Consider the following 57,671-nt stretch of genomic DNA (forward strand, 5'->3'; position numbering starts at 1 on the left):
CGCGGCCGCGTTCTTCCAGGCCTGCGGCATCACCCGCATCGAACGGGTCCTGACCGACAACGCCTGGGCCTACCGCAAGGGCCTGGCCTGGAAGGACGTCCTCGCCGACCTCGGCGCGACCGGGAAACTCACCCGTGCCTACCGGCCCCAGACCAACGGCAAGGTCGAACGCTTCAACCGCACCCTGCTCGACGAATGGGCCTACCAGCGGCCCTACACCTCGAACCACGAACGGACAGCGGCCCTGGCAGACTTCCTCCACACCTACAACCACCACCGCAGCCACACCGCACTCGACGGACACCCGCCCATCAGCCGCGTCAACAACCCTGCAGGTCAATACACCTAGAGGCACAAAAAGAGGCGCCCGACCTGGGCTTTTGCCAGTCAGGCGCCTCTCGCTCGCCCTATCGGGAGCGAGGCCGCGTTCGTATCGAAACCCCTGATTCCTCCCACCGGTGTCCCGTTCCCGACCAGCGCTTCCGGACCGGTCGCGGACCCGGACACCGACTCACCGCGCAGGCGCCTCGCCCCGGCTGACGCAGTCCTGCTCCTCGATGGACTGCTCGATGAGGCGGTTGGCCTGCTCACGGGCGTCGTCCAGGTCCAGGCCGTCCGGCCCGCGCTCCAGACGGAGCAGGGGACGGGCGCCGGGGTCGTGAGGACGGGCGCGACGCGGGTGCGCGATCCGGGTCACACCACCGAGCGCTGCTTCGCGTCGACCCGCAGCAGGCACCGGGGGCGCCCGAGGCCGGTCTCGCTCGGATGGTCGCCCTCGGTCAAAGGGGCGAGCGATCGGGTGACCAGGGCGACGGTCCGTGCCGCTTCGCGATCACCGGCCTCGAGATCGGACCCGCCGTGAGCACGTGAGCGAAGATGCTCGGCGCCGGTCCGCTCCGGGCGACACGCAGGGCCAGGCCCTGCCGCCGACGGAGCCGGTCGTCCCCTCGGCGGCAGTGTCCTTCCCGGTTCCCGCCGTCAGCGCTTGGCCGGCTTCACGTTCTTGTCGACGCCGTTCACCCGCACGGCGACGGTCGCCTGCGTGGGCGCCCGGTCGGCCACGATCCGGTAGGACGTGACCTTCCCGTCCCGCCATTCGCAGCTGACCTCGTAGCCGCCGCGGGCGCGCAGGCCCCTGAAGGACCCCTTGGCCTTCCATTCGTCCGGCAGTGCGGGCAGCAGCCGGATGACGCCGTCGTGGCTCTGCAGGAGCATCTCCGCCACGGCGCCCGAGATGCCGAAGTTGCCGTCCATCTGGAAGGGCGGATGATTGCAGAACAGGTTGGGCAGCGTGTTGAACGTCAGCAGTCCGCGCAGCATGATCCCGGCGCGGTGCCCGTCGCCGAGTCGGGCGAAGAGGGCCGCCCGCCAGGGCCAGGTCCACGAGCGGCGGCTGTCGCCCGTCACCGTGGCGGCCGTGAACGGGACGCCGTCCCGCTCCCCGCACCTCGCCTTGAGCGAGACCAGGGCGGCGGCCGCGAGGTCCGGCGTCCTCGTGGTGATCTGCCGGCCCGGGTAGACCGCGAAGAGGTGTGAGGTGTGACGGTGGGTGTCGGTGGGGCTGTCGATGTCCTCCTGCCACTCCTGCAACTGCCCCCACCGTCCGATCCTGTTCGGCGCGAGGCGCGCCTGCATGTCCGCGACCTTGGCCCGGTAGGCGGGGTCCGCGCCGAGTACCGCCTCGCAGTCGAGGTAGTTCTGGAACAGGTCCCAGATGATCTGCTGGTCGTACATGACCCCGTCCTCGCGCGGCCCGTGCTCGGGGGACCAGCCGTTCGGCGCGACGAGGAAGCCGTCCTCGCGTTCTTCGAGGTGCCCCTCCCAGAACGTGCAGATCTCCTTGATCATCGGGTGGGCGACGGTGCGGAGGTAGACCATGTCCTGGGTGAACGCCCAATGCTCGTACAGGTGTTGCGCGTACCAGGCGCTCGCGACGGTGTTCCACTCCCACGCGTTGCCGCCGAAAACGCTCTGGCTGGTACGGGCGGTCCACCCCCGGGAGTCCGCTCCGAAGGCGTTGCGGGTCGCCACGCGGCTGGGGACCGCCACCTGCCGGACGAACCCGACGAGCGCCTCGTGGCACTCCGGCAGGTTCGTCGTCTCGGCTCCCCAGTAGTTCATCTGCACGTTGATGTTGGTGTGGTAGTCGGAGGCCCACGCCGGCGCGTTGCTGTCGTTCCAGAGCCCCTGGAGGTTGGCGGGCAGCCCTCCCGGGCGCGAGGAGCTGATCAGCAGGTAACGCCCAAGGTCGAACATCGTCTGTTCGAGGGTCGGGTCCTGCCCGCCTGCCGCGTACCGAGCGAGCCGGACGGGGGTGGGGAGGGCGACGACGGCGTCACCTGTGGTGCCCCAGTCGACGGAGACACGGTTCATGAGGGCCCGCGTCCCGGCGATGTGCTCCTCGCGCAACTCGTCGTAGGACCGGGCGGCCGCCGCGTCGAGCGTCCTCGCGACGACCGGTTCCGGATCGACTCCGCGCCATCCGGCGGCGGCGTCGAGCTTGTAGTCGGTGCGGGCGTCGAGCAGCAGAGTCAGGCTCGTACAGCCGCTGAACCGGAGCGTCGCCCCCTCCGCGCGCACCTCTCCGTCCGCGTGCGCGACGTGGAGGGCGCACGCGTGCTTGAGGCCGTTGCCCATGACGCCGCGGAAGGCGATCCTCCCTGCGGTGGCGTCGACGGTGGTCGGAGCCCCCTCTTGTCCGGACGTCAGGGAGATCACGCCGGACAGCCCCCGGTCGGCGTCCGAGGTGTACCGGAAGACCATGACGTCCGCGGACCGGCTGGCGAAGGCCTCCCGCAGGGCGCGCCGTCCCGGCGCGCCGAAGCGGGTGGCGTGGAGGCCCTGGGCGAAGTCCAGGGCACGCTGGTAGTCGACGAACGTGCGCAGAGTGCGGGTGTCGAGACCCGTGCCCGCCAGGGCCACCTCCGCGATCTGGAAGCCGGTGGACGCCTTGCCGGGGGTGAAGGTGATCCGGTAGGTGCGGTAGGCCGTGGTGTTGGTGATCCGGTAGGTCCGGGTCTCACCGCGGCCGGCGAAGGACGCTCCCGGGTTCTGGGCGTCGAGGGTCACCCAGACCTGCCCGTCCTGCGACGCCTCGAACACCCACCTCCGGGGGTCGTCCTGCGAGCGGTCCGGGGCCGCCGTCAGCGCGTACGACGTGACGACGGCCGCGCGGGGCAGGTCCGCCTGCCAGACGACCGCGGGTGCGCCTCCTTCCACCCGCCAGACGGTGGCGGGATCGGCGTCCACCGAACGCGAGATGTCCTGCGCCCTTGCCTCGGCGCCCGATCCCTCGGAGTGTCCGCTCGGCGAGGACAGGTACATCGCGCCTCCCCCGACGAGGTCGACTCCGGGCAGGGCTATCTCGCTCACCTGGAAGTGGCTGACTCCGGCCTTGGGGACGAAGTCGAAGCGGTAGAAGCGGTAGGCCCCGGTGCCGCCACAGGTGAATTCCTTCGTCTGGAAGCGGCTCTCGAAAGGTGCCGCAAGAGTGCGGCTGTCCAGCGTGGTCCAGGTGGCGCCGTCGGAGGAGCCGGACAGCGTCCACTCCTGCGGGTCGCGCTCCGGAACGTCGTTGGCGCTCGTCAGACGGTAGGTCGCGACCGCGACGGGGTCGGGCAGCTCGACCTGCCACTGCACCTTCGCGCCCGGTCCCTCGATGCACCACTTGGTGCTCGGCGTGCCGTCGTACGTCTTGTCGACGCCCTCCGTGGAGGAGGTCCGGTACGGGCCTCCGGGCGCCGTGACCTGCGGGCGGGCGTGGAAGGTGACCACGACGTCACCGAAGTTCCGGTAGGAGCCGAAGCCGGTCATGCCCGTGTCGAAATCGCTGTCCGGCTTGCCCGCGAGGGCGTTGTCGTAGTCGTTGACCCCGCCCCACAGGCTCTGCTCGTTGAACTGGATGCGCTCCTGGTCGGGGTCGGCGAAGAGCATGGCGCCCAGTCGGCCGTTGCCGATCGGCAGGGCCTGTGACTGCCAGTCCAGGGCAGGGACGGGATACTTCAGCGCCGTACGGGAGAGGGTCGGCCACTGGAGGACCGCGGCCGTGGGGGCCGTCGCGGCCGCGGCTTGTCCGGCCGGCGTCCAGTCGGTCAGCTGAGTGACCAGAGGTGCGAGTGCGAACGCACCACCGAACTTGAGGATGCTCCGTCGCTGCGGTCGGACCTCATCGGTCATGGCAGGGTCTCCCATCCATGGAGGGGTTCTCTTGCGGGGAAGTGGGGGCTCAACGGCTTTCGCCGAAGGCGTCGTCATCTTTGCGGCGCAAGAGATCCGATGTCTAGAGTCGTGCACCACCCATGACACCCTTAACTCGGCAGCGAGACACCGCACATGGGGGTATACATCGGAGGTTTAATGCGGTCTCTCGTCCTCGATCACGACGATGTCCAGAATCCTCGGCCCGTGCACGCCCTCCACCCGGTCCAGTTCGATGTCGCTGGTGGCCGAAGGCCCCGAGACCAGCGTCAGCGGTCGGTACGGGTCGAGCAGGCCGAGCGCCTCGGGCACGTCGGGGGCGATCCGGTCCGCCCTGATCACGCAGACGTGCTGGTCCGGCAGCAGGGTCAGCGCCCTGCGGCCCTGACCGGGGCCGTGGTCGAGGGCCACCGTGCCGGTGACGGCGATGCCGACGGCGACGGTGGTGACCACGGCGTCCGCGGTGTCCAGTCGGCCGACCGTCAGGGGCGGCGCGTCCACCAGCCACGTCCACGACCCCTCCGGGAGCAGATCCGCGGGAAATCCGGGCGGCACGACCACGGACCGCGCTCCGGTACGCGCCAACGCGCGGCCGACCGCCGCGGCGGCGTCGGCCGCCGCCACCCGGACCACCACGGCCCGGTACTCGGCGGCGCGCTCGGCGAACAGTCCGACGACGTCCGGCCCCGCGTGGTCGGCGCCGGGACCACGCGAAGGAGCGTCGTCGGGACTCTCGGAGTCCGGCACGCCGGCCAGCGCCACCCTCACCGCGCCCAGCACGGCCTCACGATCACTCATCGTCGTTCCTTCCCTTCGGTCTCCGTACGGCCTTCGTCTCGCGTGCCCGTCCTCGTACGGCGCCACCAGGCCCGCATCGACTCCCGGGGTGGCACGGGTGTGTCCCGGGTGCCGGACCAGCGGGCGAACGGCCCCGGCAGCGCGCCGATCCGGCCGTCGCGGGACAGCAGGCGGGCCCCGAGGACGGCCAGCCTCTGGACAGCGGCGAGCCGCCTCGGCGAGGACAGGACGGCACTCGCGGCCTTCATCGCCAGCGCCTCCGGGGTGGGCAGCAGCCGACTCCGCCGCTCGGCCTCGACGACTTCGGCTCGCAGGTGGACCAGCACCTCCGGAATGTCGATCTTCACGGGGCAGGCGTCGTAGCAGGCACCGCACAGGGTCGAGGCGAAGGGCAGCGAGGCGGCGTTCTCGACGCCGACGAGCTGCGGGGTCAGGACGGCGCCGATCGGCCCGGGGTAGACGGAGCCGTAGGCGTGACCGCCGGTGCGCTCGTAGACCGGGCACACGTTGAGGCACGCCGAGCAGCGGATGCAGGCCAGCGCCTGACGGCCCACCTCGTCGGCCAGGGTGGCGGTGCGGCCGTTGTCGAGCAGTACCAGGTGGAAGCTGCTGGGCCCGTCTCCGTCGGTGACGCCGGTCCACAGCGAGGTGTACGGGTTCATGCGCTCGCCGGTCGAGGAGCGCGGCAGCAGCTGGAGGAAGACATCCAGATCGGCGAAGGCGGGCAGGACCTTCTCGATGCCCATGACCGTGATCAGGGTCTCCGGCAGGGTCAGGCACATCCGCCCGTTGCCCTCCGACTCCACGACCACCACCGTGCCGGTGTCGGCGGCGGCGAAGTTGGCTCCGGAGACGGCGACCTTGGCCCGGAGGAACTTCTCCCGCAGATGGAGACGGGCGGCCTCGGCGAGATCGCGCGGGTCGTCGGTGAGCGTGTCGGGTGCCGGCCTGCCCCACTCCCCCATCTCCCGTCGGAAGATCTCCCGGATCTCGGAGCGGCCCCGGTGAATGGCCGGCACGAGGATGTGTGAGGGGCGGTCGTCTCCCAGCTGCACGATGAGTTCGGCGAGATCGGTCTCATAGGCGCGGATGCCGGCGTCGGCGAGCGCCTCGTTGAGTCCGATCTCCTGGGTGGCCATCGACTTGACCTTGACGACCTCACGCTCGCCGGTCGCCCGGACCAGCTCGGTCACGATGCGGTTGGCCGCCGCGGCGTCGGCGGCCCAGTGCACCGTTCCGCCCGCCGCGGTCACAGCCTCCTCCAGGCGCAGGAGGTAGTGGTCCAGGTGACGGAGCGTGTGCCGTTTGACGGCCGCGGCCGTCTCCCGCAGCTCCTCCCAGTCCTCGAGTTCGGCGGTGACCGCCAGCCGCTTGTCCCGGATGGTGCCGGTGGCCCGGCGCAGGTTCGCACGCAACCGGGTGTCGGCGAGCGCTCCGCGCGCGGCTTCGGGGAAGGCCGGGGCGCCCAGCCACACGACGTTGTCGGCACCGCTCACCGTGTGTGTCCTTCCGTGGCGGCCAGGATCTCGGCCAGGTGCAGGGTTCCGACGCCCGTACGGAGGCGGGAGAGTCCGCCGCCGATGTGCGCCAGACACGAGTTGTCACCCGCGCACAGGAACTCGGCGCCGGTGTCTTGGACATGGCGCATCTTGTCGGAGAGCATGGCGTTGGACACGTCCGCGTTCTTCAGCGCGAAGGTGCCGCCGAAGCCGCAGCAGGATCCGGCGTCGGGCAGTTCGACGAGGTCGATGCCCTTCACCGCGCGCAGCAACTGCAGGGGCCGGTCGCCGACCCGCAGCATGCGCAGCGAGTGGCAGGTCGGGTGGTAGGTGACGCGGTGTGGGAAGTACGCCCCGACGTCGGTGACGCCGAGCACGTCGACGAGGAGTTCCGACAGTTCGTACACCGTCGGCACCACCCGATCGACCGCCTCGGCGAGGGCCGGGTCCCCGTACTGGGCGGCCACCACGCGGTGGTGGCCGCGCACCATGCCGGCACATGATCCGGAAGGGGCGACGACGGCGTCGTAGCCCGCGAAGACCTCGGCGAAGCGGCGCACCAGGGGCACGGCCTCGGGGCGGTAGCCGGTGTTGAAGTGCATCTGGCCGCAGCAGGTCTGCCCTTGCGGGAACTCGACGGTGTGGCCGAGGCGCTCGAGGAGTGCGGTGACCGCGCGGCCCGTCCGGGGGAACATCGTGTCGTTGAAGCAGGTGATGAAGAGGGCTATGCGCATGGTGCTTCCTTCGGCGTACCCGGGGAGCCTGTGACGGTCAGCCCGTAGGTCCGCGTGGCGGTTCCGGCGAAGACCTCGTGGCGTTCCGCCGGATCGAGCCGCGCCGTCACCGCGTGTGCGGCGCCGAGGACTTCGGCGTAGGTGGCCGCGAGACGGCAGACGGGCCAGTCGGATCCGTAGATCAGCCGCTCCGGCCCGAAGGCGTCCAGGACCGTGTCGGCGTACGGCGCGAGGTCGTCCGGGGTCCATGAGTCCCAGTCGGCCTCGGTGACCATGCCTGAGAGTTTGCAGACGGTGTTGGGCAGGGAGGCGAGCCGTCGGATCCGCCGGGTCCAGGGGGCGAGTTCACCGGATCCGATGGGCGGTTTGCCCAGGTGGTCGAGGACGAAGGTGAGTCCCGGCAGGAGTGCGGCGGCCTCCGTCGCGGCCGCCAGCTGATGGGGCTTCACCACGAGGTCGTAGACGAGCCCGGCCTCGGCGACCGCGGCGAGACCGCGCAGCACGTCGGGGCGGGTGAGCCAGCGAGGGTCAGGTTCTCCCTGCACCTGGTGACGGATGCCGACCAGATGGTCGCCGCCCGGTCCTCCTCGCAGGCTCGCGAGTGTGTCGGCGACGTCGGCGGCGGTCAGGTCGGTCCAGCCGACCACACCGGCGACCAGGTCGCTGCGCGCGGCCAGGGACAGGAATTCCGGGGTCTCCTCCGGCACGGTGATCGTCTGCACCAGCACGGTGGCGACGACTCCGGCCGCGCGGGCCTCGGGCTCCAGGTCGGCAAGGGTGAAATCACGCCGCAGCGAAGCCAGTTCGGGTCCGGAGATCCAGTCCTGGTCGCGTACGGACAGCTCCCAGAGGTGGTGGTGGGCATCGACGACGCGGAGCTCGGGGTAGGGGGTGGTCACAGCTGCCACACCACCGGCAGCGAGGCTTCCGCTCCCTCGGCGGAGTAGTCGTGGGCGACGTCCAGGAGTCCCGCCATCCGCGCCTGCCAGGCGATGTTGACGGGCAGCCTCCCGAGCGCGGCGATCATCGCCGTGTAGTCGTCGACCTCGAGTGCGTGGAACAGATCGGTGCCGCTGCGCCAGATCGTCCACTCGCTCACGCCGGCGGCGCGGATGGCGTCGGTCAGCTCCTCGGGCACCTCGCGGTGCGCCGCCTCGTACTCCTCCACGCGGTCGGCGCGGACCCTGGTGTGCAGGGCGACCCTCATGACTCCTCCTTCGACGGTGCGGCGTGGGGAACGGGGACACCCGCCGCGAGGAGACCCTCGGCGCGCAGTTCGTCCCACAGCGCGTCCGGGACCGGCCGGCGCAGCTGCTCCACGGTGTCACGCACCTCCTCGGGGGACCGTGCGCCCGTCAGGACGCTTGCGACGGCGGGGTGACCGAACGGGAAGTGAAGGGCGGCGGCGCGCAGCGGGACGCCGTGGCGTCCGGTGATCTCCAGGAGCCGAAGGGCACGGTCGAGCACAGGCTGCGGGGCGGGCGCGTAGTCATACGTGGCACCCGGTCTCGGATCGGTGAGCAGGCCGGAGTTGAGTACGCCTCCGATGATCACGTCACGACCGCGGGCGGCCGCCTCCGGCAGCAGCTCGCCGAGCCCGTCCTGATCGAGCAGGGTGTAGCGGCCGGCGAGGAGGACCACGTCGATGTCGGTCTCGCGCAGGAAGCGGGCGGGCAGCGCGGACTGGTTCATCCCGACGCCGATCGCCCCGACCACGCCTTCGGCGCGCAGCCGCTCAAGGGCCGGGTACGCCTCGCGCAGGGCCTGCTCGGCGTGGTCGTCAGGATCGTGCAGGAGGGCGAGGTCGACACGGTCGAGGCCGAGGCGGTCCAGGCTAGCCTCCAGGGAGCGCAGCACCCCGTCGGCGCTGAAGTCCCAGACTCGACGGTGGGTCGCCGGAACGGCGAAGCCGTGGGCGAGGTCGTCGCCGGCGCGGCCCTCGGCGTCGGGCACGAGGAGGCGGCCCACCTTGGTGGAGAGGGTGTACGCGTCTCGGGGGCGGCCGTGCAGGGCCGCCCCCAGGCGCCGCTCCGACAGGCCCAGACCGTAGTGGGGTGCGGTGTCGAAGGTGCGGACGCCGGCGTCCCAGGCGGCGTCGACGGTGGCGCGGGCCGTCTCGTCGCTCACCGGCTCGTAGAGGTTGCCGAGGGCGGCGCAGCCCAGCGCCAGGCGTGAGCCCCGGAGGGCATCGCCGCCCGCGGTGGTGGTCCTCACTGGCGGACCGCCGGGCGCAGGCGCAGTCCTTGCATGCCGCCGTCGACCGCGAGTGCGGTGCCGGTGACGCTGGCCGCGGCGGGACCGGCGAGGTACACGATGGCAGCCGCCACCTCCTCGGCCGTGACCAGTCGGCCCATGGGCTGGCGGCCTTCGAGGGCGGCGCGCTCGGCCCGGGGGTCCTCGGCGGCTTCCAGGAGCCGGCCCACCCAGGGCGTGTCGGCGGTGCCGGGGTTGACGCAGTTGACCCGGATGCCCTCGCGGACGTGGTCCGCGGCCATGGCGAGGGTCAGGGACAGTACGGCGCCCTTGCTCGCGGAGTACAGGGCCCGCTGCGGCAGCCCGGCGGTGGCCGCGATGGAGCAGGTGTTGACGACGGCGGCGTGTGCGGATCGGCGCAGATGAGGCAGGGCGGCCCTGGTGGTGCGGACCATGCCGACGACGTTGACGTCCAGGACGCGGTGCCACTGCTCGTCGTCGTTGTCCTCGACGGTCCCGGCGGCGCCGATGCCCGCGTTGTTGACGAGGATGTCGATCCCGCCCAGTCGCGCGGCGGCGGTGTCCACAGCCGTGCGTACCGAGGCGTCGTCCCCGACGTCGGCCTTGAGGGAGAGCACCGGTTCGGGCACGCCGGCCGGGTCGAGGTCGAGCACGGCGACCGCCGCGCCGCGCGCGGCCAGCGCGCGGGCCGTGGCCAGTCCGATGCCGGAAGCGCCGCCGGTGACGACGGCCCTGAGGCCTGACAGCTCGGTCATGCCGCGTTCTCCTGTCCGGTGCGGTCGGCGACCCAGAACGTTCCGTCCGGGTAGCGGTACTCGGCGATGGACTCCGCCCGCATGGCGGCGGAGAAGCCGGGGGCGAGCGGCGCGGCGTAGTGGCCGTCGCGTATCACCACGGGGTCGGTGAAGTGCTGGTGGAGGTGGTCGACGTATTCGATCACGCGGTTCTCCGTGGTGCCGGACAGTGCGAGGTAGTCGAACATCGACAGGTGCTGCACCAGCTCGCACAGCCCCACCCCGCCGGCGTGCGGGCAGACCGGCACACCGGACTTGGCTGCGAGCAGCAGGATCGCGAGGTTCTCGTTCACGCCTCCCACCCGGGCGGCGTCGATCTGGAGGACGTCGATGGCGCCGGCTTCCAGGAGCTGCTTGAAGACGACACGGTTCTGGACGTGCTCGCCCGTGGCGACCTTCACCGGTGTCACGGCCTTGCGGATCGTCGCGTGGCCGAGGATGTCGTCGGGGCTGGTGGGCTCCTCGATCCAGTACGGGTCGAATTCGGCGAGGGCGCCGGTCCAGTCGATCGCCTCGTTCACGTTCCACCGCTGGTTGGCGTCGATGGCGATGCGGATGCCGGCGCCGACGGCGGCACGTGCGGTGCGCAGTCGTCGGATGTCGTCGTCGAGGTCGGCGCCGACCTTGAGCTTGATCTGGGTGAAGCCGTCCGCGACCGCCTGCCGGGCGAGCCGGGTGAGCTTGTCGTCGGAGTAGCCGAGCCAGCCCGGGGACGTGGTGTAGCCGGGGTAGCCGCGTTCCAGCAGCGCCGCCTCGCGTTCGGCGATCCCTGCGCGCCCCTCGCTGAGGAGGTGGAGGGCTTCCTCGGGTGTGAGGGCGTCGGCGATGTAGCGGAAGTCGACCTGGGAGACCAGCCACTCCGGCTCGGCGTGGGCGAGCAGCTGCCACAGCGGCTTGCCCTCGCGCTTGGCGGCGAGGTCCCACACGGCGTTGACGACGGCGCCGATCGCCATGTGCATCACGCCCTTCTCGGGGCCGAGCCAGCGCAGCTGGCTGTCTCCGATCAGGTCACGGCTGAGGGAGCCCGGGTCGGCGCACAGTTCCGCCACGGGGCGTCCCACCACGTGGTGCCGCAGCGCGTCGACGGCGGCGACCTGGACGTCGTTGCCGCGTCCGATGGTGAAGGTGAAGCCGTGTCCTTCGAGCCCGTCGGTCGCGTCGGTGCGCAGGATCAGGTAGGCGGCGGAGTAGTCGGGGTCCGGGTTCATCGCGTCCGAGCCGTCCAGCTCCCGTGAGGTCGGGAAGCGGATGTCGAAGGTGTCGACCGCGGTGATCCGGGCGGGAGTTGCAGTCAAGGGGGTGCCTTTCACGCTTGGCCGAAAGTCTGGCGCTGGCTGCCGAGCCCGTCGACGGACAGCTCGACGGTGTCGCCGGGAGTCAGGAAGGGGGTGCCGGGCAGGCCGAGGGCCACGCCGGCGGGCGTGCCCGTGTTGATGACGTCGCCCGGCTCCAGGACCATGTACTGGCTGAGGTACGACACGATGTGGTCGACCGGGAAGATCATGTCGCCGGTGTGGCCGTCCTGCCGCTTCACACCGTTGACGCTGAGGTGGAGTCCGAGGTTCTGGGGGTCTCCGACCTCGTCTGCGGTGACGAGCCAGGGGCCGAGGGGGTTGAAGGTCTCGCAGGACTTGCCCAGGTCCCACTGGGGCGAGTACTCCAGTTGGAACTCGCGCTCCGACACGTCGTGGCTGACCGCGTATCCCGCGATCACGGCTCGCGCGGCGGCCGGCCCGTCGAGGTAGCGCGCCCGGCGGCCGATGACGACGGCGAGTTCGACCTCCCAGTCCGTCTTCACCGAGCGGCGGGGGATCAGCACCTCGTCGTACGGGCCCACGACCGTGCCGGGGTCCTTCATGAACACGACCGGTCGCGAGGGGAGCGGCGCGCCGGTCTCGGCGGCGTGGTCCCGGTAGTTCAGGCCGACGCAGACGACCTTGCCGGGGCGGGCGACGGGTGCCCCGATGCGTAGTCCTTCCGGGTCCAGCTCGGGCAGCGATCCCTCCGCCAGCGCCGTACGAGCCCGGTCGAGACCGCCCGAGGCGAGGAAGGCGCCGTCGATGTCGGAGGCCACGGAGGAGAGGTCGAGCAACCGGCCGTCGTCGGTGCGGACGGCGGGCCGCTCCTCACCGGGGGCACCGACACGTAGCAGTTTCACAGGACAACTCCCTTGCCATGGCTGGTTCGTCGAGGAGGTCGACCGCAGGTGTCTTCGACGGCCCGCGTCCTCAGGCTTCGGACACGGTCATCGGAGGTATGGCGGCAGCGCGACTGTAGACACAAGGAGGCGGGACCCGCAACGGATACATCCGATGTATCTCGGAACTCCAGGCCTGACGTCCGGTAAATCGTTGCGAGCGGACCCTTGTCAACGTCGGCAACACCGTCGTAACGTCCTCGACGTCCGGGATACATCGGAGGAATACGAGGTACCTCCGCATCCACTCGCCTCCGAAGCCTCGGCCACCGGCTGGACCTCACGTGCCTTTCCCCGGGCACGGTCCCGCACGCCACGCGCCGGGCCGCCCTCCGCCCGGACGGCGGGCTCGCCCTCCCCGGCAGGCGAATCCGCCACCTCCCACCCTCGCTCTGCGGCTCCCCCGCCCCGGCTCAGGAGAGAACACGGTCATGAAGCTCGCTCGCACCCGTTCCACCGCCACGGCAGCCGTCGCCGTCCTCGCGGCGCTGTCCCTCGCCACCGCGTGCAACCGCGAGGGCGCGGACTCGGCCGCCTCCGGCAGCGGCAAGCCCGCCATCGGCATCGACCTGCCGCGCTCCGACTCCGACTTCTGGAACTCCTACGCGCAGTACCTGAACAAGGACATCGCGTCCGGGGGTGTCCACACGCTGCCCCTGAGCAACTCGCAGAACGACGTCACCAAGCTGGTCGCCAACGTGCAGGTGTTCCAGAACACCGGGGCCAAGGCCGTCGTCATGGCGCCCCAGGACACCGGAGCCGTGGCCTCGACCCTCGACACCCTGTCGGCGGCGAAGATCCCGGTGGTCAGCGTCGACACCCGGCCGGACAAGGGCGACGTCTACATGGTGGTCCGGGCCGACAACCGGGCGTACGGCACCAAGGCCTGCGAGTTCCTCGGCAAGCAGCTGAACGGCGAGGGCAAGGTCGCCGAACTGCAGGGCGCCCTGGACTCCATCAACGGGCGCGACCGCTCCGAGGCGTTCGCCGCGTGCATGAAGACGAAGTTCCCGAAGATCAAGGTCTTCGAGCTGCCCACCGACTGGAAGGGCGACGTGGCCTCCGCGAAGCTCCAGTCGCTGCTCGCCCAGAACCCGGATCTGAACGGCATCTACATGCAGGCCGGCGGCGTCTTCCTGCAGCCGACGCTGGCACTCCTGGAGCAGAAGGGGCTGCTGAAGCCGGCCGGCGCGAAGGGCCACATCTCGATCATCTCCAACGACGGCATCCCGCAGGAGTTCGACGCGATCCGCAAGGGGCAGATCGACGCCACCGTCTCCCAGCCCGCCGACCTCTACGCCAAGTACGCGCTGTACTACGCCAAGGCAGCGACCGAGGGCAAGACCTTCCAGCCGGGTGCGACGGACCACGGCTCCACCGTCGTCAAGATCCCGAACGGCCTGGAGGACCAGCTGCCCGCTCCGCTGGTGACCAAGGAGAACGTCGAGGACAAGGCCCTGTGGGGCAACAACGTCGGCTGACCGCCGACACCCGCGGTGGAGAGGGTGACATCGCCCTCTCCCCGCACCGCTCCCCGCGTTCCCCAGCACCCCGGCATCCGCACACGAAGGACGGTATCCACCATGGCGGACACCGCGACCGCCCCGGCGACGGGCCCCGGGCATCCGGCCCCGGTGGCCGAGGCCACCGGCATCACCAAACGGTTCGGCGCGACCGTCGCCCTGCGCGACGCCCGCATCAGCGTCGCGGCGGGCGAGTCGCACGCCCTGGTCGGACGCAACGGCGCCGGCAAGTCGACGCTCGTGTCCGTCCTCACCGGACTCCAGCGACCCGACACCGGATCCCTGCGCTTCTCGGGCGCACCGGCACCCGCCCTCGGCGACATCGACGCCTGGCGGTCCCGCGTCGCCTGCGTCTACCAGCACTCCACGGTCATCGGCGACCTCACGGTCGCCGAGAACCTCTTCCTCAACCGGCAGAGCGCCGGACCGCTGCGGCGCATCCGATGGAAGCAGCTCCGGGTCCGCGCGGAGGAGTTGCTCGGCGAGTACGGGGTGGAAGTCGACCCCGCCGCACGGGCGAAGGACCTCACCGTCGAGCAGCGGCAGTTCGTCGAGATCGCCCGGGCACTGTCCTTCGGCGCCCGCTTCATCATCCTCGACGAACCGACCGCCAAGCTCGACGCCCGTGGCATCGGCCGCCTCTTCGACAAGCTCCGCGACCTCCAGGAGCAGGGCGTCGCCTTCCTCTTCATCTCCCACCACCTGCAAGAGGTGTACGACCTCTGCAGCACCGTCACGGTCTACCGCGACGCGGCGCACGTCCTCACCGCGCCGGTGGCCGAGCTCGGCCACCAAGCGCTGGTCGAGGCCATGACCGGCGAGTCCGCCTCCGTCACGCCCGTGGCCGAGGGCAGGGCTCCGGCGGTGACGGCCGACTCGGCGGAACTGCTGACGATCGACGCGCTGACGCTGCCCGGTGCCTGCGAGGAGCTGTCGCTCTCGGTCCGCTCGGGCGAGGTGGTGGGGCTCGCCGGTTCAGCGGCCAGCGGCAACGTGCAGGTGGGCGAGGCCGTCGCCGGTCTGCATCGCGCCAGGGGCGGCAGGATCTCGGCCGGCGGCAGGACCGTACGCACCGGCAGCGTGCCGTCCGCCCTCGCCGCCGGGGTCGGTCTGGTTCCCGAGGACCGCCATCTCCAGGGGTTGGTGAACGACCGCAGCGTGGCGGAGAACGCGACGCTCACCGTCACCGATCAGCTCGGCCCGTTCGGCACGGTGCTGCCCTCCCGGACGAAGGTCTTCGCCCAGCGCATGATCCGGGATCTCGACATCAAGACCCCGGGCGCCGCCACCCCCGTCTCCGCCCTCTCCGGTGGCAACCAGCAGAAGGTCGTGGTCGCGCGCGCCCTCGCCACCGACCCCCACGTCCTGGTGGCCATCCGGCCCACGAACGGTGTCGACGTCAAATCCAAGGAGTTCCTGCTCGGCAGGATCCGACAGGTCGCCGACAGCGGCAAGGCCGCGCTGATCGTCTCCGACGAGCTCGACGACCTCAAGGTGTGCGACCGGGTCGTCGTCATGTTCCACGGACGGGTGGTCGCCGAGTTCCCGCGCGGTTGGAAGGACGAGGACGTCGTCGCCGCGATCGAGGGCGTCGCCGCCCCCGGCACCGCATCCCCTGCGTCCGGCACCGACAAGCACGGAAGGTAGTCATGTCCGCCACCACAGATCTCACCGAGCCCGCGACGAGCGCGACGGAGCCGGCCGCAGCGGACCCCGTGCGTCGCCGCGTCGACCTCGGCCGCTTCCGCGAGCTGTCCCTCGTCCCCGCCATCCTGGTGCTCGGCCTGATCGGATTCATCGTCTCGCCGGCCTTCCTCACCGCCGACAACCTCATCGGCGTCGCCCAGCAGTCCACCGAGCTGAGCCTGCTCGTCCTCGCCACGACGTTCATCCTGATCTGCGGGCGGATGGACCTCTCCCTGGAGTCGACCATCGGTGTCGCTCCCCTCGTCGCCGTCTGGCTGGTCCTGCCCACCAGCGGAGGCCGGTTCAGCGGTCTCGGGCTCCTTCCCGAGTGGACGGCCGTACCCCTGTGCCTGCTCGTCGGCGCGCTGATCGGCGCCGTCAACGGATTCCTGATCCTCAAGCTGCGCCTCAACGGCTTCATCGTGACGCTGGGGGCCCTCACCATGCTGCGCGGCCTCCAGGTCGCGCTGTCCGAGGGCCAGTCCATCATCGACCTGCCGCCGTCGTTCACCTATCTGGGCAAGGCGTCCTGGCTCGGCGTACCCGCCGCGATCTGGGTCTGCGCGGCGCTCTTCGCCATCGGTGGCAGCGCGCTGGCCTGGCTGCGGCACGGCCGGGCCCTCTACGCCATCGGCGGCAACCCCGAGGCGGCCCGCACCGCCGGCATACGCGTCGAACGGATCGTGTGGATCGCCCTCGTCGTCGGCGGTGTGCTCGCCGCGTTCGCCGGCATCCTCTACAGCGGCCACTACGGCTCCATCTCCGCGACCCAGGGCAGCGGCTGGATCTTCCAGGTGTTCGCGGCGACCGTCATCGGCGGCGTGAGCCTCAACGGCGGCAAGGGGTCGGTCTTCGGTGCCCTGACGGGTGTACTGACCCTCCAGCTCGTCGTCAACGTCATGACGCTGGCGGGGGTACCGCCCTTGTGGAACCAGTTCCTCAACGGCCTCATCATCATCGTCGCCCTGGTCATCTCCCGCTTCGCCTCCGGCGAGAAGCAGGAATAGCCTCACTCCACGAACGGCTCCGCCCGGCCCAGCAGCGGGCGGAGCCGCCACCCCGTACACACCCGGCTTGGAGACACGCTCGTGGCACTGACCGACGAGGCCATCGACAAGATCAAGGCGATGATCGTCACCGGAGAACTCGCACCCGGTTCCCGCCTTCCGAAGGAAGAGGTCCTCGCCGAACAGCTCGGCCTGTCCCGCAGCTCGCTGCGCGAGGCCGTCCGGGCTCTGACCGCCATGCGGATCCTGATCACCCGGCAGGGCGACGGCACGTACGTCTCCAGCCTGGAGCCGCACCTGCTCCTGGAGAGCCTCTCCTTCGCGGCCGACGTCTCCCAGGGGCAGACCGCCCTGCAGCTGCTCCAGGTCCGCAGGCTTCTCGAACCGCAGGCCACCGGACTCGCCGCCGCCCTGCTGCAACCGGACGATCTGACGGAACTGCGGCACCTCCTCGACCAGTGCCGCTCCGCGGCCACCGTCGAGGAGTTCGTCGCCCACGACATCGCCTTCCACCTCAGGATCGTCGAAGCCGTCGGCAACCCGGTGCTGTCCATGCTGCTGTCCGTGCTCTCCACCCGTACCCAGCGCGTGCGCATCATGCGCGGCAGCCGGACCAGCCACGCCCTGGAGAACGCCCACAGGGACCACGAGGAGATCCTCCGCGCACTGGAGGCACGGGACACGCTGCTCGCCGTCTCCACCGCGACCACCCACATCAGCGCCGTCGAGCAGTGGCTGGCAGCCGGCCTGGACGACAACTCGCTGGGATCCATCGACGACTGAGCGACCGCGTCGGGCACACGCTGTGGCGCGAGCGCTGTGGACGGCCGGCAGGGCTGTCCAACCGACTTCCAGCCCGTCTCGCCCTTCCGGTGACGCGCGGAAACCTGTCAGGTTCTCGCCAAGCCGGGTCCGGGCGGCGTCGGCGTCTTCTTCGGCAGGTGATGTCCGCAGCCCCCTGGCCGCGGCCCGGCACCGCCGGTGGCCCTCCCGCCTCCCAGGGGCGACGGACGAGTCCCTTCCGAGGCACTGGAGAGAGCCGAGGGGCCACGGGAACCGCCCAAGAGCAAGCAGCCACAGGCGCCTTGCGGCGACGGTCGTGACACCGGCCGCTGCCGCCGCGCTGCCCGGCCGGTGCCGCCGACCAGGACCACGTCCTGCCGACGATGAGGCTCGACGAGCCGTTACACGTACTGGGCGGTCCTGCTCCCCAGCTTCGTCAGCCCCTTCGGGGTCTACCTCTCCCGCATCTACGCGTCGGCGTCCGTCCCCGACGAACTGCTGGAGGCCGCGCGCATGGACGGTGCCGGTGAGCAGCGGGCCTTCTTCCGCATCGCGCTGCCGGTGATGACGCCGGCGCTGGTGACGGTCTTCCTGTTCCAGTTCGTGAGCGTCTGGAACAACTACCTGCTGCCCGCGCTCATGCTCAACGACGCCTCGAAGCTGCCGGTCACCGTCGGCCTGGTCCAGTGGCGGTCGGAGTTCGCGAACGGTGTGCCGCCGATGCTTCCGATCACCGGGGCGTTCGTCTCCCTGGTCCCGCTGCTCATCGCCTTCGTCTCGTTGCAGCGCTTCTGGCGCAGCGGTCTCACCGCGGGCGCCGTCAAGTAGCAGCCCCCACCCACCCGAAGTCCCGTTCCGTAGAAGGGCAAGCCATGGATAGCCCACGCGCCCGGGCCACGTGCGCCGTACTTCTCAGTGCCTCTCTGCTCACCCTCGGCGGTACCGTCCCCGCCGCAGCCGGGCCGATGGCGACGGCCGCCCCCAGGTCAGCGTCAACGGCACCGCCTTCACACCCACCGTGACGTCCACGATCACCCCCGATCACGTCGACTACGTGCTCGGTTTCCCCTCGATCGACGTCACGCTGAACGTCCGGGTGTCGGTGTCGGGATCCGTCCTGTCCTGGAAGGTCACGGGCGTCACCGAGACCGGCGCGACGAAGGTCTCCACCCTCGCGATACCGGGGCTGAACCTGCTGTCGATCCGAGGCGACCGGCCCGGCGCGCAGGTGGCCGACGCGTCGGTGTACAAGACCTACTACGCACCCGGCCCCGACATGGACACCATCGCCGCCGTGTCCTCACTGCCGACGGACCCCGCACCGCTGCACAAGGCCATCGCCCTGGTCGCGGACTCGACGATCGCGGCCGGCATCACGAGCAATTCTCTGACCTCCTTCGGCGACCCGGTGGACCCGAACCGCGGCGGCAACCTGTTGGTGCGCACCACCGGCTCCGCCGGCGTCAACACGACGGCCATCGGCTCGGACCTGTGGACCTACCGTGGTCCGGACGGCAAGGTCGTCGCCCTGCCGGAGGCGAAGGTCGTCCTGACCGGGGACGCCAATGGCACCCCCCGCATCGACTGGCAGGACGCGGCCGTCGCCTACCGGCAGATCATGACCGAGCCGGAGCAGGCGGCCCAGACGAAGAACAACGTGGTCTCCCAGATCGCGATGAACTTCGTCTCCCAGGCGCAGAACCCCTTCGTCAAGACCCTCGACGACATCAAGAAGACGGCGCTCCACACCGACGGTCTCGGCCAGTCCATCGAGCTGAAGGGCTATCAGGACGAGGGCCACGACGCCGGCCACCCCGACTACGCAGGTCACTACAACACCGCCGCCGGCGGTCTCGCCGACATCAACACCGTCGTCGACGGCGCCGCGGCCTACAACGCCATCGTCGGCGTCCACATCAGCGATGTCGGCCAGGCGCCGCGCAGCAAGGCCTTCCGCTGGGACAAGACGTACGACCCGACCAACCCCGCGCCCCCGTACATCTGGGGAGACACCGCCTTCGGCCTCGACACCGGAAAGGACCTCGCGAGCGGCGACTACGCCGAGCGGATCGCCGCCCTGGTGCACGAGGTCCCCAACCTGGGCTTCGTCTACAGCGACGCGTTCTTCCAGCAGGACAGCGTCAACTGGAACGCCTGGAAGGAGGCGAACGTCGTCGCGCGGCACGGACTGCCGATCTACACCGAGTTCCCGACGTACATGTTCCCGTACGTGTCCTGGTACCACGACTCGGCCGAGTACGACGACGTGGGCATCAACAGCCGGATCCTGCGCTTCGTCTACAACCACGACATGGACGCCTGGATCAACAACAGCGAGCCGATGCTGGCCGGCGTGCAGAACAAGGCCTCGTTCATGGGCTGGCACAGCCAGCACTCGGTGAACAAGGAGATCGCCCAGGTCTTCACCAACAACCTGCCGACCAAGTACCTGCAGCACTTCCGGATCACCGACTGGAAGGACGGCGCCATCACGTTCACCGGCGGTGTCTCCACCCGGATGAACGGCGCCTCGCCGCAGATCTGGCGCGACGGAGCCCTGGAGCGCGACGGCGACAAGTTCTTCCTCCCCTGGTCCCCGCAGGGCCAGCAGAAGATCTACGCCTGGAACGACACGGCCGAGTCACGGACCTGGACGCTGCCCAAGGCCTGGTCCGGTCAGAGCTCGGTCACCCTGTACAAGCTCTCCGACACCGGCAAGGACGCGGGTGCTCAGATCACGGTCAGCGGCGGCCGGGTCACCCTCGACCTGGACCCGAACACGCCGTACGTGATCTACCCCGGCACCCCGGTCTCCGTACCGACGGCCGGCACGTACGCCGACGGCAGCAACACCGGCGCCCCGGTGCGGCGCGCCGACACCGCCACCTCGGTGGGCTTCGGCACCGGCACGATCGTCAAGAACGGGGAGTTCTTCACCCGCGACCTCAGCGACTGGACGTCCGCCTCCACGTCCGGGGACGCGTCCGGCGTGTCCGTCGTGACCGACTCCAACGGCTTCCAGAACCTGCGGATCACCGGCTCGCACGACGGCGAGGTCACCCAGAAGCTGACCGGCCTGACACCGGGTCAGACGTACTCCGCCTCCGCGTACGTCTCGGTGACCGGCTCCCGCAAGGCGACGCTCCGGGTCGACGGAAACGGCGCCGACCCGGTCGAGAACTGGATCGACAGGCCGACCCCGGTCCAGACCGACGCGAACAACCGGTTCAGCGGCCAACGGTTCCAGCGCCTGGAGGTGCTGTTCACCCAGCCCGCCGGAGCGACCACGGCCACCCTGCACCTGATGGCCGACGCCGGCTCCGACAGCGGTGACACCGTGCTCTGGTCCGACGTACGCGCCATGGCCGACCCCGGCGCCACCCACCGGGCGGACGGGCACACCTACACCGAGGACTTCGAGCACAACACCGGCGGAGGGTTCGGCCCCTTCCTGATCGGCAAGCCCGGCGAGCCGAGCGAGATCCTCTCCGAGGCCCACGACGGCTACACCCGCGACACCATCAGCGGCACGTACTCGCTCTTCCTCCCCGGTCACTCCTACCGCGTGCAGGCGGACTACCAGAGCGACATCGCCGGGCAGTACCGCTTCCAGGTCGACGGCGAGAACGCCGCCGCCCCGATCACCGACACGCTGCTGGAGCAGACCACGACCGAGAAGCTGACCGGCGCGCCGGCGCCCGGACCCGTGCCGTCCTGGTGGACCGGCCCCTGGACGGACAGCCTGCCGCCCGTACGGTCGGCCCCGCACAGCCGCATCGACACCTCCTTCACCGTCGGCGACTGCGGGGACGTCTACCTGTCCCTCACCAGCGCCACCGACAGCAACGGCGCCGCGACCCTGGACAACCTGGTCGTGGACGACCTCGGCACCGCGGCCACCGGCCTGCCGACCTGCCGACCCGCCGTCTCCGGCCCGATCGCCGGCGTGGGCTCCGACCGCTGCGTCGACGTGCCGAACAGCGACGCCACCGACGGCACGCGCGTCGCGCTCTGGGACTGCAATGGCGGCGCCAACCAGACCTGGGCCTTCGCGGCGGACGGCACGATCCGCTCGCTCGGCAAGTGCCTGGACGTCATCGGGCACGGCACCGCCGACGGCACCGGCGTCGAACTGTGGAACTGCAACGGCGGCGCCAACCAGCAGTGGACCTACGACACCGCCGCCAAGACGTACAAGGGTGCCGAGTCCGGCAGCTGCCTGGGGGCCGTCGCCGGCGCCACGACCAACGGCACCCTGCTGGAGATCCGGCGCTGCGACGGAGGCGCCAGCCAGCAGTGGAGCCACCCGTGACGGACGCCGGCACCCGCTGACACACGTGTGACCGACAGGGTGCCGGGCACTGCCACCCGTCTGGCTGTGCCCGGCACCCCACGCCCATGACCACGACCGAAAGCACCCCTCATGAACACCCGCCCTCCCCTGACCGTCGACGGCCACCGCTTCCTGCGCGGCGGCCACGAGCACCGCGTGGTCTCCGCCGCCGTGCACTACTTCCGCATCCACCCCGGGCTCTGGCGCGACCGGCTCCAGCGTCTGCAGGCCATGGGCTGCAACACCGTCGAGCTCTACATCGCCTGGAACTTCCACCAGCCCACCCCCGGCCCGGCCCGCTTCGGCGACTGGCACGACGTCGCCGGGTTCATCCGCGAGGCCGACGCGCTCGGCCTCGACGTGATCGCCCGCCCCGGTCCGTACATCTGCGCCGAATGGGACCTCGGGGGACTCCCGGCCTGGCTGCTCGCGGACGAATCGATGCGGCTGCGCACCTCGGATCCCGCCTACCTGGCCGCCGTGGACCAGTGGTTCGACCAGCTGATCCCCGTGCTCGCCGAGCTCCAGACGTCACGCGGCGGCCCGATCGTCGCCGTACAGGTCGAGAACGAGTACGGCAGCTACGGCAACGACGCGGCCTACCTGGAGCACCTGAAGGCCGGCCTTCTCGCTCGGGGAATCGACTGCCTGCTGTTCACGTCCGACGGTCCCGAGGCACGCATGCTCGCCGGCGGCACCCTTCCCGGGGTGCTGGCCACCGCCAACTTCGGTTCGCGCCCCGACGAGGCCTTCGCCGCCCTCACCACGTTCCGGCCCGACACCCCGCTGGTCTGCATGGAGTTCTGGAACGGCTGGTTCGACCACTTCGGCGACCCCCACCACGTCCGGGACGCCGCCGACGCAGCCGAGGCGCTCGACGGGATCCTCTCCGCCGGGGGTTCGGTCAACATCTACATGGGCCACGGCGGGACCAACTTCGGCTGGTGGGCGGGGGCCAACCACACCGGCAAGACCCTGTCCGAGCCGGGCTACATGCCCACGATCACCAGCTACGACTACGACGCGCCGATCGGCGAGGCCGGCGAGCTGACCGAGAAGTTCCACGCCTTCCGCGAAGTCATCGGCCGCCATGTGAAGCTGCCGGACAGGGAACTGCCCGCCCAGCTTCCGAGGGTCGCCCCGCAGACGGTCCCCGCCACCCCGGTCGCGGCCCTGCGCGACAGCCTGGACCAGCTGTCCACACCCTCGCACCGTCCCGTACCCGAACCGATGGAGAAGCTCGGCCACCACCGCGGGCTCGTCCATTACCGCCACCGTGTCACCGGACCCGGCGGCCCCGCCACACTGACCGTCGAGGGCGTCCGGGACCTGGCCCAGGTCTTCCTCGACGGGCGCCTGGCCGGCGTGCTCGAACGCGACGACCCGAACCCGACCGTCGTGCTGGACGTCCCCGAGGGCGGTGCGGAACTGGAGATCCTCGTCGAGCCCTTCGGACGGGTCAACTACGGTCCCCACCTGGCCGACCGCAAGGGCCTGATCGCGGGCGTGCGGCTGGACCACCAGCACCTGTTCGGCTGGGACGTCCGCGTGCTCCCCCTCGACGACCTGGCCGCACTGTCCACGCCCCCCGCCGCGGTAACCGCCGACGGCCCCGTCTTCCACCGCGCCACGGTCGACCTGCCGCAGCCGGCCGACGCCTTCCTCGCCGTCCCCGACAGCCACCGCACCCTGGTCTGGCTCAACGGCTTCCTGCTCGGCCGCCTGCGCACCGAACAGGGTCCCCAGCGCACCCTCTACGCCCCGGCACCCCTGTGGCACGCGGGCACAAACGAGATCCTGGTCCTGGACCTCGCCGGCCCCGCCCGGCCCCTCACCGTCGAACTCCGTGACCAGCCCGACCTCGGACCGGTGGCGCCGGCACCCCGGTACTGACGCGTCCCGCATCCCGGACCTACCGCGAAGGGCCGGACCTACCGGCCACGGGCATCGTCCCGAGGACGGCCGTACGCGGGATGCCCTCGACCCGCGGGGCGCACGGGAGCACCCGACCGCGCCTCGGCGGATCGGCCAAGATCCGGGCCATTCCGAGGCAGGAACGAACCGGCCTGCGCAGCTCGACAGAAGCTGAGCTCGGGGGGAAGCCCGCGCCGACTGAAGGAGCTGCTGAGGGAGCAATCGTTCCCGTCGGTCACGGACGTCGCGGTGCTGTCCGTGAACGTGCGCGCGGAGCGGGTGCGCGTCGACGCGCGCTCACTCCGGGGCGGTGCCCCGTGCCCGGTTTGCGGGGTCTGGTCGAACCGTGTTCGTGGCTCCTGCCTGCGCGTTCCCCCTGATGTGCCGGGCGCCGGACGAAATGTCACCCTCGGGCTGCGGGTCCGGCGGTTCGCCTGCGGAACTCCCACGTCTTCAGATTCAGATCGGCGGAGCAGCAGGCGGAGGACGGAGAGGGCGGACGATGTGCCGCCGCCCTGAAGGTTTGAGTCGCGTGTCGCGACACCTCGCGACGTCGGTCGAACCGGGCACTTCCCTCGCGCCCCAACCCGCGCCTCAATTCAACATAATCAAACACTCGACCCCATTGCCACAGTCAACTGCGCCACCCATCCAGGGGTTTGGCCCATTCTCGACTAACTAGCGCCACCCTCTTCCAACAGAGTCACACAAGCTCTACCGTAAGCGCGCCATGACGTCGGCATGACCGTTCATCACGCGAGGAGCACGGAGGAACGCAACAATGCGCCGTCTACCCACCCGCACCACCAGGGCCCGAGAGACCCTGACGGCACTGGCCGCCGTCACACTGCTGGGGGCCGCAGGGCTCGCCGCGCCGGCCACCGCCGACGCCACGACTGCCGCCCCAGGCCCAGCCCCGGTCCCCGCCACCTCCGTGACGGGCGACGGAATCGCCCTCACCCCGCCCATGGGCTTCAACAACTGGAACTCCACCCACTGCCGTGCCGAGTTCAACGAGACCATGGTCAAGGGGATCGCCGACATATTCATCGAGAGGGGCCTCAAGGACGCCGGATACCGGTACGTCAACATCGACGACTGCTGGGCACTGCCCGAGCGCGACGCCGACGGCAAGCTGGTGCCCGACCCGGCCCGTTTCCCCCACGGCATCAAGGCCGTCGCCGACTACGTCCATTCCAAGGGGCTGAAGTTCGGCCTCTACACCAGCGCCGGCACCAGGACCTGCGACGGCAGCGGCTTCCCCGGCGCGCTGGGCCACGAGTACAGCGACGCACGGCAGTTCGCCGACTGGGGCGTCGACTACCTGAAGTACGACAACTGCAACAACCAAGGCGTGGACGCCAAGGGGCGCTACATCACGATGCGCGACGCCCTCAGGGCCACCGGCCGGCCGATCGTCTACAGCATCTGCGAGTGGGGCGAGAACAAGCCCTGGGAGTGGGCCGGCGACGTGGGCCAGCTCTGGCGCACCACCTACGACATCAACGACAGCTGGGGCAGCATGCTGTCGATCATGAAGCAGAACCTGCCGCTCTCGCGGTACGCGGGCCCCGGCCGCTGGAACGACCCCGACATGCTGGAGGTCGGCAACGGCGGCATGACGGACACCGAGTACCGCTCCCACTTCTCGATGTGGTCGATGATGGCCTCACCGCTGCTCATAGGGTCCGACCTGCGCAAGGCCACCCCGGCCGCCTTCGAGATCCTCGCCAACCGGGAGGTCATCGCCGTCGACCAGGACCCGCTCGGCAAGCAGGGCACCGTCGTGTCCTCTTCGTCGGGCCGCTGGGTCGTCGTCAAGGAACTCGCGGACGGCAGTCGCGCCGTGGCCCTGTTCAACGAGACGGAGTCCGCCCAGCGCATCGGCACCACGGCGCGCGCGGCAGGCCTGCCGGACGCCGACGCCTACACCGTGCGCGACCTGTGGCAGCACACCACCACCAACACCGCCGGCACCGTCTCCGCGACTGTTCCCGCCCACGGCACGGTGATGCTGCGCCTCTCCGTCGACGACACGTGGGCGTCGTACCCGCCGGCGGTCGAAACCGCTCTCGAAGCCGCTCCGCTCCTTGAAGCCGGCAAGACCACGGAGTTGACCACCACAGTCACCGACCTCGGCCGTACCCCCGCGCGGGACCTCTCCGTGGCGCTCACCGGTCCGGCCGGCTGGCGGATCGAGGCAGCCACGCCCCACACCGACGGTACGGTTCCGACGGGTGCCTCGCTGGCGACCACGTGGCGGCTCACGGCGCCGGCGGGCACGCCCACCGGGGCGTACGCCCTCACGCTGACCGCGGACTACCGCTCGCCGCTGGGCGTCACCGCGCGGTCCGTACTGCCCGTCCGGACCCATGTGGTGGTCGCACCGCCCGCCGGGACGTCGTACCTGAGCGACCTACCCTGGCTCGCGGCCGCCAACGGCTGGGGACCGGTGGAACGCGACGCCGCCAACGGCGAGAACCAGGCCGGTGACAGCGGCCCGCTCACCATCGGCGGCACGGTCTTCGCCAAGGGGCTCGGAGCGCACGCCCACAGCGACGTCGAGTTCTACACCGGCAGCGCCTGTACGACCGTGAGCGCCCTGGTCGGCCTCGACGACGAGTCCGGCGCCCACGGAACGGTCGCCTTCGAGATCTGGGCCGACGGCCGGAAGGCCGCGTCGACCGGCGTCCTCACGAACGACGCTCCCGCACAGCCGCTCAAGGCCGACATCACGGGTGCGCGGACCGTGCACCTGGTGGTCACCGACGGCGGGGACGGCATCGGTTACGACCACGCCGACTGGGCGGACGCGAAGCTGAGCTGCTGACGGACGAGGAACGGTGGTGCGTTGCTCCGTTCCGCCGATCGACAGGTACGGGCCGTACCGCCCGCACGGACCGTACGGGCCGTACCTGGAGCAGCTGAGGCGGCATTTCGAGGGCGCCCGCTCCTGCGGGTCAGGGGCGGCCTCCGCGGCGTACACCCCTTCGACGGCGACGCCACTCGCCCGGGGTGACACCGCACGCGGCCCGGAAACGGCGGCAAGGTGGCTGGGGCGGTGAATCCGGAGCGGGCCGCCACGGCGGAGACGGCCAGGCCCGCGCGGCGGGGCGAGGCCGGCATGGGGCAGGCCGCATCCAGCCGCCCGTCGACGACCCACCGCTCCAGGCTGATGCCGGCGCCACCGAGTCCGGTGGGGACGTCGTCCACGGCCGCGCGGACGCGTCGGCCGTCCTCGTCGTGTCCCGCCGAAAGCAGCGGAGCACGGAGCGGGGCGGTGGCCGGCTCCTTGGCGTTCGCCAAGGCCTCGGCGCCCGGGTCCGCCTCCAGTCGGCCGGGGTCTCGCCAGAGGGCGCGCAGGGGAACCGGGAACCGACGTCCCCGTCACCGCTGCGCGTCCGGCCCCGCGTAGCGCTGCGCGTGGTGGTCGCGGTAGGCGCGCAGCCCCTCGACGAGGTCCCGGATGGCCGACCGGGCGTAGTGGTCGGGGTCCCATCCCGCGTACAAGGGGACGGTCAGCAGACCCTCGGGCGTGCGCACGGTCAGTTCGGCGAGGCCGAAGCGGGTCTCGTCGGTGACCAGGCAGACGCCGCGGCCGGCGGCGGCGAGTGCCTGGGCGAAGGCCGAGGAACCGGTCTCGGTGACAGCCGTGAGGGTGAGGCCCGCCCGGGCGACGGTCTCGTCGACGACCAGCCGGCTCATGTTGGTGCGGCTCATCAGGATCAGCGGTTCGGTGACCAGCTCGGCGAGGGTGATCTCGGTGCGCCCGCTCCAGGGGTGGCCGCGGGGCACCTGGGCGAGGACCGGCGAGCGCCCCAGGAGGGCCGACTCCAGCGGGGCCGGGGCCGGGATGGTGGAGATGCCCAGGTCGGCGTCGCGGCGCAACAAGGTGTCGAAGACCCTGCTGGGCTCCTCCTGGAGGGCGTCGCGGAGCGCGGGACCCTCGGGGCCCCCGCCCGGATCGAGCACGGGGGCGTGGCGAGCGACGCGCAGGTCGCCCGGATCGCGGAGCTCGGCCTGATCCCCGTACCACAGGGCCGGTTCCTGTCGGAGACGGGTGACGGGCCGCTGGCCGCGCTGGGCCCCGAACGAGGGAAACTCGCCTACCGGATGCGGTCGTTCCTGGACGCCGGCGTGGTGCTGCCCGGCTCCTCGGACGCGCCCGTGGTCGCCTCCGACCCGCTGCTGAGCATCCACGACATGGTGAACCGGCGTACGGCCTCGGGCGCGCCGATCGGTCCGGACGAGGCGGTGACGGCCCGGGAGGCGCTGTACGCGACACGGTCGGTTCGGCGTACGCGGTGCACGAGGAGCGGGTCAAGGGCACTCTCGCCGGGGTCGTGCTCGCCGACTTCAGTCCTGAGTGACGACCTGCTTGGCGTGCCCGCCGACCGCATCGGAGAGCTGACCGTGGGGGCCACCGTCGTAGGCGGTCGCATCGCCCATGACACCGGAGCCCTGAAGGTCTCCTGACCGGCTCGCTCCCCGCATAGGCGGACGCGCCGTCCGGACTCAAGTCCGGACGGCGCGCTTCCGGCAGTCGCTACGGGAGCGTCCACCGCTGGTTGGCCCCGCCGTTGCAGTCCCAGATCACCAGCTCGGTGCCGTTGGTGGTCGAACCTCCGGGGACGTCGAGGCAGCGGCCCGACTGGACGCCCTTCAGGCTGCCGTCGGGCTGCGGCGCCCACTGCTGGTTGGCGCCGCCCGTGCAGTCCCAGAGGATCACGGCCGTGCCGTCGACGGTGCCCTGGCCGGTGACGTCCAGGCACTTGCCGCCCTGGGTCAGGGTGCCGTTGGACCAGGTCCAGGTCTGCGCAACGCTGCCGTCGCAGTCCCACAGGCGGACCGGGGTGCCGCTCGCTCCGGAGGCGTCGGCGGCGGCGCACTTGCCGGCCAGACCGGAGGCGACCCGGCCCTCGTGCGAGGTGGGGGTGCCCGGGGTCAGGGCGAAGTCGTCGAACTGTTCGGTGACGTAGCCGGTGACACCGAGGCCGGCCTGGCCGTTGGTGTAGCTGAGGTCGGTGGCGCTGCCGACGGTGACGCCGTCGACGACCGCAGTGAGGGCCGAGCCCTCAAGCGTGAACGCGACGGTGTGCCAGCTGCCGGTGCCGAGTGCGCCGGTGGTGCCGCTCGCCAGGGTGGTGAAGTTCCACTTGGTGTCGCTCTTGTCGATGGACCAGGCGCCGGTGTCGCTGACCCGCAGGTGGTAGGCGTTCAGGCCGTTGTTGTTCCTGCCCTGCTGGTTGACGCGGCCCAGGAGTTCGACGGTGCCCGCCTGCTCGAACATGGTGTCGGCGGAGACGGTGTAGTTGCTCCAGGTGCCGTCGCCCGTGATCGTGTACGGGGCGTTGTACGGCTCCTCGGTCCACCGGATCGGCGACATCGGGGCCATCTGCCGCAGGCAGGTGCCGGTACGGCCTCCGCCGCAGGACACCGACTGGAAGGCGCCGTTCATGTCGGAGAAGTACTTCGGCGAGGTGGTGGCGGCGCGGGTCTCGAAGTCGTCCGAGTACGGCAGGCCGAGCGCCTTGCGAGCGGGCGAGACGGCCGTGCCCTTGCCCTGGCCGGTCGTGGTGGTCACGGTGTAGAGGTGGCCGGGCTGGAGGGTGAGCGTGTACTTGCCGCCGCTCGGGGTGACGTCCTGCTGGTGGACGAACCAGCGGGAGGAGTCGTCCGACTTGACGTCGGTGTCCCAGACGTGGACCTGGCCGGTGGACAGGCCGCCGGTGACGGAGAACGAGACGGTCTGGGCACTGGTGGCGTCCATCGTCTCGATGACGGTGCTGTAGTCGGTGTTGTTCGTCGACTTCAGCGTCACGTAGCTGCCGTTGGTGCGCGTGCCGCCCAGGTAGCCGCCCGCCGAGTCGATGTAGCGCCAGCCGGACCGGGTGAACTGCGTGGTGTGCGCGGTCACCCAGGTGGTCTTGCCGATGTGGTAGTTGCCCGACCAGGGCTGGTTGGCGACGGACATGCCGTCGGTGGAGAAGAAGAGGTTCGGGTAGAGGGCGGCGATGACCGGCCAGTTGAAGTAGGCGGTCATCTTTCCGTCGAGGTAACCGCGGTTGATCGACCGCGCCACGGCGGGCGCGCCGGTGTCGGCGTCCTGGGAGCCGTTCTCACTGGCCCACAGCGGCTTGCCGAGACGTTGGGCGGTGGGGGTACTGGGGCAGGTGGCGTAGGCGTCGAGGTACCCGCACGGGTAGTGCACGCCGACGATGTCGACGGCGTTTTTGAACGCCTGGTCCTGCGCCATGGCGTCGGCCACGCCCCAGTCGCTGTCCGCGGCGACGACCTTGGTGGCGCCGTGGCCGTGGGAGACCAGAGCGGCCTTGAGGTTCCGGTACCAGGTCTTGTCGTAGCCGCGTTCGTTCCAGCCGCCGAGGTAGTCGATGGTGAGGCCGTGGCCGTCGGCGCAGTCCATCCAGGACATCAGGTAGTCGATGGTGTCCTGGGACCAGAAGTTGCCACCGCCGAGCCAACCGGGGGCGCCCCAGGACAGTGCGGCGAGTTTGATCCGCGGGTTGCGGGCCTTGGCCTGCTCGGCCATCCACCACTCGTAGCCCTGGTTGCAGTCGACGGTGCCGGCCGTGTGCATGTGGCTGGGTTCGGCACCGTCGGTGGAGTTGGTGTCGCCGCCGATCTCCAGCTTCAGCAGCTGCAGGGAGGCGCCGTAGCCGGGCTTGTACAGGTAGTCGAGCAGCTCGCTGCGCTGCGGCTCCGGATAGTCGACCAGGAGACGGGAGTTGCCGCCGCCGCCGGAGATCGCTCCGACTCCGTCGAAGGTCAGGCCCGGCTTGGTGCCGTTGACCGTGATCGAGGTCGAGGTCGAGGGGGTGGGCGCGGACGAGGGCACGGCCTGCGAGACGGTAGGCGCGGCCAGGCCGCCGCTGAGCACGCCCAACGACAGGCCGAGGAACGCGGCGAGCGTGCGCCGGAGGCGCACGGGTGCCCGGGTCATGTGGACTCCTTCTGGGTGGGGGCGCCTGGAGGTGGCGCCGGGCGCCGGGAAACGACTGCGGAGGTGCGGAACAGAGGGGTGGGCCCTCGGGGTTGCCCGAGGGCCCACGTGTCAGGTCGTCGCGAACGTTCCCAGCCGCAGCGAGACCGCGCCCGTCGTCCCGTCGACGACCCGCACGGTGGGCCGGTAGTAGTCGCCGCCCCCGTAGCCGAAGTCGGGATAGTTCCAGTGCGTGTCGACGAGCAGGGCCCGTGCCGCCCCTGTGGTGGCCGACAGGGCCTGGAACGCGTCCACGAGCGGGAGGATGCCTGAGGAAGAGGGGTTCTTCTCTCCGGTGACGACCAGGCGGATGGTGTGCCGCCCCTCGGCGAGGCCCGTCTTGCGGTAGACGACCTGCTGGTACTGCTTGGCGGGTGCGTACTGGTCGACGGTGGTGTCGAGTCGCCCGTCGATGAACACGTCGATCAGGCCGAGGTTGGAGCCGTGACCGCCGAGCCACTCGACGCCGGTGCCGTCGAAGCCGAACTCGCACCAGTCGCCCGCGGTGAACGAGAAGGACTCGGTGTCCCCGAAGTCATCGTGCGTCCACCCCTCACCCCGCGCATGTGTCCATGCGCCCTGGTACGTGATGCCCGGGTCGCTGTCGTCGACCCACCGGGGCGGGGTCCGGTCGACCCGGGCCGCGACGCTCCCGTCGGACTCGACGCGCACGCCGGTGCCGTCCGGGCGGGTCAGCGCGAAGGTGTGGACGGCGGAGCGCAGGGCGCGGAAGTCGTTCGTCTCCCGGCCGGCGTCGTCCTTCCCGTAGAGGAAGTACGAGTGGGTGTCCTGCGACCAGCTCCATCCGGGCCGTTCCCGGTAGACGGATCCCGCGTGCTGCGGCACCGCGAGCGCGGTGCCCACGGGCCGGCCGATGTGGTCGTCCGGGTACACCGACCAGAGGGAACCGGTGCGCCAGTCGATGCGGTCGGCCCCGTCGGGGGCGCCGAAGCGCACGCCGAGTTCCTTGTAGCCGCTGTCCGGCTGCCCCGGCAGGGCCTTGACGATGGTGTACGTCGTGGTGAGCAGTCCGGTGCCGTCGACCGTGACGTCGAAGACGACCGGACTCGCGCCGTGGCTGCCCGAGATCGTGACGACGGTGGTGTTCGCGTCCTTCTGGCGCACGCTGATCGACCCGAAGGTCCAGGGCGGCAGATATCCGCCGCGGACGTGCAGGTGCGGGCCGTCGGTGAGCACGGTCGTGCCGCCGCACTCCGCCCGGGTGATCAGGCCGGTCGTCCTGCTGAAGGCGACGGAGAAGCCGGCACCGGTCAGTGTGAGGCTCGTGTCGCTCTCCTCGACGGCGGGCGCGGAGCCCGCGGGGCGGGGCGGGGCCGGTGCGGCGACGGGGCCGATGGGCAGGGCGTAGGAGTCCACCAGCCGTTCCCGGTCGTCGAGGAAGTCGAGTTCGAGCACCTCGCCCTGGGTCCAGGAGCGGTGAGGGATGCTGAGCTTGCCGCTCGCTCCCGGCTTGAGGTCGATGCCGGGCATCGTCCCCTGGGCGCCGCCCACCCGCCAACGGACGGTCAGCTCCGACAGGTTCGTGAAGTCGAACCAGTTGGAGACCGGAACGGTGAGGGGGGTACGGGCCCGCTGCCCGAGCAGCGGCGCGTCGGGGACCCGGACGGGCGAGTACGCCTTCTTCGCAAGCCAGTACTCCGGCTTCTGCCGCCGCCAGATGTCGACGAGGCCCCATTCGGCGGTGCCGGAGACCTCTCCGGGGAGCGGGAACACCTCGTCGACCCCGCCCCAGATCGCGCCGCCGACGACCCCGTACGTGTCGTGGACCTTGGGCCAGAACCGCGAGATCGTCTCGCCCCAGAAGGTGCGGACGCCCGGGTCGGTCCTCAGGTCGTCGACGTTGTACGCGGGCAGGTGGGCGTACTCGTCGTAGAGCGAGGGCTTGGCGGTCTCGCCGCCCAACTGGCCCTTCACGTCCGGGTAGTGGGCGGTGAAGATGTCGTAGCTCGCGCCGGTCGAGTACGTCTCGGCGTGGCTGTAGACGGCGGGCCGAGAGGGGTCGGCGGCCTTCAGGTAGTCCCACTGGGCCTGCGGATTGACGCCCCAGCCGATGTTCTCGTTGCCCATGGACCAGATCAGGACGCAGGCGTGGTTGCGGTCCCGCTCCACCATCTCGGCGAGCTGGCCGAGCCAGTCCGGCTTGAACGCCGGGTCGTCGAGGAGGTCGTCGTGACCCTGCTGGTTCACCCAGCAGACCGCGGTCTCCTCCTCCACGTACATCCCGTACCGGTCGGCGGCGTCGAGCAGGGCCTCGGTGGGCGGGTAGTGGGAGGTACGGATGAGGTTGACGTTGGCCTCCTTGAACAGGCGTACGTCCTGCTCGTCCCAGCGGCCGGTGGCGCCCCGGCCCATCGTCGGGCTGACCTGGTGGTGGGCGACACCGCGCAGCTTGACCTCCCGGCCGTTGACGAGCAGTCGCTTGCCGTCGACCTCGATCTGCCGGAAGCCCACTCTGCGCGTCACGGTGGACTCGGCGCCCTCGGGCCCCGCCGTCAGTTCCAGGGTGTAGAGGTTCGGGTGTTCGGCGTCCCACTTGAGCGGGGCAGTGACGGCGATGTCGTACTGCGCGGGTCCGCCGGGGGTGAGGGAGCGGCTGAGCACCTCGGCTCCCGCGGGGTCCCGCAGGACCAGCCGCACCGGCAGTGCGCCGGCGCCCGCCGGGGTCAGCCGGAGGCCGAGGACCGCGTCGCGGTATCGGGTGTCGAAGGTCGTGGACACGTGGACGCTCGACAGATGTCCCGGCGGCAGGGCGATCAGCCGTACGTCGCCGAGGATGCCGCCGATGCGGTGGCGGGCGTAGAAGGTCTCGTACGACAGGTCCTGCCAGCGGTCGGTGACGCCGACGGTGACCCACGCCTCCGTACCCGGGGTGACGTGGTCGGTGATGTCCGCCTGCCAGCTCGTGAATCCGCCTCGGTGGTCGCGGACGTGGGCCCCGTTCACCCAGAGCCGGGCGTCGCTGTACACCCCGTCGAAGCGCAGGACGATCCGCTGCCCGGCGAAGTCGGCGGGCACCGGGACCTTGGTCCGGTACGCGAACTCCTTGTCCTGCGGCACGTCCACGCCCTGCATGGCGGGCTCTCCGGGCACCTCGACCCGCGGCCAGCCCGAGGTGTCAACGTCGTCGCGCCAGAACTCCGCGGGCGGCTCGGTGGAGATCGACCAGCTGCCGTTGAGGCTCAGCACCGGCTCGCGCACACCCGCGACGGTGTCGGGCACGGGTGTCAGGGTGACCGTGGGCTGCTGCAGAGCGTCTGCCGGGGCCCCCGCTCCCGCTCCGTCGACGGTCCCGGAGGCCGCCGCCGTGGTCGCGGAGCCCAGCGGGCCGGCCACCACTCCCGCCACGACGGCGGTTCCTGCCATGAGGAAGGTGCGTCTGCGCGTCAAATCTCCACTCCTTGTGAGACGGGGGTGTTCCTGCCAGGTCGCGGTCGCCTCAGGTGGGGAGGCCGATGCGGCGTTCCTTGTTGCGGCGCTGCTGGATGACGACGGCGATGACGAGCAGCGCGCCCTGGGCGACGTTCTGCCAGAAGGTGTTGATGCCCTGGACGGTGAGCCCGTTCTCGAGGGCGCCGAGCAGGGCGACCGCGAGCAGGGTGCCGCCGATGCCGCCCCTGCCGCCCTTGAGGGCGCAGCCGCCCAGTGCGGCGGCGGTGATGGCCTTGAGTTCCAGGCCCTCACTGCCGGACACGGGCTGTCCCGATCCGGTGCGTGCGGTGAGCAGGACGCCGGCGACGGCCGCGACCACGCCGCACAGGGAGTAGGCGGCGATGAGGTACTTGTTGATGGAGATGCCGGCGAGGCGGGCCGCGGTGTCGTTGCCGCCGATGGCGTAGAGGTTGCGGCCGATGTCCGTGTAGGTGAGGAGGACGTGGACCGCGAGCGCGACGACGGCCAGGATCCAGATCATCACCGGCAGTCCGGCGATCTTCCCTCGGCCGAGGAAGACGAAGACGCTGTCGTTGAGGACGTAGCCCTGTGCGCGGCCGTCCGAGACGAGCTGCGCGATGCCCTTGTACGCGGCGAGTCCGGCGAGCGTCGCGATGGTCGGGTTGACCCGCCCGTACACGATGATCACACCGTTCACTACGCCGGCGAGCACGCCGACGCCGAGGGCCACGGCGATGCCGACGACGGCGCTGGAGCCCGTGGAGGTGAAGGCCATGGCGCTGACGACGGAGGCGAGTCCGGCCTGGGAGCCGACGGAGATGTCCAGCGCGCCGCAGATGATGACGACGGTCTGGACGACGGCGAGGAGCCCGACGAGGGTCGCGGCCTCGCCGATGACCTGCATGTTCGACCAGCTGAGGTAGTTGTCGTTGAGCGAGCCGAACAGCGCGAGCACGACGACGAGGGCGCCGATCAGGCTGAGGTTCTGCCCGCCGACCGCGGCGATCCGGAACCGCCGGCCGGGCGCTGCCGGTGCCAGTGCCGGATCGCCCTCCGTCCGGTCCGGGGCAAGGGAGACGGTGGTGTCGGTCATCGGAGTGCTCCAGGCATGAGGGCGGGGGTGCTGAGGTCGTCGGCCATGGCAAGGCTGAGGATGGCCTCCTCGGTGGCCTCTGCCCGGCTCAGTTCGCCGGTGATCCGGCCGTTCTGCATGACGGCGACACGGTCCGCGAGGCCGAGCACCTCGGGGAGTTCGGAGGAGATCACCAGGAGCGCGACGCCGCTGCGGGCGAGGTCCGCGATGATCTGGTAGATCTCGGCCTTGGCTCCGATGTCGATGCCACGCGTGGGCTCGTCGAGGATCAGCAGCCGGGGTGTGCGGGCCAGCCAGCGGGCGAGGACCACCTTCTGCTGGTTTCCTCCGGAGAGCTTCCCGGTCTCGTGCTCGATGGAGGGCGTGCGGACCCGCAGCCGGTCGGTGTACTCCTGTGCGACGGCGCTTTCCTGACCTCTTCTCACGAACCTCAGACGGCGCAGCCGTTCGAGGCTGACGAGTGAGGTGTTGTCCCGGATGGATCGCTGGAGGAACAGTGCCTGGGCCTTGCGTTCCTCGGGGGCGAGCCCGATACCGGCCCTGATGGCGTCCTTCGGGTTGCGCAGGGAGAGACGCCGGCCGTTCATGCTGATGCTGCCGGAGCGGATCGGGAGGTCTCCGGCGATCGCGCCGGCCAGTTCCGAGCGGCCGGCGCCGATGAGTCCGGCGAGGGCGACGACCTCACCGGCCCGGATCCGGAGGTCGACGCCGGTCACGTCGTCGGTGGTGACGTCGTGCAGTTCGAGGACGACCTCGTCCCGTGCGACGTCCTGACGGACGAAGAGCGAGGACAGGTCGCGGCCCACCATGAGGCGGACGACCTCCTCCTCGTTCGTCGCCGCGGCGTCCAGCACCCCGGCCACCGCACCGTCGCGCAGGACGGCGACCCGGTCGGCGAGCCGGAAGATCTCCTTCATGCGGTGCGAGACGTAGATGACGGCGATGCCTTGGGCGCGGAGGCGGCCGATGAGCGCGAACAGCGCCTCGACCTCGTGCTCGGACAGCGAGGAGGTGGGCTCGTCGAAGGCGATGATCTTGGCATCACCGGTCAGTGCGCGCAGGATCTCGACCAGCTGACGCTGGGCCGCGGTGAGCTCCGAGCCGAGTGCGCCGGGGTCGATGACCTTGTCGAAGCCCAGCCGGGCGAGGTCGGCCGCGACGCGGCGCCTCAGCTCCGCACGGTCGAGGACGCGTCCGCGCTTGCGGGGCAGGGAGCCCGCGTAGACGTTCTCCGCCACCGAGACGTGCGGGATGATCTCCGGTTCCTGCGGGATGATCCGGATGCCGGCCCTGATGGCGTCCTGAGGGGCGGCGAACGCGATCGGCTCGCCGTCGAGGAGGACACGGCCCTCGGTGGGCTGGTGGTCACCGGTGAGGATCTTGAGCAGGGTCGACTTGCCCGCACCGTTCTCCCCCATCAGCGCGGTGACCTGCCCCGCGGGGAAGTCGAGCGTGACGCCGCCGAGCGCCTGGACGGTACCGAACCGCTTGGCGATGTTCTCGACGGTGATCACCGCGCCGCGGCGATCGACTCCGGGGCGGCCGGTGGAGGGTGTGGGCTCCGGTGGTTCGGCGCCGGATCTGTTCATGGGTGGCCTCGCAGGCTGGAAGCGGGTCGGCTTCGGCGTGGGCAACGGGGTGGAGGGTGTACACGGCCGAGGGATGGCCGGGGGGGGCGGGGCGGGGCTCTCTGCGCGGGGCCCGACGCAGCGACGGCGGGGCCGGCGGCGCGAGAGGAGGGAGGCCTGTGTGGCGGTCCGGCGGACCCACCGCACCGGGCGCACCTGGAGCGTCGGGCAGCCGACCGGACGTCGACCGTCAGGTCGGCGGTCGACCCGGCGGGGAGCCTCAGGTCAGTCGAGCGGACGGGGCGGCTCAGGTCAACCGACCGGAGGAGGCGCGCCGGTCAGGCGACCGGCGCACGGCGCCGGTTCAGCTGCACGTGACCCCGGAGGCCTTCCAGTCGGCGGCGTCCACCATCTTGGTCGGCGCGAACGCCTCCTTCGGGAACCCCTTGCCGTTCTTGAGCCTGTCGTACATGGTCTGCACAGCCAGGGCGCCGACGTCGGCCCCGTTGATGAACAGGGCGGCCTTCATCCCGGACGGCTTGCCCGAGCTCCAGTTCTTGCAGGCCAGGTAGGCGCCGAGGCCGACGCCGATGACGTCGGACGCCTTGAAGCCGGCGTTCTCCAGGGCGGTGACGCCACCCTGGACGTTCTCGTCGTTGCAGCCCCACACGATCCAGTGCTTCACGCCGGGGTTGGCGGTGACGGTCGCCGCGATCTTGTCCTGGGCACCGGTCGGCGTGTTGTCCGTCGGGACCGCGATGTTCTTCACGTCCGCGCCCGCGCCGTCCTTGAAGGCCTTCTCGGCGGCCTTCACCCGGTCGGTGCAGACGGTGACGTCCTGCTTCCAGGCGGAGACGGTACGGGTGTCGGCGGCGTTCCAGCCGGCCTTCTTGAACTCCTCGGCGGCGCGCTTGCCGACCTCGCCACCCATCTGGGCGCCGCTGAACCCGATGCGCGGCACCAGGGCCTCGGGAGCACAGGCGGACGGGTCCGGGCCGGTCGTGCAGATCTGGTCGTCGGAGGTGAGCAGCGCGACCTTTCCGTCCTTGGCGGTCTGGGCGAGCTGGGGGCCCACCGCGGGGTCCGGGACGACGACGATCAGGCCGTTCGTCTTCTGCGCGATGGCGGACTGCACCTCACTGATCGTCTTGTTGGCGTCGTTGCCCAGGTTGACCACTCTCAGGTCGATGCCGAGCTCCTGGGCCTTCGCCTTGGCCCCCGCGGCCTCACCGAGGAAGTACTCCTGGTCGCCCTGCTTCTGCAGATACGTCAGGGAGATCTTCCCCTCGACCTTCGCGGTGTCGTCGCCGCCCGGCTTCACGGTGTCCTGGCCACTGGAACACGCCCCGAGCGCCAAGGTGACGACCGTTCCCAGAGCGACGGCTGCGGCACGTCGGCGACTGCGATGAGTGGACATGGAATTACTCCTTGAGAGACGGCTCGAGAAACGCACGGCGGTGCGCGAACGGCAACACATCGCCGAACTCACGCGAAATCAAAAGGCTCGTGTCATCCCTGCACGCGCTTTCCGAGTCCGGGAGGCGACGCTTGTCCCGTCGGCGGAAGCCACCCCGACAACGAATCAACTTCGCACATGGTCGAACACAATGACCCAGTAGTCAACATGAACGTTCGCAACATGTTTCCCTGGAAAGGGAGTTGGTGATCCAAGGTCGCCTGACGTCGAGCACCGGGCCGCAGCGGGCACCGGGCCGCACAAACGGACGCCGTAAGGGACGCGGGCACGCGAAGTCGCACGACGCCGCTCTCACAGGAAGCCTCATGTCGGGAAATGTTCAATTGGCATGAGGCGCGGGCGATCAGTCGTGCCGTACGCAGAGTGTGCGGGGAACCGGCGTGAAACCGAAGCGTCCGTGGTGTCGGATTCCGGCATGGCGGAAAGAGGACAGGCCTCGCCTGTGGAGGACCCCACCGACTCCCGCGCGGCTCGTGCAATAGTTTGAACGTGTATTCACTTCAAGGCATTGGCATCAGTGCGACTGCCGAGGACGTCTATCTCTCCCTCGTCGAGCGCGGCCCGACGAGGCTGGCCGAACTCGCGGACGTCCTACGTGTGAGCGGGCACGCCATGAGCGCGGCTGTCGTCGAACTCACCGGCCTCGGCCTGGTGGACCTGGACGGCGCGGGGCTCGTGGCCCACCCTCCGCGTGCCGCGCTCGACGCCCTGGTGGAGAGCCGGGCCAAGGAGCTCGCCACGTTGCGCAACGGTGTCGAGGAGCTGACCCGGTTCTGGCACGACCATCACGCCCAAGGCGCCGGCTACATCGAGATCATCCGCACGGAGGCCGCCCGCACCGCGATCGGCCGACGGCTGTACGACGAGGCCACCGAACAGATCCGCGCCCTCACCATCGGCTACACCGGCCGGTCGGCACGCCCCAACAAACTGGCACCGGGCTGCGAGGAGGCACTGTCCCGCGGCGTCAGGACCTCGGTCGTGTACGGGTCCCGGGTCCTGCGGGACAGGCTCGCCCGGGAGGCCGTCCAGATCTCCATCGACCTCGGTGAACAAGCGCGTGTCTTCACAGAGGTCCCTCTGAACATGGGCATCTGCGACGACCGCTTCGCCCTGGTGGCTCCCCCGGCACGCGACTGGGACCGCCGTCACCACATCGTCGTGCGGCGGTCGGACCTCCTCGACGCGCTGATCGGTGTCTTCGACTCGTACTGGCAGATCGCCGTCCCGCTGCCCAACGCCGTCGACACGGCCGACGACCACCGCGCGGCTCCCACCGCCGAGACCCGACAGCTCCTCACCTGTCTCAGCGGTGGTCTGACCGACGAGTCGATCGCCCGCGAACTCGGTGTCAGCGAAAGGACGGTCGGCCGCCGCATCACCCGCCTCCAGGAGCTGCTGGGCGCACGAACACGCTTCCAACTCGGCGTCCAGGCGAGCCGTCGCGGCTGGCTCTGAGGCCGAAAGCCCCCTCCCAACCCCAGCCCTCGCCCCGCTTCTACCCACGGCAGGAGGTGCGGGAGAACGCCGCGGGCTCGCCGCCGAAGCGCCACCAGTCACGGACCAAAACTCCGGCTCAGCCCGCAGGGGCCTCACCTCGGCTGACGCGGCCCCACTCCTCCATGGACTGCTCGATGAGGCGGTTGGTCTGCTCCCGCACGCCGTCCAGGAACTTGGCGTAGTGGCGGAAGAGGACCTCGATGCTCTGGCCCGCGCGGCAGGCACATTCGGACCGGGTCCACACCACCCTGGGGGCGGCTGGGGCGAGTCGATCACGCAGGACGGCGTCACTTTGAAAACACCGGAAAGCTGTAAACACGCAGGTCAGCCCGCCCAATGTAGTCATCCTCGCAGGTCAGCGGAGTGAGGACGACGGCTTCAAGAAGATCTCCGTGGGGTGGCCGTCGCCGGTCACCTTTTGGATTGGGGCCTCATGGTCGATTCGACCGAAAAGCGGCTCATCGCTGCGCGGCCGGAGCCCTCCCATGCGGCCCCACCCAACAACGCACACAGTCACGGTGTCCATAGATCCTCAACTGTCGACGGACCACGAGGTTCCCCCTCACTGATCGCGAGGGATGCCGACACCTGACCGTTGTCAGTCGGCCCGGCCCTTCTCGTCGGCCACGAGCACGGAGGTGAAGTGGACCGGCAGGCCGTTCTCGTCCCTTGGCACTTCCTGGGAGGTGTCCCGGGTGAAGGCCAGCGTGACGCCGGGTATACAGGGGGCTGGCGGGTCGTCGTTGTTGACGTGCCAGCCCTTTCGGGCGGCGTGGGCGAGGATCTCGTCGGCGGGGGTACGGAAGACGTCAAGGCCGTCCAGCAGGACCTGGACGTCGGGGTCCTCGTCCTCGTCGGGCCCCCAGATGGCGACGGTGGTGACCTGGTGGTCGCGTTCAAGGGCTGCCTGGAAGCCGATGCCGTCGTACTCGGTGGACACCAGGTCGAAGTCGCGCACCGCGTCGGCCGGGTACACGCGCGGAACGCCCCAGGCCGACACCACTGCGACCGTTTCGTCGAGCGTCATGCCCAACCGGACGGGAGCCGCGCCGCGGGGCGGGTCGAGGACGAACTGCATGAGGGGGCCGTTCTGGTCGGTTGTGATCATTTCAGTATGTCGTAGTCGATCGTCCAGCCCCGGCGCTCCAGCATCGCCTGGAGCTTTCTGTTGTTCTTGAGGCTCTCCACCATGTCCGCGATGCGCTTGTCGCACTTGTCGCCGTATTCGGCGCGGACTCGTCAATGTCCATTTTCATGGCCAGATCCCAGCGTCCCGCGTCGATGTGGGCGCGCTGGCCCGCACGGCACTGGACGGAGGGCACCCAGGAGCCGGTCGAGGACATGTCCCGGTGGTCGGCCTTCTCCAGGCGGATCGCCGGGCCCATGCCGGCGTCGTTGTGATGAAGCCTCCTCGTCGAGGTGGCGCGTGGGAGGCTTTGGCCGGGATGTGGTTGATTTCCATCTTGACCGGGTACTTCGGCTTGTCGTTCTCATCCTTGAGGTTGGCCGGGGTCATGCCTCCGTACCAGCCGCCGTCCTCCGTGCACCCCTTGGCTATGAGGCCCAGGGGGTCGGTGAGGGTCCAGGGGTTGGTCACGTAGGCGACCGGGTCCGCCGCGGGTGCCGGGCCCAGTGGGTCGGGGTTGGCGTACCTGGCCGTCTCCGGGTCGTAGTGACGCAGGGAGTTGTAGTGCTGGCCCGTCTCGGAGTCCTCGTACTGTCCGGGAAGGCGCAGCGGGTTGTAGGCCGTCGCCGTGCGGTTCCACCGGGTACTGCCCCACGTCATCCTCCGGGACCGCCACGCCACGTCCCGTCCCCGTCGGACAGTTCGGCGGGGGCGCCGACCGGGTCGGTGACGATGGCGAAGAACCGTGTGTCATAGGCGACCTGCCCGGTGCTCCGCGGGCGTCGTTCGAGCTGGACCGTCAGTCAACAACCCGAACGCTTGAAGCGCCCGCAACGCGCCCTGCCCGTGCGAGGGCGGACGCAAGTGGGCTCGCTGCCACGGCAGACCCGTTACGGCGGGTCGGTGGTAGTGCCCGACACGATCCCCCAGCCACCTCCCTTCCTGGCCCAGGCCTTTCCCTCCTCGTGATCGACGGGTTCATCGCCATCCGGCCCGGCGCCGGCCTCGCCCAGCTCACCCCATCCCTACGGTCTTCGTGGCAAGCAGGCTGACGGCCCTAGCTCTCCGGGTCGTCCGCCTGCTGCGCTGCGAGGAGGCACAGCCGTAGACCCGCGGCCCACCCGGCCGGTCCGTTCGGTCAGCATGTGGGCGCCCTCGTCCGGCAGAGACAGGCCGTTTCGACGCAGCAGATCGGCCGTCTCCTCGGGCCGGAACGCCAGGTCGGCACTACGGATGTCGGTCATCCCGCCAGGGACGCGGTACCGGTGCAGCAGCGGCTCGGTACGGGAGACGAGGACCAGGCGCAGCCCCGAGCCCGCGTATCGGCGACCTCAGGCGCGGAAACGCGCTCGAACCTTTCGAAAACGAGAATCACGGGCTCGGTCCGGCCGTTCAGGTACGCCGCAAGCCGGGCCAGGAGCGTCTTGCCCGCCCCCGCCGAACCGTTGACCAGCACCAGTCGGCACCGACCGGCCAGAGCGGGGTGAGGCGTGAGCCGTTCGGTCAAGCGGCGCCTGCTGATGAACGTCGGGGGGGCACCCGGAACGGTGAACCGAGCAGCGAGAACGGGTCGCCGTTCGGCGTCAGGGCCCCGGCGGCGCCTTCGCGGGCGACGCCGCGGGATGCGTGAGACCTGACACTCACCCCACTGGCAGAGCTGCCCGCCGAGTCACATCGGACTGGCTCCGATGCGTACCCGTCCTCAGTCGGTGCGCGTCACAGGCGGAGGACGACCAACGCCGTGTCGTCGGTGTTGCCGTCAAGCGGGAGCAGGTCGGCAAGGAGGGCGTCGGCCAGGTCCTCCGGTTCGGCTCGTCCGTGTCGGGTGAGGGAGTCGGCGAGGCGGCCCAGTCCGGCGTCGATGTCCTCCGAGCGGCGCTCGATCAGGCCGTCGGTGTAGAGGACCAGGGTGGCGCCTTCGGTGAACGCCCTGCTGGCCTCCGGTCGCGGGACGTGTTCGGGGCGCGCGCCCAAAGGCGGATCGGTCGCCTGGTCGAGAAAGGTCACGGTGCCGTCGGGGTCGAGCAGGGCCGGCGGGGGATGGCCCGCGCTGCTGTACGTGATGGTGTGGGTGTCCCAGTCGATGAAGGTCTTCACCACAGTGGTCGACTCGGCCCCCTCGACACTGCGGGCATACAGCCCGAGGGCTTCCAGGGCCCGGGCCGGACCGTCGGCGACACGGGCGGCGGCGCTCAGCGCGCTGCGCAGCTGCCCCATGACGCAGGCCGCTTCCAGGCCGTGGCCGACGACGTCTCCGACGGCGACCGCGATGCGGTCACCGGGCAGGTCGACCAGGTCGTACCAGTCGCCGCACACGTTCAGGGCGCCGACGGCGGGCCGGTAGCGGACGGCTGCCCGGTGATGGCCAACCGGCGTGGGGGCGGGCAGCATCGCCGCCTGCAGGGCCAGGGCGATCTCACGGTCACGCGCCTGCGACCGGCGCAGGCGCTCGTTGATGTCCTGCAGTTCACGGGCGCGGGTGTAGAGCTCGGCCTCCAGAACGCTTGCGCGCCTGTCTCCGCCCGGGCCCCCGCGGGCGCGGACGAGTTCGGTGACCTCCTCCACCCGGTGCACGATCAGCACCACGCTCCCGTCCGAGCCGAACACGGGTGCGTTGACCGGACTCCAGAAGTGCTCCACCCAGCGGCCGGGCCGTTCGGCGTCCTCGATGTCGTACCGCAACAGCGCCATGGTGTCGCGCTCGCCGGAGGCCACCACGCGCAGCATCGACTCCCGGGTTTCCCGCATGCCGGCCGCCTCCGGTTCGTCGGGGTGTTCGGGGAAGACGTCGAAGATGTAGCGGCCCATCAGCTGGTCGCGGGTGCGCCCGGCGAGCCGGAGGAAGTCCTCGTTGGCGTCTGCGTACAGTAGGTCAGGAGTGAGCAGAGCCACCATGCCGGGCAGGGCATGGAAGACCGCCCCGTAGTCGATCTGCGGATTCCTCATGTGCTGTGCCCGCCTCGGCGCCGACCGTCGTTTGCTGATGCTCCAGGATAGGAGCGACGCGCCCTGGATGCGGGGCACCACTCCCCGGGACCCCGGTGTCCAACGCTCCGCATACGGCGACACGGACCGTGTCCGTGGTCCGGGGACGCGGGGGTGGGGTTCCTCACGCCCAAGGGTTGCCGGTCGAGCCTGGACGGTCCGGTGTCCGTGCACATCGCTCTGGTGTGCACGGGGCGGTGTCGTCCGTCGCCGGATCGGGTGCCCTTGGGCGCGTCGTCCGATCGCGATGCTCGCCGCATCGTGACGGGTCGTTGTGCGGCTCGTGGTGCTCAGGGGCTGCTGCCAGTGCTGCGCGCCCCACTTGCTGGTGCAGGCCGGGTCCACGGCGATGATGGCGATGATGGTGGCGTCGGCCATGGAGGTGAGGCGGGCGCGGAGGCGGCCGGTGGGCATTCCGGAGATCAGCTGGCGGGACCGGCGCCTGCGGCCGTGCTTCTCGCGGGTCTTCTCGGCGGTGAAGTCCAGGTCCTCGACCGCGATCGCCGCCACGCCGCAGGTCCTGGCCCAGCGCAGCAGGCGGGTGAGGACGTGGCGGACCTGCGCGTCACGATGCTCGGCGGTCCCGGACAGGTCGTAGAAGAAGCGGTGCGGGTCGCCGATGGGGTTGCCGTGAGTGTCGAGTCGCCGGGCGGCGAGATGGTCGGCGTTGGGTGTCCACGCCGATCACGCCGTGCGCGAGTGCCGCCTCCAAAGGAACGGCGGGGGCGGTGGGGCGCTGCCAGGACGCGGTGAGGTACCAGCGGCCTCGGGCGGGGTCGAGGTGGATGCGGTAGGCGACGGCCCGGTTCGCCTCCACACGGTCGGCCCACTCCTGTCCACGGTGCGCGAACCGCGCCCGCGCCGCCGGCACATACCGGCCGTGCGGAGCGTTCGCGTGAGCGGCGAGCGGTGCGGGCAGCTTGATCGAGACCTCGCCGTCGGGTGTGACGCGGATGGTCTCGTTGCCGTACCGCTTCCCCCACTCCCCATCAGCAGTGAGGAACCAGCGCTCGGCCACCCCACGCTCCCACGACTCGGCGGAATGCTCCAGACCGTCCGCTCCGCGCCTTGGTGGCCGCGGTGAAGCCCGATGCAGACGAAAGCGGCGGTGGGACTTCACACGGACCGACAAGGCTTCCCCGGCGTGGCCTGCTTGACCTGCCGGGCAGCCGCCTCCAGAGTCGGAATCCGGTGCTGCAGCAACGCCTCACCCCCTGCCGGCCGGCCCTCTGTCCATGCGTGGCGAACAGCCCCGAGCCCCAGGAGCGACTGGTCGGATGGCCCTCGACCTGATTGTGATCGGTACGGCCATCACCCTCGGGCCTTTGCACAACAGCGCTTTCATCCTGTTGCTCTCCTCGCGGCGCGGCATTCGTCAGGGCCTGGCGTTCTTGTTGTCGTGGCTGGCCAACCTGATCACGGTGATCGCCCTCGTGGTGCTGCTGACCGGCGGTCAGCCCCCGGCCCGTCACAGCGCGCCCTCGACCGCCGCGATCGCCGCGAAACTCGCCATCGGCGTGGCACTGGTGATGTTCGGCACGTACCGGCACCGCCGTCCGCCTCGCCCGCACGGCCCGCCACGCTGGGCCGCCCGGATCGACAACGCGTCCCTGGTCACGGCCGCCGGTCTGGCGTGGCTGCTGCAGCCCTGGGGGCTGGTCGGCGCCGGCGCCGCCACGGCCGTCGACTCGAACCTCGCCACCCTCGCCGACTGGCTCGTACTAACCGGCTACTGCCTGCTGGCCACACTCAGCCTCATCGTCATGGAGATGTACGCGGTCTGGGTGCCCGCGGTCGCGAACGCCCGCTTGAACGCCCTGCGGAGCTGGCTGGAGCAGCACCAGGAGCAGCTGGTAGTCACGCTCTCCTTGCTGATCGGCCTGTGGCTGACGGCCCGGAGCATCTACGAGCTCGTCGCCTGACACAGGCAGCCGGTGCGTCGGCCGACGGGGGCCGGTCGCCGGTGAGGGCGCGCTGTTCGGGCCGGTAGCGCAGGAAGACGTTGAAGTCGCCTGCGGGTGCCGGGAGCCAGTCGTGCTCGGGTCCGGCTGTGTCTCGCACCGCGCGTGAGATCCGCTGCCCGCCCGTCGGCCGGATATACCTTCCGAGGGCAGGACAGTGCCATTCACTCCACACTCGACCGTAAGGGCGCCATCGTGACCGGACGCACCCCCGAGCCAACCGAGAGCCCGCGACCGGACGAGTCCTTCGGCGAGCCGCGATGGCCGATGGCGGCGGCCGTCGTCACCGCCATGGTGCTGACCCTCCTGCTCCCCGACGACCTCCGTCTGGCACCTCGCTGGGTTCTTCCTACGATCGAGGGACTGCTGCTGCTGGCGCTCATCGCCGGCGACCCGGGCCGGATCGACCGGCGCACGGCCGCCCTGCGGAGCATGTCGATCGCCCTGGTGGGAGTTCTGGCCCTCAGCGCCGTCTGGTCGACCGTGCAACTGGTCGATGACATCCTCCATGCCGGGAAGGAGACCAGCTCCGCCACCAGCCTGTTGCAGACCGGCGGCACGGTGTGGGCCTGCACCGTCCTCGCCTTCTCCCTGCTGTACTTCGAACTCGACAGCGGTGGGCCCGCCTCCCGCGCCCACCGCATGCCCTCCACCCCCGCGCTCGCCTTCCCCCAACAGCTCGATCCCCGGCTGAGCAGCGCCGACTGGCGGCCCCGCTACATCGACTACCTCTACCTCGCGCTCACCAACGCCACCGCCTTCAGCCCCACCGACGTCATGCCTCTGGCACCCTGGGCCAAGATCACCATGGGCGTTCAGTCCCTCGTCTCCCTGCTCATTCTCGGGCTCGTGGTCGCCCGCGCCGTCAACGTCCTCGCCTGACGAGCTGACGAGCTGGCCGGGACAACGGCGAAGGCCAGACAGCTCCCACGGTGCGCGCCCCGCGCGCCCAGCGGGGCGGCGCCGTCGCCTGCCGGTCACGTTCGAAGGGGCTCCGCCCAGCCGTTTCGTACCGCGCAGGCGCCGAGCTGCATCCGGGTCCGGACACCGGCCAGGTCCATGAGATGACGCAGGCGCCGGTGGAGCGTGCGCGGTGACAGACCGAGTTGTGTCGCGGTCGCCAAGTCCGTGAGGCCGGCCAGGAGCAGCGCGAGGATCCTGCGGTCGAGCTCCGTCGGGCCTTGCGGACCGACCTCGACGGTGGGTTCGGATGCTCCGACCGTGGCCGACAGTGCGAGCGGGTCGGCCGTGCGCCATACCGTCTCGAACAGAGCGTCCAGCGCGTCCAGCAGTCCGCTGCGGTGCAGCAGCGCGGCGCCGGGCTCCCCGTCCGGTGTGACCGCGAGCGGGACAAGGCCGAGGTCGGCGTCGGCCAGCACGAGCTTCATCGGCAGCTGGTCGGCGACACGCAGTTGCACCCCCTTGCGCAGGGAATCGATCGCGTCGTCGAGGATGCCCGGCTCTGCCAGTACGGCCCGGTCCAGTACCGCCCGGAACTGCACGCCGCGGCCGATGGCCATGGGTTCGGCCGTGTTCTCGTCGGGCGGCAGGGCGACGAACGGTGCGGTGATGAAGGAGCGGACCTGCGTACGGGCTGCCTGCTGTACCTGGAGGAAGCGATGGCGGATGGCGTCGACGCCCGTGACGACCTCGATGAGATCGCTGATGCTGCTCCCGGTCATCGCCGCCCGGTGTTCCTCGGCGAAGGTCACCAGGGCGTGCTCGGCCATCCGTAGCCCGTCCCGGCGCTGGCTGATGAGAGCGCCGAGCGCCATGGCCGGCGGTGCGGCGGTGAATTGCTCGTCCGCCGACCTGGTCACGAGTCCCCACTCGACCAGGCGGGACAAGGCCTTGTCGACGTGGGCGTGCGGCAGGTCGAGCTGGTCGGACAGCAGGATCGCGGTGGAGTTCGGGCGTCCGAGCAGCGCCCGGTAGACGCGCTCGTCATCGGGTCCGAGGCCCAGAACATCCAACATCGGCGACCGACTCTCCTCCGCTTGCCGCAGCGGGGAGAGTATGCGCCATGGCGGCAGACCGTGAATAGTCCCTGATGGGAGCAGGTGCGAGGGGAAGGGCCCCGGGGAGTCGCCTCCCCGGGGCCCCGCAGTGCGGTTCATCGCAGGCCGTACGCCCGGATGATCTCGTTCCTGACGCTGAAGCCGCTGTCTGTCTCGGCGCTCGCGCGGACCGAGAGGAAGCCGCCGGGCCTCCTGACCGTCCTGAACGAACCCGTCCAGTAGCCGTCGGCGCCCTTGGTCACGGTCACCTTCTGCCAGGTGGCGCCGTCGTCGTACGAGACGTCCAGCTTCACCGTGGTGACGGTGCCCGGCACGGTGCCTCGGCCCATCGACACCGGCTTGAGCGCGAGCTGCTGGGTCGCGTTGGCCTTGACGTCGCCGTGCAGGTCCGACTCCAGTTTGTAGTTCAGGTTCAGCACCGGGAACGGCTCGAAGAAGTCCGAATCGACGGTGTCCGACATGAAGGTCCATTCGGTGTGGGTGCGCGTCGACAGCCGGAAGACGTCACCGGGCCGCTCCGCGTCGAGGACGGCGCGGTAGGGCAGGTTGCCCGCCGGAACCTCCACCCACTGCATGTCCGTGCTGTTCGGGTTGTCGTGGATGAGTGTGTCGCCCTGGAAGACCTGCAGGTGGGTCGGCGTCTCACCCCACTGCAGGAAGCCGCCCAGCCGCATGGCGTCGCTGGAGGATGCCCACGCCTGCACGTTCCAGGTCATGTAGTTCTGCCAGCGGGAGTTGTACACGCCGAACGACTCGCTCTGGCCGGGCCTGGTCACCGGAGCGAACCAGTCCAGTCGGGTGGTGCTGCCCTTGGTGTACGTGTTGTCGCCCGACACCATCACCCACGGCAGGTCGCCGTCGACGCCCTGCGCATGGAACTCTCTCCAGACCTGGCCCGGAGTCACCCATTCGGTGCGGGTGCCCGGGTGCCACTCGCGTTCGGGGAAGTTGAACGACGGGCTGAGGGTGAAGTCGGACCGGTAGCCTTCCGCCGGCCGGCCGGCCGTGGCCGAGTAGTAGCGGGCGTCGATCCGGGCGAGGTCGTCCTTGGACGGCTTGTAGACCAGGGCACGGTCCGGAACCCGGCCGGGGTACTCCCGGGTGAGGTCGTAGACGAACGGCGTGTACTCGGTCTGCTTCACGGTCAGCTTGAAGATGCCGGCCTTGGCCGTCGAGACGAGGGCCTTGCCCGCGTCGCGGTGCACGGTGGCGACCGGGATGGGCGACTCGCCGACGTACTCCATCAGGGGACCGACACCGTCGTTGACCACGATCAGCGCCTTCGCACCGGCCGCGATCGCGGCCTCGGTGCGCTCCTGGGGGGAGACCTCGTCGCTGCGCTCGATGACGACGACCTTGCCCTTGGCCTTGACCTGCTCGTATGCGGCCGTCGCACCGTTGCCCGCGTAGACGGCGTCCAGCGTGTCCGTGGCCGTGCCCAGGGCACTGCCCGCCTGCACCAGTGCCTCGAAGCGGAGTCGACCGCCCATCGCGCTCAGGCTGAGCTGCGGCTCGCCCTTGCGCCAACGGGTGGTCAGCATGAACTCGCCCTGCTCCATCGACTCCGTCGGCGCGACGTAGACGTCGTCGTACGTCGGCGGCAGCACGTACGCGCTGCGGTAGTCCATGAACGGGTCCAGGTCCTTGTAGTGGACGTTGAAGTCGACCTTGCGCTGGCGGTCCTCGGTGCGCTGCGGCGCCTCGGTCTGCAGCAACCGTGCCTTGCTCGCGTCGAGCACCACGTCCGCGGCGCCGTCCTTGAGCACGGTCTCCGGGTCGACCAGCACGGCCAGACCCGAGCGGTCCGCCTTCTCGCCGGCCACGTCGAGGTACCCCGCGACGGTGTACAGGCCGGGTGCCATGCGCAGGGTGGTCGAGCCGTCGACGTAGACCTGCCACGGCCAGAAGTCGCCGGCCAGGTTGATCGTGACCCAGCCGGCGCCGGGCTTGCCGTCCCGTCCGACCAGCTTGATGTTCAGGTCGTAGCGCTCCTCCTCCTTGAGCAACGCCACGGACGTGTGGGTCACCGGCTGCCCGGTGGCCGCGTCGGTCGCTGTCACGTAGCCGACGTGCCGGCCGGCCGAGGCGGCCTGCGGATCACCGGTCACCGGGACGGCAGCGGTGCCGCCCGCCGGGACGGTGACCTTGGTGGCTCCCAGCATGAACGGGCCGCCGCCGTCGGTCAGTGCCAGGTTCAGCGTGACGTCGGCGGAGCCGGTGTTGGTGAAGGTCAGGTCCTTGGTGACGGCGCCGTCGCTCGGCTCGTGCGGCCATGTGTAGTTGCCGAAGAAGAGCGATCCGGTGCCGCGGACCGTGGTGCGCACGGCGGCGGCCACGTCGAGACGGCCGGTGCCGACCTCGTACGGCGAGTACCCGCCGTCCAGGCCCTTGGCGGTGCTCATCAGGTGTTCCTTGAGCTGCGCGCCGGTCCAGTCCGGGTGCTGCTGGGACAGGATCGCCGCCGCACCGACCACGTGCGGGGTGGCCATCGAGGTGCCGCTGAGGGTGCGGTAGAGGCCCTCACCACCACCGGTCATCTCCTGCGAGCGGGCCGCGGTGATGTCCACGCCGGGCGCCGCGATGTCCGGCTTCATGCCGCCGGAGTAGGCCAGCGGGCCGGTACTGGAGAAGGACGCGAGCCGGTCCTGCTTGTCCGTGGCGGCCACGGTCAGCGCCGAGGCGGCTGCTCCCGGGGCGGAGATGCTCTCCGGGCCCGCGTTGCCGGCGGCTATGACGAACAGCGTGCCGTACTGCGCGGAGAGCGCGTCGACCAGCTGCGACATCGGGTCGCTGCCGTCCGTCGGGTACGAGTCGCCGAGACTCATGTTGACGACGTCCGCGCCGGACTCGGCGGCCCACTGCATACCGGCCATGACCCAGGAGTCCTGACCGTAGCCCTCCGCGCCGCCGAGCACCTTGCCGACATAGAGGTCGGCCCCGGGCGCGACGCCCTTGTTCTCACCCCCGGAGGCGGCGCCCGAGCCGACGATCGTGCCGGCCACATGCGTGCCATGCCCGTTGACATCGGTGACGGCCTCACCCGGCACAAAGCTCGTCGTGCCGTCGATCAGGCCGGCGAAGTCGGGGTGGTTGACGTCGATGCCGGTGTCGAGCACGGCGACCTTGACGCCCTTGCCGTTGTAGCCGGCCGCCCAGGCCTCGGGTGCGCCGATCAGCGGCACGCTCTCCTTCAGACTGGCCTTCACGCGGCCGTCGAGCCACAGCTTCGCCACGCCCGCGCTCAGCTTCGTGCTGCCCTGCGGCGCGACGGTGTTCCAGAAGGTGCGGGCCTGGCGCTTCTCGGTGTCGAGTGCGGCACCTCCGATGCCCTTGAGCTTGCGGGTCAGCTTGCTGCCCCGGGGGGCCGTGGGCTCGACGGCCGCGCGGGACTTCGGCTGGGTGTACGTCGCGATCAGAGGTACGGCGGCCGACTTGACATCGTCGTAGCCCATCTCGATCAGGTCGGTGACGTTGAACAGCCGTCGGTCCAGCTTGTCCGCGCCCAGCAGCGGCGCCGCCTCGTCCGGGATGACGAAGAGGTCACCCTTGATCTCCTGCAGCTTCACGCCGCCGACGGCGCTGTCGGGCCGGTCGACCTCGGCGATCTGCTTGCCGTCGGCCGTCGCGGTGACGGTGACGACGTCGCCGGTGACCAGGGTGACCTTGTGGGTCGCCGAGGGCTTGGCGGGAACGGTGGGCTTGCTCGGAGTGGCTTGTGCGGGTGCTTGCAGGACCGCAAGCCCCGACGCCAGCAGCGGCACCGCGGTGGCAACCGAGATCAGCCGCCAGCGCCTGCGCCGGAGGGCGGAAGCATGAGAGGGGGAGTACATGCCATGGGTCTATCGACCGGTGAACGCCGTCGTGAAGGCCTCACGACGGCAAGTCCTCGCCATGGCAAAGGCTTGCCAGCCGTGAATCGTGCGATCCCGGACGGAACATGACGAGCCCCGGTGGGCGTCCTGCGGTGCCACCCCCATGCTGCTGACATGCCGCTGACATCCGAAGGCGGGCTTCCAGCCATGCCGGAGAGGGCGCGGTGCCACCGGTCTTCTCGCCTTGCCGACGTGCGCCCGGAGGACGGCGGGGGTCAGATGGGATGTATGCGTTCCACCGGACGGAGACGTCTCGGCGGACCGGCCGGACGACATGGAGGAGCCTGGCATGACGACCCACACGAGCTCACCCGGTCGGCAAGCGGACACGCACAGCAGCGGTTGGCTGGTGTTTGCCGCCGTCATCATGATCGTCAACGGCATCCTGATGCTACTCGGAGGCATTTCAGCCATCGCCAAGGACGACGTGTTCCTGGCCACGCGCAACTACGTCTACGAGCTCAACCTCACCGGCTGGGGCTGGATCCACCTCATCCTGGGCATTCTGATCGGACTCACCGGCGCCGCCCTGTTCACAGGCGCCACATGGGCCAGGGTCGTCGGCGTGGGGCTGGCCGGTCTCAGCATGATCGCCAACTTCATGTGGCTCCCTTACACCCCGTGGTGGGCCCTGGTGCTCATCGCCATCGACGCCCTCGTCATCTGGGGGTTGTGCGTCGCGCCACGGCCGATGAAGCACTGACGGCCGGGACCGACACCCATGGCACACGAAACAGCGACAGGGGAACCTCCGCAGCTGGTGCTCGTCGTCGGCGTCGCCGGGTCGGGCAAGTCGACGGTGGGGCGGCTCCTCGCCGATCGACTGGGCTGGGCGTACCGGGATGCGGACGAGTTCCACTCCGAGGCCGACCGCGCCAAGATGGCGGCCGGCCATGCCCTCACGGACGACGACCGGGAGCCGTGGCTCGACGCGATCGGGGAGTGGATGGACGGGGCGATCGCGGCTGGTCGGCAGGCCGTCGTCACCTGCTCCGCGCTCAAGCGTGCCTACCGGGACAGGCTGCTGGCAGGGCGCCCCGAAGTTCTTCTGGTGTACCTGCACGGCTCGCGCGAGCTGCTGGGCTCCCGGCTCGCCGAGCGGCACGGTCACTTCTTCCCGGCGGACCTGTTGGGGACCCAGCTCGAGGATCTGCAGGAGCCTGAGCCTGACGAACACCCGTTGGTGGTGGAGATCGATCAGCCTCCGGAGGCCGTCGTCGCATCGGTGCTCTCGCTGATGCGCCGGGAAGCCGACTCCGGTAGGCCGCCGGCCGGATCTGTCACGGAGCAGGCCGTCCACACCGTTGTGCGCGATGCGTCCCCCGGCCCGACAGGCGCGTCGTGGCGGCTGGTCCACGGAGAGCAGAGTGTGACAGTGGTCCAGCTGGGCGGCGCCCTGCGCGACTACGCGGTGAACGGCCGACCGCTGCTCGACGGGTTCTCCGCTGGGTCCGCCATCACGGGCGGGCGGGGGCAGCTGCTCGCGCCCTGGCCGAACCGCGTGGGCGGCGGACGCTACCGCTTCGGCGACCAGGACCACCAACTCCCCCTGACCGAACCGGAGAGGGACAACGCGATCCACGGGCTGCTTCGCTGGTCCCTGTGGAAGCTGCTGGCCCGTACCGACGACGCGGTCCGGGTCGGCACGACACTCTGCCCTCAGCCGGGATATCCCTTCCTCCTGGAGGTCTGCGCGGAGTACCGCCTCGGCCCCGACGGGCTCGAGACCGCCGTCTTCGCCACCAACGCCGGTACGGGGCCGGCACCTTACGGAGTGGGGCAGCACCCCTATCTGACCGTCGGCACCGACCTCGTCGACACCGCGCTCCTGACGGTCCCCGCCCGGTACCTGATCCGCACCGACGACCGGGGGCTGCCGATCGGCCAGGAGCCGGTCGACGGCACCGCGTACGACCTCCGCACCGCCCGCCCCATCGGCGATCTGCGACTGGACACGGCCTTCACCGGACTCGACCGCGGCCCCGACGGCCGGGCCGTCGTGCGCCTGGCACACCCTTCCGGGCTGCGGGGTGTCGATCTGTGGCTCGGCGAAGGCACCCGGTACGTACAGGTGTACACGGGGGACACTCTGGCGGAACCCGAGAGGCGGCGGCGTGGTGTCGCCGTGGAGGCCATGTCCTGTCCCCCGGACGCCTTTCGCAGCGGCACGGATCTCACCGTGCTCGAGCCGGGCGCCACGCATGTGCTCCGGTGGGGCCTCAGCCCCTGGGGGCCGCCATGACCCCGACCGCTCGGCCCGCGGCCGTGCCCGATCCCGGTATGCCCGCGCACGAGTTCCGGGCGCTCTACGAGCGGCTGCGGCGCGGAGCGGCGCGATCGGCGGAGGGCGGTCGGCCCGGCGCACTCCGCCATGTGACGCCCGAGCGGATCGTGGCCGCCGTCGCGGAGGTCCGCCTCGGACGCACGGTGTCGCTGGCCGCTCCGATCGAGACCGTGCCGGGCCCCGACGACCCCGAGCCCGCGGTGCACAGGATGACCGGCCCTGCTCCGGACGACCTCGGCGCGGAGGGGCTGCACTTCGCCACCGACCGCTTCGCCATGAACGTGCACGGGGACGCGGACAGCCATCTCGACGCGCTCTGCCACGTGGTGTTCGACGGGGAGCTGTACGGCGGGGTGCCCGCGAGCAGCGTGACGCCCGAGGGTGCCCGTGCGCTCTCCGTGGACCTGGCCGCGGACGGCATCGTCGGTCGGGGCGTGCTGCTGGACATCCCGCGGCTGCGTGGCGTGCCCTGGCTGGAGCCGGGCGACCAGGTGACGTCGGACGATCTGTCGGCCGCCGAGGCCGCGCAAGGGGTTCGCGTCGGACCGGGAGACCTGCTGTTCGTACGGGTGGGGCATCGCCTCCGTCGTACGGAACTCGGACCGTGGAACGCGGCGACGGCTCGGGCAGGCCTCCATCCGACCGCCCTGGGGTACCTGGCCGAGCGGAAGGTCGCTGTCCTGGGCGGCGACGGCAACAACGACACCGCACCCAGCGCGGTGCAGGGCGTCTCCTTCCCCGTGCATGTCCTGGCCGTCCATGCCATGGGCATCCATCTGATGGACTACCTGCAGTTCGAGGACCTGACCCCGGTCTGCGCGCAGGCGGGGCGATGGAGTTTCCTGTGTGCGGTCGCCCCCTTGCGGCTGCCCGGAGCCACCGGCTCGCCGGTGAACCCCATCGCGGTGCTGTGACCGACGGGGCCGGGCGGCGATCAGCGCTCCGGTCGCCGTTCAGGGGGAGGGCGGATACGTTCGAACGGGTGGGACGCTCGGCCCCGCACAGCGGGAAAACGGGCCCGACGCCAGTCCCGGGCCATGATCGCAAGGATGGTGGTCGCCGTGGGCGACGCCCCTCATTACGACGTCATCATCATCGGTACCGGCGCCGGCGGTGGCACCCTCGCCCATCGGCTCGCGCCGTCCGGCAAACGCGTACTCCTCGTCGAACGCGGCGACTACCTGCCGCGCGAGCGGGACAACTGGGACTCGACGGCCGTGTTCGTCAAGGGCAAGTACAGGGCGCCGGAGTTCTGGCTGGACAAGCACGGCAGCGAGTTCCCGCCCGAGGTCAACTACTACGTCGGCGGAAACACCAAGTTCTACGGCGCCGCCCTCTTCCGCCTGCGACCGGAGGACTTCGGCGAGCTCCGTCACCACGGCGGTCTCTCCCCCGCCTGGCCGATCCGGTACGAGGATCTGGAGCCGTACTACACGCAGGCCGAGCACCTCTACCTCGTGCACGGACGGCACGGCGAGGATCCGACCGAGGGCAAGGCGAGCGCCCAGTACGCCCATCCGCCCGTGGAGCACGAGCCGCGCATCCAGCAGCTGAGCGACGACCTCGAGAAGCGTGGTCTGCACCCCTTCCATCTACCGATCGGCGTCAATCTGAGCCAGGGGAAAGGGGGGCGGGCCACCCACTCCAGTGTCTGCATCCGGTGCAACCGGGTGGACGGCTTTCCGTGTCTGGTACGCGGCAAGTCGGACGCCGAGGTCATCTGCGTGGAGCCGGCCCTGCGGCATCCCGACGTCGAGATGGTCACGGACACGCAGGTGGTCCGCCTGGAGACCGATGCGAGCGGACGCACTGTCAGCGCGGTCGTCGGCCGGCTGCCCGACGGCTCGGAGGTCCGGTTCACGGCGGACGTGGTCGTCGTCTCCTGCGGAGCCGTCAATTCCGCCGCGCTGCTCCTGGCCTCGGCGAACGAGCACCATCCCAACGGTCTCGCGAACAGCTCCGACGTGGTCGGCCGCTTCTACATGCGGCACAACAACCTGGCCCTGATGGCGGTGTCGAAGGAGCCCAACGACACCCAGTTCCAGAAGACCCTGGCCCTGCACGACTGGTATTTCGGGGCGGACGACTGGGACTTCCCGCTGGGCGGCATCCAGATGCTGGGCAAGTCGGACGCCGAGCAGATCCACGGCGAGGCGCCTCGGTGGGCCGGTGCGGTCACACCGGACATGCCGTTCGAGGTGCTGGCGCACCACGCCGTCGACTTCTGGCTGTGCGGCGAGGACCTGCCGCTTGCCGACAACCGGGTCACCCTCGACGGTGACGCCCGCATCCACCTCGCTCTCGACGAGAAGAACAACGTCGAAGGCCTGAAGCGGCTGCAGCACAAGCTGCAGGGCATGCTCGGCCACCTGGGCATGCACGAGCACCACCTGCTGTCCCACAGCATCTATCTGCACAAGGGCATGCCGATCGGTGCGACGGCGCACCAGGCGGGCACCGTCCGCTTCGGCACCGACCCCGCCGTCTCCGCGCTGGACGTCAACTGCAAAGCCCACGACCTCGACAACCTGTACGTCGTCGACACGAGCTTCTTCCCGAGCATCGGCGCGGTCAACCCGTCCTTGACGGCCATCGCCAATGCCCTCCGGGTCGGAGACCACCTCTTGGCTCGGCTGGGCTGAGACCAGGAGCCGTTGGGCCGATCGGGCGTAGATGGTCGGCCCAACGGCCCAACGGCGGTTCTCCCCCCAGGCCGCCCGCCGCGGTCGGTGATTGCGTGACCTCCAGGCCCGCCCGGCAGCAGCCGGGCGGGGCGCAGTCGCGCAGCGAGGAGGCAGGGCAACATGGGTTCCACCGTGGATACACCGCAGGGTGTGATCCCCGCACGTCTGCTGCAGGGTCAGAAGGCCCTGGTCACCGGGGCCAATTCGGGCATCGGCAAGGCCACGGCCATCGGCCTGGGCCGTGCCGGCGCCGAAGTGGTCGTGAACTACGTGGCCGGCCGTGACGCGGCCGAGGAAGTGGTCAAGGAGATCGCCTCGTTCGGGGTGCGCGCGGCAGCCTACGAGGCCGACGTGTCCCAGGAGGACCAGGTCACGGCCATGATGGACCGGATGGTCGAGGAGTTCGGGACCATCGACATCCTGGTGGCCAACGCGGGACTGCAGCGGGACGCCCGGCTCACCGACATGACACTCGCCCAGTGGCAGAAGGTCATCGACGTCAATCTCACCGGTCAGTTCCTGTGCGCCCGGGAGGCGGCCAAGGAATTCCGGCGCCGCGGCGTCGTCTCCGAGGTGTCCCGCGCCGCCGGGAAGATCATCTGCATGAGTTCCGTGCACCAGATCATCCCGTGGTCGGGCCACGTCAACTACGCGTCCTCCAAGGGCGGTGTGCAGATGATGATGCAGACCCTGGCCCAGGAGCTCGCACCGGAGAAGATCCGGGTGAACGCGGTCGCCCCGGGGGCGATCAAGACGCCGATCAACCGCGCTGCCTGGGAGACGGCCGAGGCCCGGGAGGACCTGCTGAGGCTGATCCCGTACGACCGGATCGGCGACCCCGAGGACATCGCGAACGCCGTGGTCGCACTCGCCTCCGACCTCATGGATTACGTCGTGGGGACCACCTTGTACGTCGACGGCGGAATGACCCTCTTCCCGGGCTTCGCCACCGGCGGCTGACTCTGTTCCCGGACGTCACGAGAAGCAAAGGCACGTATGCCCACCTCGTTCCA

The 57,671-nt window shown here is 70.4% G+C and carries 41 protein-coding genes and 3 pseudogenes (1 of these 44 running past the window's edge); 20 read left to right on the forward strand and 24 right to left on the reverse strand.

Annotated features, from left to right (window positions below):
- The coding region (locus tag ACZ3ZE_RS05790) for an integrase core domain-containing protein (protein WP_467257562.1) at window positions 1–349 on the forward strand (349 nt) is incomplete at its 5' end.
- Between the two features lie 162 nt (window positions 350–511).
- Here the strand turns inward: ACZ3ZE_RS05790 and ACZ3ZE_RS05795 are convergent.
- From ACZ3ZE_RS05795 to ACZ3ZE_RS05845, 11 genes are all read right to left on the reverse strand, one after another.
- Complete coding sequence (locus tag ACZ3ZE_RS05795) at window positions 512–697, reverse strand: hypothetical protein (protein WP_361179885.1); 186 nt, start codon at window positions 695–697, stop codon at window positions 512–514.
- A gap of 281 nt (window positions 698–978) precedes the next feature.
- Window positions 979–4,176 carry a glycosyl hydrolase family 95 catalytic domain-containing protein gene (locus ACZ3ZE_RS05800; protein WP_467257565.1) on the reverse strand — a complete coding sequence of 1,066 codons (3,198 nt, stop codon included), beginning with the start codon at window positions 4,174–4,176 and terminating at the stop codon, window positions 979–981.
- Window positions 4,177–4,353: 177 nt separating this feature from the next.
- On the reverse strand, window positions 4,354–4,995 hold the full coding sequence (locus tag ACZ3ZE_RS05805) for a LutC/YkgG family protein (protein WP_361179890.1): 642 nt from the start codon (window positions 4,993–4,995) through the stop codon (window positions 4,354–4,356).
- Window positions 4,992–6,491, reverse strand: coding sequence for a LutB/LldF family L-lactate oxidation iron-sulfur protein (locus ACZ3ZE_RS05810; RefSeq protein WP_184930485.1), 1,500 nt, complete (start codon window positions 6,489–6,491; stop codon window positions 4,992–4,994). The genes ACZ3ZE_RS05805 and ACZ3ZE_RS05810 overlap by 4 nt, the downstream gene beginning before the upstream one ends.
- Window positions 6,488–7,228, reverse strand: coding sequence for a (Fe-S)-binding protein (locus ACZ3ZE_RS05815; RefSeq protein WP_467257567.1), 741 nt, complete (start codon window positions 7,226–7,228; stop codon window positions 6,488–6,490). Before ACZ3ZE_RS05815 ends, ACZ3ZE_RS05810 begins: the two co-directional genes overlap by 4 nt.
- On the reverse strand, window positions 7,219–8,127 hold the full coding sequence (locus ACZ3ZE_RS05820) for an amidohydrolase family protein (RefSeq protein ID WP_361625581.1): 909 nt from the start codon (window positions 8,125–8,127) through the stop codon (window positions 7,219–7,221). Before ACZ3ZE_RS05820 ends, ACZ3ZE_RS05815 begins: the two co-directional genes overlap by 10 nt.
- On the reverse strand, window positions 8,124–8,435 hold the full coding sequence (locus ACZ3ZE_RS05825; RefSeq protein ID WP_361179897.1) for an L-rhamnose mutarotase: 312 nt from the start codon (window positions 8,433–8,435) through the stop codon (window positions 8,124–8,126). Before ACZ3ZE_RS05825 ends, ACZ3ZE_RS05820 begins: the two co-directional genes overlap by 4 nt.
- Window positions 8,432–9,442, reverse strand: a complete 1,011-nt coding sequence (locus ACZ3ZE_RS05830) for an aldo/keto reductase (protein WP_116156996.1) — start codon at window positions 9,440–9,442, stop codon at window positions 8,432–8,434. Before ACZ3ZE_RS05830 ends, ACZ3ZE_RS05825 begins: the two co-directional genes overlap by 4 nt.
- The gene (locus tag ACZ3ZE_RS05835) at window positions 9,439–10,197 is read right to left on the reverse strand and encodes an SDR family NAD(P)-dependent oxidoreductase (protein WP_093877974.1); all 759 of its coding nucleotides are present in this window, start codon (window positions 10,195–10,197) and stop codon (window positions 9,439–9,441) included. The genes ACZ3ZE_RS05830 and ACZ3ZE_RS05835 overlap by 4 nt, the downstream gene beginning before the upstream one ends.
- Window positions 10,194–11,531 (reverse strand): L-fuconate dehydratase, encoded by a 1,338-nt coding sequence (locus ACZ3ZE_RS05840; RefSeq protein WP_093877973.1) that lies wholly within the window; start codon window positions 11,529–11,531, stop codon window positions 10,194–10,196. Before ACZ3ZE_RS05840 ends, ACZ3ZE_RS05835 begins: the two co-directional genes overlap by 4 nt.
- An 11-nt stretch (window positions 11,532–11,542) precedes the next feature.
- A complete protein-coding gene (locus ACZ3ZE_RS05845; protein WP_093877972.1) occupies window positions 11,543–12,394 on the reverse strand; it encodes a fumarylacetoacetate hydrolase family protein in 852 nt (283 codons plus the stop codon).
- 470 nt (window positions 12,395–12,864) lie between these two features.
- Here ACZ3ZE_RS05845 and ACZ3ZE_RS05850 point away from each other — a divergent pair, with 470 nt between their 5' ends.
- The 8 genes and pseudogenes from ACZ3ZE_RS05850 (at window position 12,865) to ACZ3ZE_RS05885 (ending at window position 26,509) form a co-directional block, all read left to right on the forward strand.
- Window positions 12,865–13,914, forward strand: coding sequence for a sugar ABC transporter substrate-binding protein (locus ACZ3ZE_RS05850; protein WP_361625590.1), 1,050 nt, complete (start codon window positions 12,865–12,867; stop codon window positions 13,912–13,914).
- Between the two features lie 102 nt (window positions 13,915–14,016).
- Window positions 14,017–15,603: a sugar ABC transporter ATP-binding protein gene (locus tag ACZ3ZE_RS05855; RefSeq protein WP_116156999.1), complete on the forward strand. Its 1,587-nt coding sequence runs from the start codon at window positions 14,017–14,019 to the stop codon at window positions 15,601–15,603.
- A gap of 2 nt (window positions 15,604–15,605) precedes the next feature.
- The gene (locus ACZ3ZE_RS05860) at window positions 15,606–16,649 is read left to right on the forward strand and encodes an ABC transporter permease (RefSeq protein WP_093877969.1); all 1,044 of its coding nucleotides are present in this window, start codon (window positions 15,606–15,608) and stop codon (window positions 16,647–16,649) included.
- A gap of 81 nt (window positions 16,650–16,730) precedes the next feature.
- Window positions 16,731–17,432 carry a FadR/GntR family transcriptional regulator gene (locus ACZ3ZE_RS05865; protein ID WP_116157000.1) on the forward strand — a complete coding sequence of 234 codons (702 nt, stop codon included), beginning with the start codon at window positions 16,731–16,733 and terminating at the stop codon, window positions 17,430–17,432.
- 405 nt (window positions 17,433–17,837) lie between these two features.
- Window positions 17,838–18,260, forward strand: a pseudogene (locus ACZ3ZE_RS05870) (carbohydrate ABC transporter permease); the annotation flags it as partial.
- Window positions 18,261–18,330: 70 nt separating this feature from the next.
- Window positions 18,331–21,744 carry an endo-alpha-N-acetylgalactosaminidase family protein gene (locus ACZ3ZE_RS05875; protein ID WP_467257569.1) on the forward strand — a complete coding sequence of 1,138 codons (3,414 nt, stop codon included), beginning with the start codon at window positions 18,331–18,333 and terminating at the stop codon, window positions 21,742–21,744.
- Between the two features lie 111 nt (window positions 21,745–21,855).
- Window positions 21,856–23,658 (forward strand): glycoside hydrolase family 35 protein, encoded by a 1,803-nt coding sequence (locus ACZ3ZE_RS05880; RefSeq protein ID WP_467257571.1) that lies wholly within the window; start codon window positions 21,856–21,858, stop codon window positions 23,656–23,658.
- Between the two features lie 802 nt (window positions 23,659–24,460).
- A complete protein-coding gene (locus ACZ3ZE_RS05885) occupies window positions 24,461–26,509 on the forward strand; it encodes an NPCBM/NEW2 domain-containing protein (protein WP_363290722.1) in 2,049 nt (682 codons plus the stop codon).
- Window positions 26,510–27,066: 557 nt separating this feature from the next.
- Here the strand turns inward: ACZ3ZE_RS05885 and ACZ3ZE_RS05890 are convergent.
- Complete coding sequence (locus ACZ3ZE_RS05890; RefSeq protein ID WP_467257572.1) at window positions 27,067–27,651, reverse strand: LysR family transcriptional regulator substrate-binding protein; 585 nt, start codon at window positions 27,649–27,651, stop codon at window positions 27,067–27,069.
- 6 nt (window positions 27,652–27,657) lie between these two features.
- Here ACZ3ZE_RS05890 and ACZ3ZE_RS05895 point away from each other — a divergent pair, with 6 nt between their 5' ends.
- On the forward strand, window positions 27,658–28,155 hold the full coding sequence (locus ACZ3ZE_RS05895) for an amidohydrolase family protein (RefSeq protein ID WP_467257574.1): 498 nt from the start codon (window positions 27,658–27,660) through the stop codon (window positions 28,153–28,155).
- A 70-nt stretch (window positions 28,156–28,225) separates the two neighbouring features.
- On the opposite strand, the gene ACZ3ZE_RS05900 is transcribed toward ACZ3ZE_RS05895, so the two are convergent.
- The 5 genes from ACZ3ZE_RS05900 to ACZ3ZE_RS05920 form a co-directional block, all read right to left on the reverse strand.
- Window positions 28,226–30,640: a ricin-type beta-trefoil lectin domain protein gene (locus ACZ3ZE_RS05900; protein ID WP_467257577.1), complete on the reverse strand. Its 2,415-nt coding sequence runs from the start codon at window positions 30,638–30,640 to the stop codon at window positions 28,226–28,228.
- Between the two features lie 111 nt (window positions 30,641–30,751).
- Entirely contained in the window at window positions 30,752–34,087 is a 3,336-nt protein-coding gene (locus tag ACZ3ZE_RS05905) for a glycoside hydrolase family 2 protein (protein WP_467257579.1), read from the reverse strand.
- 49 nt (window positions 34,088–34,136) lie between these two features.
- Window positions 34,137–35,183 carry an ABC transporter permease gene (locus ACZ3ZE_RS05910; protein WP_467257582.1) on the reverse strand — a complete coding sequence of 349 codons (1,047 nt, stop codon included), beginning with the start codon at window positions 35,181–35,183 and terminating at the stop codon, window positions 34,137–34,139.
- Window positions 35,180–36,772 carry a sugar ABC transporter ATP-binding protein gene (locus ACZ3ZE_RS05915; protein ID WP_361625616.1) on the reverse strand — a complete coding sequence of 531 codons (1,593 nt, stop codon included), beginning with the start codon at window positions 36,770–36,772 and terminating at the stop codon, window positions 35,180–35,182. The genes ACZ3ZE_RS05910 and ACZ3ZE_RS05915 overlap by 4 nt, the downstream gene beginning before the upstream one ends.
- A 343-nt stretch (window positions 36,773–37,115) precedes the next feature.
- The gene (locus tag ACZ3ZE_RS05920) at window positions 37,116–38,168 is read right to left on the reverse strand and encodes a substrate-binding domain-containing protein (RefSeq protein ID WP_361179925.1); all 1,053 of its coding nucleotides are present in this window, start codon (window positions 38,166–38,168) and stop codon (window positions 37,116–37,118) included.
- 549 nt (window positions 38,169–38,717) lie between these two features.
- Here ACZ3ZE_RS05920 and ACZ3ZE_RS05925 point away from each other — a divergent pair.
- Window positions 38,718–39,686 carry a LuxR C-terminal-related transcriptional regulator gene (locus tag ACZ3ZE_RS05925; RefSeq protein ID WP_467257585.1) on the forward strand — a complete coding sequence of 323 codons (969 nt, stop codon included), beginning with the start codon at window positions 38,718–38,720 and terminating at the stop codon, window positions 39,684–39,686.
- A gap of 118 nt (window positions 39,687–39,804) precedes the next feature.
- Here the strand turns inward: ACZ3ZE_RS05925 and ACZ3ZE_RS05930 are convergent, their stop codons facing one another.
- The 3 genes from ACZ3ZE_RS05930 to ACZ3ZE_RS05940 form a co-directional block, all read right to left on the reverse strand.
- Complete coding sequence (locus ACZ3ZE_RS05930) at window positions 39,805–39,975, reverse strand: integrase (RefSeq protein ID WP_467257587.1); 171 nt, start codon at window positions 39,973–39,975, stop codon at window positions 39,805–39,807.
- Window positions 39,976–40,326: 351 nt separating this feature from the next.
- Complete coding sequence (locus tag ACZ3ZE_RS05935) at window positions 40,327–40,836, reverse strand: hypothetical protein (RefSeq protein ID WP_361179931.1); 510 nt, start codon at window positions 40,834–40,836, stop codon at window positions 40,327–40,329.
- Window positions 40,837–40,980: 144 nt separating this feature from the next.
- Window positions 40,981–41,514: an RHS repeat-associated core domain-containing protein gene (locus ACZ3ZE_RS05940; protein ID WP_467258527.1), complete on the reverse strand. Its 534-nt coding sequence runs from the start codon at window positions 41,512–41,514 to the stop codon at window positions 40,981–40,983.
- 169 nt (window positions 41,515–41,683) lie between these two features.
- On the opposite strand from ACZ3ZE_RS05940, the pseudogene ACZ3ZE_RS05945 reads away from it, so the two are divergent.
- Window positions 41,684–41,764: pseudogene (locus ACZ3ZE_RS05945) on the forward strand (SEC-C metal-binding domain-containing protein); the annotation flags it as partial.
- Window positions 41,765–42,570: 806 nt separating this feature from the next.
- Here ACZ3ZE_RS05945 and ACZ3ZE_RS05950 read toward each other — a convergent pair.
- Together ACZ3ZE_RS05950 and ACZ3ZE_RS05955 are read right to left on the reverse strand one after the other, a co-directional pair.
- Complete coding sequence (locus ACZ3ZE_RS05950) at window positions 42,571–43,800, reverse strand: PP2C family protein-serine/threonine phosphatase (RefSeq protein WP_467258529.1); 1,230 nt, start codon at window positions 43,798–43,800, stop codon at window positions 42,571–42,573.
- Between the two features lie 102 nt (window positions 43,801–43,902).
- Window positions 43,903–44,869: pseudogene (locus ACZ3ZE_RS05955) on the reverse strand (nuclease/transposase family protein); the annotation flags it as partial.
- A 247-nt stretch (window positions 44,870–45,116) separates the two neighbouring features.
- On the opposite strand from ACZ3ZE_RS05955, the gene ACZ3ZE_RS05960 reads away from it, so the two are divergent.
- Window positions 45,117–45,761, forward strand: a complete 645-nt coding sequence (locus ACZ3ZE_RS05960; RefSeq protein ID WP_361625625.1) for a GAP family protein — start codon at window positions 45,117–45,119, stop codon at window positions 45,759–45,761.
- A 234-nt stretch (window positions 45,762–45,995) separates the two neighbouring features.
- Window positions 45,996–46,682, forward strand: a complete 687-nt coding sequence (locus ACZ3ZE_RS05965) for a hypothetical protein (protein ID WP_361625628.1) — start codon at window positions 45,996–45,998, stop codon at window positions 46,680–46,682.
- Window positions 46,683–46,777: 95 nt separating this feature from the next.
- Here the strand turns inward: ACZ3ZE_RS05965 and ACZ3ZE_RS05970 are convergent, their stop codons facing one another.
- Window positions 46,778–47,776: a helix-turn-helix domain-containing protein gene (locus ACZ3ZE_RS05970; RefSeq protein ID WP_361625631.1), complete on the reverse strand. Its 999-nt coding sequence runs from the start codon at window positions 47,774–47,776 to the stop codon at window positions 46,778–46,780.
- A 137-nt stretch (window positions 47,777–47,913) separates the two neighbouring features.
- Window positions 47,914–51,648: a S8 family peptidase gene (locus ACZ3ZE_RS05975; protein ID WP_467257589.1), complete on the reverse strand. Its 3,735-nt coding sequence runs from the start codon at window positions 51,646–51,648 to the stop codon at window positions 47,914–47,916.
- Between the two features lie 331 nt (window positions 51,649–51,979).
- Between ACZ3ZE_RS05975 and ACZ3ZE_RS05980 the strand changes: the two genes are divergently transcribed.
- From ACZ3ZE_RS05980 to ACZ3ZE_RS06005, 6 genes are all read left to right on the forward strand, one after another.
- On the forward strand, window positions 51,980–52,393 hold the full coding sequence (locus tag ACZ3ZE_RS05980; RefSeq protein ID WP_361171183.1) for a DUF7144 family membrane protein: 414 nt from the start codon (window positions 51,980–51,982) through the stop codon (window positions 52,391–52,393).
- 18 nt (window positions 52,394–52,411) lie between these two features.
- Complete coding sequence (locus ACZ3ZE_RS05985) at window positions 52,412–53,932, forward strand: gluconokinase, GntK/IdnK-type (RefSeq protein ID WP_363293148.1); 1,521 nt, start codon at window positions 52,412–52,414, stop codon at window positions 53,930–53,932.
- On the forward strand, window positions 53,929–54,888 hold the full coding sequence (locus ACZ3ZE_RS05990; RefSeq protein WP_442304522.1) for a cyclase family protein: 960 nt from the start codon (window positions 53,929–53,931) through the stop codon (window positions 54,886–54,888). Before ACZ3ZE_RS05985 ends, ACZ3ZE_RS05990 begins: the two co-directional genes overlap by 4 nt.
- Before the next feature lie 135 nt (window positions 54,889–55,023).
- Window positions 55,024–56,616 carry a GMC family oxidoreductase gene (locus ACZ3ZE_RS05995; protein ID WP_361171178.1) on the forward strand — a complete coding sequence of 531 codons (1,593 nt, stop codon included), beginning with the start codon at window positions 55,024–55,026 and terminating at the stop codon, window positions 56,614–56,616.
- Between the two features lie 162 nt (window positions 56,617–56,778).
- Window positions 56,779–57,618, forward strand: coding sequence for an SDR family oxidoreductase (locus ACZ3ZE_RS06000; protein WP_361171175.1), 840 nt, complete (start codon window positions 56,779–56,781; stop codon window positions 57,616–57,618).
- A 36-nt stretch (window positions 57,619–57,654) separates the two neighbouring features.
- A protein-coding gene (locus tag ACZ3ZE_RS06005; RefSeq protein WP_361625646.1) for a cytochrome ubiquinol oxidase subunit I crosses the window boundary here: on the forward strand, window positions 57,655–57,671 show its start. 1,459 nt of this gene lie beyond the right edge of the window; the window shows 17 of its 1,476 coding nt (coding positions 1–17); its start codon is at window positions 57,655–57,657; its stop codon lies beyond the right edge, outside the window.

Source organism: Streptomyces sp. NPDC023157 (assembly GCF_055560575.1).

What these genes read in the sequence shown, in the direction of transcription:
- ACZ3ZE_RS05815 (WP_467257567.1), bottom strand. Translation starts at nt 7,228, where the DNA reads ATGCGCATAGCCCTCTTCATCACCTGCTTCAACGACACGATGTTCCCC.
- ACZ3ZE_RS05835 (WP_093877974.1), bottom strand. Translation starts at nt 10,197, where the DNA reads ATGACCGAGCTGTCAGGCCTCAGGGCCGTCGTCACCGGCGGCGCTTCC.
- ACZ3ZE_RS05920 (WP_361179925.1), bottom strand. Translation starts at nt 38,168, where the DNA reads ATGTCCACTCATCGCAGTCGCCGACGTGCCGCAGCCGTCGCTCTGGGA.
- ACZ3ZE_RS05940 (WP_467258527.1), bottom strand. Translation starts at nt 41,514, where the DNA reads ATGACGTGGGGCAGTACCCGGTGGAACCGCACGGCGACGGCCTACAAC.
- ACZ3ZE_RS05855 (WP_116156999.1), top strand. Translation starts at nt 14,017, where the DNA reads ATGGCGGACACCGCGACCGCCCCGGCGACGGGCCCCGGGCATCCGGCC.
- ACZ3ZE_RS05885 (WP_363290722.1), top strand. Translation starts at nt 24,461, where the DNA reads ATGCGCCGTCTACCCACCCGCACCACCAGGGCCCGAGAGACCCTGACG.
- ACZ3ZE_RS05990 (WP_442304522.1), top strand. Translation starts at nt 53,929, where the DNA reads ATGACCCCGACCGCTCGGCCCGCGGCCGTGCCCGATCCCGGTATGCCC.
- ACZ3ZE_RS05995 (WP_361171178.1), top strand. Translation starts at nt 55,024, where the DNA reads ATGGTGGTCGCCGTGGGCGACGCCCCTCATTACGACGTCATCATCATC.
- ACZ3ZE_RS05910 (WP_467257582.1), bottom strand. Translation starts at nt 35,183, where the DNA reads ATGACCGACACCACCGTCTCCCTTGCCCCGGACCGGACGGAGGGCGAT.
- ACZ3ZE_RS05900 (WP_467257577.1), bottom strand. Translation starts at nt 30,640, where the DNA reads ATGACCCGGGCACCCGTGCGCCTCCGGCGCACGCTCGCCGCGTTCCTC.
- ACZ3ZE_RS05850 (WP_361625590.1), top strand. Translation starts at nt 12,865, where the DNA reads ATGAAGCTCGCTCGCACCCGTTCCACCGCCACGGCAGCCGTCGCCGTC.
- ACZ3ZE_RS06000 (WP_361171175.1), top strand. Translation starts at nt 56,779, where the DNA reads ATGGGTTCCACCGTGGATACACCGCAGGGTGTGATCCCCGCACGTCTG.
- ACZ3ZE_RS05935 (WP_361179931.1), bottom strand. Translation starts at nt 40,836, where the DNA reads ATGATCACAACCGACCAGAACGGCCCCCTCATGCAGTTCGTCCTCGAC.
- ACZ3ZE_RS05960 (WP_361625625.1), top strand. Translation starts at nt 45,117, where the DNA reads ATGGCCCTCGACCTGATTGTGATCGGTACGGCCATCACCCTCGGGCCT.
- ACZ3ZE_RS05880 (WP_467257571.1), top strand. Translation starts at nt 21,856, where the DNA reads ATGAACACCCGCCCTCCCCTGACCGTCGACGGCCACCGCTTCCTGCGC.
- ACZ3ZE_RS05980 (WP_361171183.1), top strand. Translation starts at nt 51,980, where the DNA reads ATGACGACCCACACGAGCTCACCCGGTCGGCAAGCGGACACGCACAGC.
- ACZ3ZE_RS05805 (WP_361179890.1), bottom strand. Translation starts at nt 4,995, where the DNA reads ATGAGTGATCGTGAGGCCGTGCTGGGCGCGGTGAGGGTGGCGCTGGCC.
- ACZ3ZE_RS05825 (WP_361179897.1), bottom strand. Translation starts at nt 8,435, where the DNA reads ATGAGGGTCGCCCTGCACACCAGGGTCCGCGCCGACCGCGTGGAGGAG.
- ACZ3ZE_RS05970 (WP_361625631.1), bottom strand. Translation starts at nt 47,776, where the DNA reads ATGTTGGATGTTCTGGGCCTCGGACCCGATGACGAGCGCGTCTACCGG.
- ACZ3ZE_RS05950 (WP_467258529.1), bottom strand. Translation starts at nt 43,800, where the DNA reads ATGAGGAATCCGCAGATCGACTACGGGGCGGTCTTCCATGCCCTGCCC.
- ACZ3ZE_RS05985 (WP_363293148.1), top strand. Translation starts at nt 52,412, where the DNA reads ATGGCACACGAAACAGCGACAGGGGAACCTCCGCAGCTGGTGCTCGTC.
- ACZ3ZE_RS05975 (WP_467257589.1), bottom strand. Translation starts at nt 51,648, where the DNA reads ATGTACTCCCCCTCTCATGCTTCCGCCCTCCGGCGCAGGCGCTGGCGG.
- ACZ3ZE_RS05800 (WP_467257565.1), bottom strand. Translation starts at nt 4,176, where the DNA reads ATGACCGATGAGGTCCGACCGCAGCGACGGAGCATCCTCAAGTTCGGT.
- ACZ3ZE_RS05915 (WP_361625616.1), bottom strand. Translation starts at nt 36,772, where the DNA reads ATGAACAGATCCGGCGCCGAACCACCGGAGCCCACACCCTCCACCGGC.
- ACZ3ZE_RS05860 (WP_093877969.1), top strand. Translation starts at nt 15,606, where the DNA reads ATGTCCGCCACCACAGATCTCACCGAGCCCGCGACGAGCGCGACGGAG.